Raw genomic sequence first — 54,435 nt, 5'->3', positions numbered from 1 at the left:
GTGGGTGTCTGGGCGAACAGCCTTTTCACAACCGTGCTTCCCGTGGTCTTCCTCGTGGCGACGTTGGCCGCGTGTTCCAGCGCGCCTCCCCGCCCCGAACCCGCACCGCTGACTCCTGATCCGAAACACTTCTCGGTGCGCGAAGTTTGGCGGGTGGACCTTGGCGGCTCCGTGACGTTTCCCCTGATCGTTCAATCCACGCCGTCCGCGCTGGCGGGCGCCGATGGTGTGAGTGGCAGCGGCACGGTGATCGCAGTGGCCACCGATCCAGGCCGGGTGGCGTTGATCGATGCCCGCACGGGGGAGTCGCTGTGGCGCGTGGACTTGAACACGATGCTGACGGCGGGTGTCGGTCACGATGGTCGAACTGTCGCCGTCGTCACGCGGGGCAACGAACTCGTGGCGCTCCAAGCGGGCAAGGAGATCTGGCGCCAGCGCCTGTCCGCGCCGTCCTACACAGCGCCTCTGGTGGCTGGCGCCCGCGTTTTCGTTCTGGGCGCTGACCGCAGCGTGAGCGCCTATGACGGTCAGACGGGTTTTCGACTTTGGCAGCAGACGCGCAGTGGTGAGCCCCTCATCCTGCGTCAGTCCGGCTTGTTGATGCCGGTCGGTGACACCTTGGTCGTGGGCTTTGGTGGACGCCTCGCGGGACTGAACCCCACGAATGGCGCGGCACGCTGGGAGACGGTGGTGGCCAGCCCGCGCGGCACCAACGACGTGGAGCGTCTGTCCGATCTGGTCGCGGGCGTGGCGCGGCAAGGCACGGAAGTGTGCGTGCGTGCCTTTCAAGTGTCGGTGGCTTGCGTTGACGCGCGGGCGGGGCAGGGCGGCGGCGTGTTGCGCTGGTCGCAGAAGGCTTCTGGCGCCACGGGTTTGAGCGGTGACGCCGCGGGCGTTGACTCGGCACTTTTGTTTGGTGTTGAGTTTGATGGCACGGTGCAGGCGTGGCGGCGCGCCGATGGACAGCCTGCATGGTCCAGCAGCGCCTTGCGTTTCCGTGCGTCGACGGCGCCCTTGGTGCTCGGTGAGGGCCTGGTGGTCGGCGACGACGATGGGCTGCTGCATTTTCTCTCCCGGGTGGGCGGCACCTTGCAAGCGCGGTTTGACACCGCCGAGGTTTCGCGTCCGCAAGGCCCCTGTCGCATCGAGGGTCGTGGCGTGGCCGCCCGCTACGCGTGCATAGAAAGCCAGTTCGGACCGGGGCGCGGTATCGCGGCGACACCGGTGCTCGCGGGCAATACCCTGGTGGCGATGACTCGGGATGGCGTGGTGCATGGCTTGCGGCTTGGGCCAACGGTACGGCCTCAGCCCTGAGTTCAAGCACAATGCCCCAGATGAAACCCGTGCTGGCCCTCGTGGGCCGTCCCAACGTCGGTAAATCGACCCTTTTCAATCGTCTTACCCAGACGCGTGACGCCATCGTGGCTGACTTTGCGGGACTGACCCGCGACCGCCACTATGGCAACGGCCGCCAGGGTCGGCGCGAATTCATCGTGATCGACACCGGTGGTTTCGAGCCTACCGCCGAAACGGGCATCTACAAGGAGATGGCCAATCAGACGCGCCAGGCCGTGGCGGAGGCCGACGCGGTGATTTTCGTGGTGGACGCGCGAGCAGGCCTGTCCGCCCAGGACCACGACATCGCCAATTACCTGCGCAAGCTGGGCAAGCCCTGCGTCCTCACGGCCAACAAAGCCGAGGGCATGCAAGAAGGTGCGCAATTGGCGGAGTTTTACGAGCTGGGCTTGGGAGAGGTGCTGCCCGTCTCCGCGGCCCATGGCCAGGGCTTGCGCACCCTGGTGGACAGGGCGCTGGAGCCGCTGAACCTACCGGAAGAAGATGAGGAAGACGTCGTCGAGCCGGGCGTGGTCAAGTTTGCCGTCGCGGGGCGTCCGAACGTGGGCAAATCCACCTTGATCAATACATGGCTGGGTGAGGAGCGGCTGGTGGCCTTTGATATGCCGGGCACCACGCGCGATGCCATCCGCGTGCCCTTCGAGCGCCAGGGCCAGAAGTTCGAGCTGATCGACACCGCCGGTCTGCGCCGCAAAGGACGGGTGTTCGAGGCGGTCGAGAAGTTCTCTGTCGTCAAGACCTTGCAGGCCATCGAGAGCGCCAACGTGGTGCTTCTTCTGCTCGATGCCACTCAGGGGGTCACGGACCAGGACGCGCACATTGCAGGGTACATCCTGGAGAGTGGACGCGCCGTTGTGTTGGCGGTGAACAAGTGGGATGCGGTGGACGACTACCAGCGCCAACAGCTTCAGCGCCAACTGGAGACCCGCCTGACCTTCCTGAAGTTCGCCAACCTGCACTTCATCTCTGCGCGCAAGCGTCAGGGGCTTGAGCCGCTGTGGAAGTCCATGCTGAAGGCGCACCAAGCCGCCAACCGCAAGATGTCCACGCCCGTGCTGACCCGCCTGCTGCAGCAGGCTGTGCAGTTCCAGACCCCCAAGAAAAGCGGGATGTACCGGCCCAAACTGCGGTATGCGCACCAGGGTGGCATGAACCCGCCAGTCATCGTGGTCCACGGCAATTCCCTGGAACACGTCTCCGACGCCTACAAGCGCTACCTCGAAGGCTGGTTCCGCAAGGAATTCGATTTGACGGGAACGCCCTTGCGCATCGAAATGAAAACTTCTACCAATCCTTACGCTGACAAGGATTGATCAAGAAGGATCAAAACAATCTGTGGAATAAGTTGCACGCGTAGGCACCACGGGACGGCTGTGGTATTGTGGCGGCTCTTCCTCCACTACTTGAACACGGAGAATATCGTGAGCAATAACAAAGGCCAGCTTTTGCAAGATCCTTTTCTCAATACCTTGCGTCGTGAGCATGTGCCGGTTTCCATCTACCTGGTCAACGGCATCAAGCTGCAAGGGCAGATCGAATCCTTCGACCAGTACGTCGTCCTCCTGCGCAACACCGTGACCCAGATGGTTTACAAGCATGCCATCTCCACCATCGTTCCCGGACGCGCGGTGAATTTCTCGGTGGGTGCCGAGAACGGTGACAGCGCCTCCTGAGGCGCCTGCCCAGCTTGGCTGAACCTTCTACTTCCGCAACCGCGCGTGGTTCTATCGATGCGGGTGTGCGTGCATCCGCTTTGACCGACACGGGTGCCATCCTCGTGGGCGTTGATTTTGGTGCCCCGCATTTCGACGGCGCGCTTGAGGAGCTGGGTCTACTCGCCGAAACCGCCGGATTGCAACCCGTCGGCCGTATCACCTGCAAACGCAAGGCGCCGGACGCGGCCTTGTTCGTGGGCAGCGGCAAGGCCGAAGAAATCAAGCTGCTGGCCCAGCAGCTCGGCGCGAGCGAAATCCTGTTTGACCAGGCCCTCAGCCCAGCCCAGCAGCGCAATTTGGAGCGCGTGCTGGAGCGGCCCGTCAATGACCGAACCCTGCTCATTTTGGAGATCTTCGCGCAGCGTGCCCGCTCGCACGAGGGCAAGTTGCAGGTCGAATTGGCGCGCTTGCAGCACCTGAGTACCCGCCTGGTGCGGCGATGGTCCCACTTGGAGCGTCAGACCGGTGGACAAGGCCTGCGTGGCGGTCCCGGCGAAAAGCAGATCGAACTGGACCGCCGCATGATTGCCGACGCGATCAAGCGCACCAAGGAGCGTCTGGTGAAAGTCAAGCGTCAGCGCCAGACCCAGCGTCGTCAGCGAGAGCGGCGTGACGCCTACAACATCTCGCTGGTTGGTTATACCAACGCTGGTAAATCCACCTTGTTCAATGCCTTGGTCAAGGCGCGTGCTTATGCAGCCGATCAGTTGTTCGCGACCCTGGACACCACCACGCGTCAGCTGTATTTGGCGGCGGATGATGCGGGAGCGGATCAGGCGTCCGACCCGCCGCCGATGAATTCGTCCGCCGGCCGTAGCGTCTCGTTGTCTGACACCGTGGGTTTCATCCGCGACCTGCCGCACGGCTTGATCGACGCATTCCAAGCCACCCTGCAAGAGGCCGTTGATGCCGATCTGCTGCTGCACATCGTGGATGCGGCCAACCCAAATTTTCCCGAGCAGATCGCCGAAGTGCAGCGGGTGCTCGCTGAGATTGGCGCGGAGGGCATCCCGCAAATTCTCGTGTTCAACAAATTGGACGCCTTGGAAGAGGATCGCAGGCCGACGGTCTTGCAGGATCGTTATGAACTCGACGGCTTCGAGACGCCCCGCGTCTTTGTGAGCGCCCGCAGTGGGGAGGGACTGACCACCTTGCGCCAGATGTTGTCCGCCAGGGTGCTTTCGCTGGCGCGGCAGGCCGAGGCTCATCGCTCAGAGTCCTTGGTTCAGGATCAGTCTGTTCAGACGATCTGACGGTGTTGCGCAAACGCGGCAAGCTCGTTGCAGGGGCACGTGGATTGGGCCCAATAGCCTGAGTAGCCATCCAGATATTGATGCAAGCGCGCGGGGATTCGGCACAATGCATGCCTTGCAAGCGTTGGTTCGCCGCGCCTTGACCAGGTACACCATCAGGCGTTCCGCGCAAAGCCAGAAGAGAGAGCACAAAGAATGAATTTTCCTGCACATCCCGCTGACGAGTTGAAGAACAACCCGCAGGCGGACGTGAATGCGCAAAAACCTCGAGCCTCCCGTCTCCGTCACTGGTGGGCGCGTCTGCGCGGCATGTTCAACCTGAACGATCCGCGCTGGGGCCGCAGCGATGACAAGGCATCCTCGCCGTCTCAGTCCTCGCCTCAGGATGCATCGGGCTCGGGCAACACGGGGGCTGGCAATGAGCGTCCTGAATCTGATGCTCCGCAGTCGGCACAGGGCTCACACGGTGCGGGTCGTGGCCGTCCGCAGGGTCCCAACCAGGGACCGCCTGACCTGGACGAACTGTGGCGCGATTTCACGCGCAAGCTGTCCGGCTTGTTCGGAGGTGGTCAAGGTGGTGGGCGCAACAACCGGGGTGGTTCGGGAGGCGGCAACGCCAAGAGCGCCGGATTCGGTATCGGCCTGATTGCTGGCATTGCCTTGCTGATCTGGCTGGGCACCGGCTTCTTCATTGTGCAGGAAGGTCAGCAAGCCGTTGTGACCCAGTTCGGGCGCTACCACAGCACGGTGGGCGCGGGTTTCAATTGGCGTCTGCCATATCCGATCCAGCGGCATGAACTCGTGTTTGTGACCCAGATCCGTTCCGTTGACGTGGGGCGTGATGTGGTGATCCGTTCCACCGGTCTGCGTGAATCCGCCATGCTGACCGAGGACGAGAACATCGTCGAAATCAAGTTCGCCGTTCAGTACCGTCTGAATGATGCGCGTGCCTACCTGTTCGAAAGCCGCGATCCGTCTGCTGCGGTGGTGCAAGCCGCCGAGACGGCCGTGCGTGAAGTGGTGGGCAAAATGAAGATGGATTTGGCCCTCTCCGAGGAGCGTGACCAGATCGGGCCGCGCCTGCGCGCCTTGATGCAGCAAATCTTGGACCGCTACAACGTCGGCATCGAGATCGTTGGCATCAACCTTCAGCAGGGTGGTGTTCGCCCCCCTGAGCAAGTGCAGGCTGCTTTCGACGACGTGCTCAAGGCGGGTCAAGAGCGTGAGCGGCTCAAGAATGAAGCCGAGGCCTATGCCAACGACGTGATTCCGCGGGCCGTGGGTACGGCTTCACGTCTGAAAGAGGAGGCACAGGCCTACAAGGCGCGTATCGTCGCTCAAGCTCAAGGTGACGCGCAACGTTTCCGTTCCGTGCTCACCGAGTATCAGAAGGCGCCTCAAGTGACACGCGATCGTCTCTACCTCGAGACCATGCAGGAGATCTACGGCAACGTCACCAAGGTGCTGGTCGAAACCAAGCAGGGAGGCAATCTGCTTTACCTGCCTCTGGACAAGTTGTTGCAGCAGGGCGCTGATCCGGCCGCCACTTTCTCGTCTCAGCCCCTGATGCAAGGTCCCGCGCCCACGGGCAACGCAGAAGGCGCCAGCGCGGGCGCGCTCAATGACGCACGTTCGCGCGCCAACCAGCGCTCCCGTGAGCGCGAGACACGCTGAGTCCGGAACGAACAAGGAAGAACAGACATGAACCGGCTTGGATTCATCATTTCATCGCTGCTGGTGTTGTTGGCGCTGGCCAGCTCCATGCTATTCGTCGTTGACCAACGGCAGTTCGGTGTGCTCTACGCGCTCGGGCAAATCAAGGAAGTCATCACCGAACCGGGCTTGAACTTCAAGCTGCCACCTCCGTTCCAGAATGTCAGCTACATCGACAAACGCCTATTGACGCTTGACAGCAGTGACACCGAGCCGATGCTCACCGCTGAAAAGCAACGCGTCGTGATCGACTGGTACGTGCGCTGGCGCATTACCGATCCGAGTGAGTACATCCGCAATGTGGGCGTGAATGAGCAAGCGGGCGCCAGCCAGCTCAACCGTGTGGTGCGCAACGCTTTCCAGGAAGAAATCAACCGCCGCACCGTGCGTGAATTGCTGTCCACGAAACGCGAGGCCTTGATGACGGACGTGAAGGCCGAGGTACTGGGGGCCGTTCGGGGTGAGAAGCCATGGGGCATTGACATCGTCGACGTGCGCATCACGCGGGTGGACTATGTGGAGTCCATCACCGAATCGGTTTACCGTCGGATGGAGGCGGAGCGCAAGCGTGTCGCCAACGAATTGCGCTCGACGGGTGCCGCCGAGGGCGAGAAGATTCGCGCCGATGCCGATCGCCAGCGCGAGGTGGCGGTTGCCAATGCTTACCGCGATGCTCAGAAGATCAAGGGCGAGGGGGATGCGGAAGCCGCGCGTGTCTACGCCGATGCCTTTGGCCGCGACCCGCAGTTCGCGCGGTTCTACCGCAGCCTCGAAGCCTACAAGGCGAGCTTCGCAAGCAAGAGTGACGTCATGGTGCTGGACCCGAATGGCTCGGAGTTCTTCCGTGTTTTCCGTGGCCAGGGCGCGCCTGCAGCTGCGCCTGCCAAGTAAATGAGCCTACGAACGGGGAGTGGCGCGGCACTGCGCTTCCTTCCATAGGCTCGTTGTCGCCCCGCTTTTCGTCGTCTTGCGCAAGTCGGCTTTTTTGACATGGACAGCTCAACACTCTGGACCGCGTTGGCTCTGGTGCTGGTGTTGGAGGGCTTGCTGCCCTTCATCTCGCCCGGTGGCTGGAGGCGCATGTTCAGCCAAATGCTGCAACTCAACGACGGGCAGATTCGTTTTTTTGGCCTGTGCAGCATTGCGCTGGGCGTGATCGGCGTCTGGTTGCTGTCCTAAGGGGTTGCGCGCGCTGGGCATTTGCGCGCCGCCCTGATCGCCTGGGCCGCTCGCCCGGGTGGGTGATGCCGCGTCGTTTCAGGCGGGTAGAATCCCATTTTTAACAGCATCCCTGTTTCCCATGTCCGCCTGGCTGCTGCCGGATCACATTGCCGACGTACTGCCTTCTGAGGCCCGACACATCGAGGAGCTTCGACGCGACTTGTTGGACACGGCGCGTGCCTACGGCTACGAATTGGTCACGCCGCCGCTGCTTGAGTACCTGACCTCTCTGCTGAGCGGGGCTAGCCAGGCACTGAACCTTCAAACTTTCAAGCTTGTCGACCAGCTCTCTGGTCGGTCCATGGGGCTGCGTGCTGATACGACGCCGCAAGTGGCGCGTATCGACGCGCATTTGCTCAACCGTCGGGGCGTGGCGCGGCTCTGTTATTGCGGCCCCGTGGTCCACACCCGCCCAGCCAGTGCGCATGCCACGCGTGAACCGATGCAGTTTGGCGCGGAAATCTACGGCCACGCCGGTGTTGAGGCCGATCTCGAAATTCTGGAACTGGCGCTGGACTGCCTGCGTTCGGCTCGGTTGCCAGCGCACACGCTAGACCTTGCGGACGCCCGTATCGTCAGCGCGTTGCTGGAGAGCGAAGGAGCAGTCTCCTTGGAGGCTGAGGTGAAGGAAGCCATCCACGCCGCGCTGGCGGCCAAGGATGTCCCCGCGCTCTCTGGTCTCGTGCGTCGGTTGACGGGCTTGTCCCCGGCAGCGCGCCAGGGCTTGCTGTCCCTGCCCGGGCTGTACGGGGATGCGAAGGTACTTGATGAAGCCGCCCGTGTGTTGCCCGCCTTGCCTGCAATTGCCCAAGCCCTGGCGGGCTTGCGTTGGCTGGCGCGCAGCCTGGGTGGGCGGACCGGGGTTTCCGTCGGTTTTGATCTGGCGGATTTGCGCGGCTATGGCTATTACAGCGGCATGCGCTTCGCTGTCTACGCCGAGGGAGTCAGTGATGCTCTTTTGCGTGGCGGTCGCTACGATGAGGTGGGTGCCGTTTTCGGCCGCAAGCGCCCCGCCGTGGGCTTCAGCCTCGACCTGAAGACTCTCGTGGGCGCAGTACCCGAACGCGCCTTGCGCGCCGCCATCCGCGCGCCTTGGCCAGGCGATGATTTGGTAGCCACCGAGTTGCGTGCCGCCATCGCACGCCTGCGAGCACAAGGCGAAACCGTGGTCTGTGTGCTACCCGGCCATGAGAGCGAAGTGGACGAATTCCACTGCGACCGCGAATTGATCGAAAGCGGGGGCACTTGGAGTGTCCGCGCCATTGCCTCCCAACCTCACACGGTCTGAAACGACCCGCAGAGAAACAAAGTATGAATACAAGCAAAGGACGCAACGTCGTCGTCGTCGGCACCCAATGGGGTGATGAGGGCAAAGGCAAACTGGTGGACTGGCTGACCGAGAGCGCCCAGGGCGTGGTGCGCTTTCAGGGCGGTCACAACGCTGGGCATACGCTGGTCATCAACGGCGTGAAAACCGCGCTGCACTTGATTCCCAGCGGGATCATGCGCGCCGGCGTGACTTGTTACATCGGCAACGGCGTGGTGCTTTCCCCGGCCAAACTGTTCGAGGAAATCGAGGGTCTGGAAAAGGCAGGCGTCGAGGTGCGTTCGCGCCTGCGCATCTCGGAAGCCTGTCCTCTCATTCTGCCTTTCCATGCCGCGCTGGACGTGGCTCGCGAGGCGGCGCGCGAGCAGGGCGGTACCGAGAAGATCGGCACCACGGGGCGCGGCATCGGTCCGGCCTACGAGGACAAGGTCGCTCGCCGCGCCTTGCGGGTTCAGGACCTCAAGTACCCTGAGCGATTCGCAGCCAAGCTCAAGGAGCTATTGGCCTTGCACAACCATGTGCTGTGCACCTACCTCGGCGCGCGCGAGTTCGCCTTCCCGCCCACCCTGTCGCCTTACATCAAGGACGGTCAGGTTCAGTTCGAACCGGTGTATGCCGAAGCGATGCGGCATGCTGAGTTGTTGCGTCCGATGATGGCCGATGTGTCGCGCGAGCTGAATGAAGCGCACGACAAGGGACAGAACCTGCTGTTCGAAGGCGCCCAAGGCACCTTGCTCGACGTGGACCACGGCACTTACCCGTATGTCACTTCCAGCAACTGCGTCGCCGGCAATGCGGCGGCGGGCGCGGGGGTGGGCCCAGGCATGCTGCACTACATCCTGGGCATCACCAAGGCCTACTGCACACGGGTCGGTGGGGGGCCTTTCCCGACCGAGTTGGAATGGGAGGTTCCTGGCACGCCCGGCTACCACATGAGCACGGTGGGCGCTGAAAAGGGGGTGACCACGGGCCGCTCGCGCCGCTGCGGCTGGTTCGATGCCGCCCTGCTCAAGCGCAGCGCGCAGGTTAATGGCTTGTCGGGCTTGTGCCTGACCAAGCTCGACGTGCTCGACGGCCTGAAGGAGCTGAAGCTGTGCACGGGCTATGAACTGGATGGCGAGACCGTCGACATCCTGCCCATGGGCGCGGATGAGATCGCGCGCTGCAAGCCCATCTACGAAACGCTGGCGGGTTGGAGTGACAGCACCGTGGGCGTGACGGACTACGACAAGCTACCGGTCAACGCCCGCCTGTACCTGCAGCGCATCGAGCAGGTCACCGGCGTGCCGATCCATCTGATTTCCACCAGCCCGGACCGTGATCACACGATCCTGATGCAGCACCCTTATTTGGCTTGATGCTTGCCTAGCAGCTCCCCACCACAGAGGAATCCGCGACCATGTTGACCGAAGACGGCAAGCACCTGTACGTGAGCTACGTGGAATACCACGACCTCATCGAGAAACTCGCGATCCAGATCCATCAGTCAGGCTGGCAGTTCGACACCATCCTGTGTCTGGCGCGAGGCGGAATGCGGCCCGGCGATATTCTTTCGCGCATTTTCGAGAAGCCCCTCGCCATCATGTCCACGAGCTCTTACCGCGCCAATGCGGGCACGACGCAAGGGCATCTGGACATCGCTAAGTACATTACCACGCCGCAAGGCGAGATCGCGGGCCGTGTGCTGCTGGTCGATGACTTGGCCGATTCTGGGCATACCTTGGAGGCCGTGGTGCGCATGCTGCGTGATCACTACAGCCCGATCACCGAACTGCGCACCGCCGTGATTTGGACCAAGGCGCGCTCGACGTTCCAAGCGGACTACTCTGTCGAGTTCCTGCCCACCGATCCGTGGATCCATCAGCCCTTCGAGGGCTACGACAAGATGCGTCCGAGCGAACTGCTCGCGAAGTGGAAGGTGTGACTCGTCTTCACCCAGACCTGCGCCGCCATTGACGGTCAGGCTTTAGCTGAGTAAGCGGTGTGCAACCGCATTGATCATCGCACCGCCGATCAGCAGCCAGACGAACAGCACGCCAGCCAGCAGCAGGGGCTTCGCACCGGCTCGGCGGATCGCCCCGGCATGAGTCGTCAGGCCCAGTGAGACCATGGCGGCAGCAAGCGCCCAGGTGTCGAACCACAGCAAGGCGTGAAGCAATGCCGGTGGGATCAGGCCGTGTGCCTGGTCCAGCGAGCGCAACCCAGCGACAGTCATGAAGCCCAGCGCGAACCAAGGCACATGCACTCGCGCTTGGTCCTCGCTCATCGACTCGGTCTCTGATTTCGGTGCTTGGGTATCCACCAAGTGCTGGGCCTCATGGTTTGCATCAAGACGCCGCACCAACCACCAAGACAGGCCGAGCAGAAAAGGTGCCAGCATGAGCACGCGGATCATTTTGGTGATCACGGCGCTGTTCGCAGCTTCGGGCCCTAGGGCATTGCCCACGGCGGCGACCTGCGCGACTTCATGCACCGTGGAGCCTGTGTACAGGCCAAAGGCCCAGGCGCTGACGCCCCAGTCCTGAGCCAAGACGTAGAGCACAGGGTAGAGCACCATCGCCAGCGTGCCAAAGACCACGACGGTGGCCACGGCCACCGCGATCCGCTCTGTCGACGCCTTGAGCATGGGCGCAGTGGCCAGCACGGCGGCGGCGCCGCAGATGGCGCTGCCCGCGCCCACCAACATCGCACTGTGCCGGTCCAGTTTCAGCCAGCGCTGTCCCAGGACCAAAGCCAAGGCGAAGGTGGACAGCAGCACCCCGGCGTCTGATGCCACGCCCGCCCAGCCCACGGCCGCGATATCTTGGAACGAGAGTCGCAAGCCAAACAACACAATGCCCAGCCGCAGGAGCTTTTGCTTGCTCCAGTCCACGCCGGATTCGACGGGTGAGCGCACTACGGGGTAGACGGTATGCCCCAGTAGCAAACCGAGGGCAATGGCCAGCGTCAAGGCCGACAGCCCCAGACCCTGTGCCCACGGCAGTGCGGCCAAGTACATCGCCAGGGCTGCGACCAGTAGGGTGAGGATGAGGCCGGGCAAGGTGGCGAACCGCAAGCCCGCCAGGAGCCACTTCAAGGGGGACAGGCGCTGAACCAGGGCAGTGGCGGTGGTGGAGCGCGCGTTGACTGTAAGGGCCATCTGCCGACGATACCGATGACCCGCTGACAAGGGAAACGCATAATAATTCTTTGGTTGATCAACATTGCTTATTTATCTTCCGGGGTCTGACCCTGACTGGACCTTGCCCATGGCAGTGCGATTCACCTTGCGCGAACTGGACGTGTTCTGTGCCATCGCCCGACAGGAAAATGTTCACCGTGCGGCCGAGACCCTTGCACTGACCCAATCCGCCGCGAGCCAGGCGCTGGCCCGGTTGGAAGAGTCCTTGGGGCGTGCCTTGTTCGACCGACACGGCCGTCGCCTGGTGCTGAACGAAAACGGGCGCCTGTTGTTGCCGCGTGCCCAGGCCTTGCTGGACCAGGCCGAGGAGCTTCACGGTCTGCTGAGCGTGGACGCGCAGGCTGAGGGAGCGCCGTTCTCGCTCCAGATCGCCGCCAGCACCACCATTGCCAACTACCTGGTGCCGGTGCACCTCGCGGCTCTGCGGCGCGCGCACCCCAGAGCCCGTGTGGCCTTGACGGTGGGCAACACCGGTGAGGTGGTGGCTGCCGTGGCAGCGCTGGAGGTCGATTTCGGCCTCATCGAAGGCCCCAGTCACCATCCGGAACTGCACATCGAGCCCTGGCGCGAAGACGACCTCATCGTCTTCGCGGCCGCCACGCACCCCCTGGCGCGCGGTGACTGTTCTCTTCAGGATTTGGCGGATGCGCCGTGGCTGCTGCGCGAGCCGGGCAGCGGCACGCGCGAGGAGGTCGAACGCAGTCTGCTACCCCTGCTCGGGCGCATGAACGTGGACATGGAACTCGGGGATTCCGAGGCCATCAAGCGTGCGGTGGCCGCCGGCTTGGGGGTGAGTTGCCTGTCGAGCAGCGTGGTGGCCGATCTACTGGCGCAGGGGGTGGTGGTGGCCCTGTCTGATCGCGTGCCGGGCCTGCCGCCGCTCAAGCGCATGCTGCATTGCATTCGCCACCGCGACCGCGCGCTCACCCGAGGCACGGCACGCTTCCTGGAGATTGCCGCAGAGGCCGCCACCCGCAAGCCGCTACCATCGGTGCATGCAAGCCCAAGATACGTCCCGTGATCGCCCTTCTCCCGATCTCACCACGCAGCTGATCCATCACCCCTACCACCCGCCCAAGGATTTCGCCGCGCCGCAGCCCGGCGTTTTCAAAGCCTCGACGGTGTTCTTCCCCAGCGTCGCCGCCATGCGCAGCCGCGAGTGGAAGCGCAAGACCGGGTACACCTATGGCCTGCACGGAACGCCGACCAGCTACTTGCTGGAGGAGCGCCTGGCCACGCTGGAAGGCGGCTTGCAGACTTTGCTGGTGCCCAGCGGGCTGTCGGCCATCGCCCTGGTGGGACTGTCCCTGCTGGGGCAGGGGGACGAAGTGCTGCTGCCGGACAACGTCTACGGCCCGAGCAAGGCCCTGGCCGAAGGCGAGTTGAGGGCGTGGGGCATCAGCCACCAGTTCTACGACCCCATGGACCCGCAGGACCTGGCGCGGCGCATCACGGATCGGACCCGCCTGGTCTGGCTGGAAGCCGCCGGCTCGGTGACATTGGAGTTCCCCGATCTGCCCGCGTTGCTGAGCGTCTGCCGCACCGCGTCTCAGGTCACCGTGGCATTGGACAACACCTGGGGCGCTGGCCTAGCCTTCAACGCTTTTGACATCGCCCCCGGCCTGGGCGTGGACCTCACTGCCCACGCGCTGACCAAATACCCCAGTGGCGGTGGCGATGTGTTGATGGGCTCCGTCATCACCCGCGACGAAGCCCTGCACCTGCGGCTGAAGAACACGCACATGCGCCTGGGTTTGGGCGTGGGCATGAACGACGTCGAAGCCGTGCTGCGCAGCCTGCCCAGCATCGCGCTACGCTATGCCGCGCACGACCGGGCGGCGCGGCATTTGGCGCGCTGGTGCCTCGATCGGCCGGAGTTCTCTCAGGTACTCCACCCCGCGCTGGAGGACTCCCCTGGACACGCACACTGGAAAACGCTGTGCCTTGGCGGGACCCACTCCTCCGGGCCTGATCAGGACCTCCCGGGCAACGCAGCCGGGCTTTTCAGCGTGATCGTCGATGCCCGCTACACCAGCGCCCAGGTGGATGCGTTCTGCGATGCGCTGCGCCTCTTCAAACTGGGCTACTCGTGGGGTGGTCCCGTCAGCCTTGTGGTCCCCTACGAGCTGGCCACGATGCGCGAGCGTTGGCCCGCGCAGCTGAAACCTGGCACTCTGGTGCGTTTCTCGATCGGACTGGAAGCGGTGGAGGATTTGCAGTCGGATCTGGCCCAGGCGCTGCGTCATTTGTCCTGAGCTTCGCCTCGATAACTTGCCCGGCCCTTGCTGCCTGGGTGGTTGGGGGGCAGGCCGCCTGCACTGGGTTTTCCTGAGTCGACAAGGCCGGGGGCGCGTCAGTAGGCTTGCTGTCATGGCTGAACCCAATCCATCCGAACTCCAACACCCTGCAGCCGTGCGCGCGGATGTCCCTGTGCCCCCACCGCCGGGTGCGGGGCCGGATGCAGGGCCGGGTCCTCGACGCGAGATCGTGGCGCTGTCGTTCGCCGACCCCTTGCGCTGGCTCGCGCGCGGCTGGCTGGACATGCGTTCCGCCATGGGCATCGCGCTCTTCTACGGCTTCTGCTTCTGGGGCATGGCCTTGAGCCTGAATGCCGTGTTTCTGCATCTCCCCCTCTACACCATGTCCCTGGTCTCGGGGTGCCTGCTGGTTGGGCCTTTCCTCGCCATGGGACTGTACGAGGTCAGCCGTCAGCGGGAGCAGGGCCATGCGACCGATCTCGCAAGTTCACTGACCTGCTGGGACCAACACCTCGGTAGCATGGCCTTGCTGGTGCTCGTGCTGCTCTTGCTGGAACTGCTCTGGGGGCGTGCCTCGCTGGTGGTGTTCGCCGTGTTCTTCACCACGGGCATGCCTTCCACCGCCGGGGTGTTGCAGGCGGTGTTCAACCCCGAGAACTGGGCTTTCGTGGCGGTCTATGCGGCCGTGGGCAGTGTCTTCGCCGGCCTGGTCTTCGCCACCTCCGTGGTTTCGATCCCGATGATCCTGGACCGGGATACCGATGCCATCTCGGCCTCGATCACCAGCTTGCAGGTTTTTTTCGGCAATCTGGGTGTCATGCTCTTCTGGGGAGCCCTCATCACCGCCTTGGTGGTGTTGGCTTTCGTTCCCTGGGGCCTGGGACTGTTGGTCATCGGCCCCTGGTTGGGCCATGCCACGTGGCACGCCTACCGCGGCTCGGTGCGGTGGCTGGACTGACACACCGCTCGGGTTTGCTGGCCTAGGGCCTGTTCACATTCATTTCTCAAGTGAGAACGGGGTGCCAACAGCGTCAATCTGGTCGCGCGACGAAGGTCAGACTGGCGGTTCGCATCTACACCTTGGGTCGTGCTGGGTGAAGCAAGGTGCCATGCCAGAATCTTTCCCCATGTCTGACGCATTTCTCAGCTGCCACCACCTCATCAAACGCTATGGCGAGAGTACCGTCGTTCAGGACCTGAGCTTCGACATCCTCCCCGGCGAATGCCTGGGCGTGATCGGTCCCAACGGCGCGGGCAAGACCACGACCCTGCGCATGTGCCTGGGCCTCACCGCGCCGGACAGCGGTCATGTGCAGGCATTTGGCCTGCGCATGCCAGACGATGCGCATGCCATCAAGGCGCAACTGGGCGTGGTGACGCAGTACGACTCGCTAGATCCGGATTTCTCCTGCGCCGAAAACCTGCTGGTCTTCGGTCGTTACTTCGGGATCAAGACTTCCACGATGCGCGCGCGCATACCGGCGCTGCTCGAGTTCGCCGCGCTGGCGCACAAGGCCAACGCCAAGCCCGGCCAGCTGTCGGGCGGCATGCGGCGGCGGCTCAGCCTGGCCCGTGCGTTGGTCAATGACCCCCGCCTGCTGATGCTGGACGAGCCCACCACCGGCTTGGACCCGCAGGCCCGCCATCTCATGTGGGAGCGGCTGCAGCAACTGCTGCAGCAGGGCAAGTCCATCCTGCTGACCACGCACTTCATGGACGAGGCCGAACGCCTCTGTGACCGCCTGCTGGTCATCGACCACGGCCGCAAGATTGCCGAAGGCAAGCCCCGTGAGTTGATCGCCGCGCACCTGGAGCCCGAGGTGGTGGAGGTCTATGGCGTGAACGGCGAAGGTCAAGCGCAGGCCCTGGCGCACGGCGAGGCCCACGCCTCTTTGCGCGCTCTGGCCAGCCGGGTCGAAGTCAGTGGTGAGACCGTCTTTTTCTACACGCGGGACGCCGCGCCGCTGCTGCAGGCGCTGGCCCACGCGCCAGGCCTGCGCAGCCTGCACCGACCGGCCAATTTGGAGGACCTCTTCCTCAAGCTCACGGGCCGCCAAATCCGGGAGGAGGGTTAATGAAAACAAGCGTGCAATTAACAGGCAAGCCCGCCGCCTTCCTTCCTCCGGCGCTGCGCTGGTGGCCCATCTTCCTGCGCAATCTGTTGGTCTGGCGCAAGCTGGCGCTGCCCAGCTTGGTGGGCAACGTGGCCGAACCTCTGATCACCCTGGTGGCCTTCGGCTACGGCCTGGGGGCCCTGATCGGCACCGTGCCCTGGGGCGGCTCGGGCCAGGCCGTGCCCTACCTGGTGTTCCTGGCCAGCGGCTCGATCTGCATGAGCGCCATCAACGCGGCGACCTTCGAGGCCATGTTCTCGGCCTTCTCGCGCATGCATGTGCAGAAGACTTGGGAGAGCATCATGAACGCACCCATCGACCTGCGCGATGTATTGCGGGCCGAGATGCTGTGGGCGGCCTTCAAGGCCCTTTTTTCAGCGACCGTGATCCTGGTCGTGATGGCCGCGCTCGACATCAGCCGCAGCCCCATGTTACTGCTGGCTTGGCCCGTGCTGCTGTTGGCGGGCGTGGTCTTCAGCAGCATGGCGCTGATCGTGAATGCCCTGGCCAAGGGCTATGACTTCTTCACCTATTACTTCACGCTGGTGCTCACGCCCATGACCTTCCTCTCGGGGGTGTTCTTTCCACGCGAGAACTTGCCAACTTGGCTGCTTGCGGTGTCCGAATGCCTGCCCTTGACGCATGTGGTTGAGCTCGTGCGCCCGCTGTTCCTGGGGCAGTGGCCAGCGCGTCCCTGGCTGCACCTGGCAGTGCTGCTCGTCTACGGCTGGGTCGCTTGGCGCATTGCGTTGGCCTTGACGCGCAGGCGCTTCCGGAGCTAACCGGCACTGACCCGTGCCCGACGGGCCCTGAAAGAGAAGGCGGTCGCGGCGCGCTCGCCTCAACCCTCCAGCATCCGCCCCGCCAGCGCCCGCATGGACGCCATGGAGCGGTCACGCGGATGAAGTTCGGGCGCATCCGCGAAACGGGCGAAATTGCGCAGACTGGATTGCCGGTAGCCGGGATCGTAGTGCGTGCGCAGGAGTTCGCGCACCACCTCCTGCAACTGGCCCGACTGGACCAGGTCCTGCCAGTGCGTCACGGTCTTCTTGCCACGCAACTCCGTGAGCGCGTCCAGCCGGGCGCAGAACTCGGCTGCGTCCCGGGCGTAATGCGGATAGTCCTCCAGCAGCAGGGCCACGCGTTCGTCCTCTGGCAGCAGCAGGTGCAGGCAAGGCGCGGCGCGCATGGCAGCCATCAGCGCATCCGGCACGGCCACGTTGCCGACCTTCTTGCTTTCGCTTTCGACATAAACCGGACGCGCCGGATCGAAGCGGCGCAGCGCGTCCCAGATCTGGGTGTCGAAGGCCTTTTGAGTGGGCTGTGGCTGGCCGGGCAGGGCGCCCAGCACCGAGCTGCGGTGACGTGCCAACGCCTCCAGGTCCAAGGTCTGCGCCCCGACCTCGCGCAGGGCGTGCAGCAGCCGTGTCTTGCCGGAGCCGGTCGCGCCGCAGATCACCCGCCAATCCAAGCCGGCAGCCAGGCGTGGGATGTCGGCCAGCAAGGCGTTGCGAAAGGCCTTGTAGCCCCCGTCGATGCGGGTGACGTAAAACCCGATCTCGCCCAAGATCAATGCGAGCGACCCGCTGCGCTTGCCACCTCGCCAGCAATAGACCAGCGGTTTCCAGTCTTTGGGCTTTTGCAGCACCTCGCGCTCGATATGGGCGGCGATGTTGCGCGCTGCGATCATGGCACCCCGCTTGCGGGCCTCGAAGGGATTGCTGCGATGCAGTAGGCCTACTTCATGCCGTTCGCGGTCGTTCAGCGTGGGCCAGTTCAGGGCTTCTGGCAAATGGTCTTCGGCGTACTCGCTTTCGCTGCGCGCATCCAGCACAGCGTCGAAATCATCGAGACGCCGCAGGGCGTCTTCCGCGGACAAGGTCTGCAGCATGTGGCTTGCGTGGGTTCAGAGCAGCTTCTTCAGCTCTGGCCAGACGTTGCCCAGCATGATCGGGTGAGCCTCGGCAGTTGGATGAATGCGGTCGGCCTGAAACAGGCGTGTGGGATCGGGCCCATCCGCCACGCCTTGAAGGAAGAAGGGTACCAGGCCGGTCTTCTCGGCGCGCGCTACATCGGCGAAAAGCGCGGCGAAGCGGCGCGCGTAGTCCGCGCCGTAATTGGGGGGCATCTGCATGCCCACCAGCAATACGCGAGCTCCGTTTTGCTTGGCTTGCTGCGCCATCCAAACCAGGTTGGACCGGGTTGCGTCCAGGGACAGTCCTCGCAGTGCGTCATTGCCACCCAACTCGATCACGACTACGCGGGGCTGGTGCTGCTTGAGCAGCGCCGGGAGACGCGAGCGTCCACCAAAGGTCGTGTCGCCGCTGATGCTGGCGTTGACCACGCGCAGGCCGGGCTTTTCGGTGGCCAGTTTCTTCTCAAGCAGGGCCACCCAGCCGCTGCCGCGCGCCAGGCCGTACTCCGCGCTCAGCGAATCCCCAACGACCAACACCGTCGGGCCAGTGGCGGCCGATGCCGCTTGTGTTTGCGCCTGCGGTGACAGATGGAAAGTCCCCATGAAACCGCCCAGCAGCAGGGCCGCGATACAGTAGCGGCGCGCCGTCAGCTGACCGGCTTTTTCAAAACACCAAGCAAAAAATTCCTTCATGTCCGAATCCACAACTCCTGTTGATTCCAATCCTGTCATCGCCGTGGACCATGTCGTCAAGTCCGTCAGCGATTCGACCGGCCAGCTCGATATTCTGCGTGATATCCACTTCAGCGTGGCGCCGCGCCAGACCCTCGCGCTCGTGGGTGCTTCCGGGTCGGGCAAGAGCACCCTGCTGTCCATCATCGCCGGACTGGACACGCCCAGCAGCGGCACGGTCCGTCTGTCGGGCGAGGATCTGTTTGCCTTGAACGAGGATGATCGGGCGGCTTTGCGCGCGCGCAAGCTGGGGTTCGTGTTCCAGAGCTTCCAGCTGCTCGCGCACCTGAACGCTCTGGAAAACGTCATGCTCCCGCTGGAACTTGCGGGCCGCAAGGACGCGCGCAAGACCGCGACTGAGATGTTGGCGCGGGTGGGGTTGGGGGCGCGTCTGAACCATTACCCCAAGCTGCTGTCCGGTGGCGAACAGCAGCGCGTGGCGCTCGCGCGCGCCTTCGTCGTGCAGCCGGCCGTGTTGCTGGCGGACGAGCCCACCGGCAGTCTGGATTACGCGACTGGCGAAAAAGTGATGGAACTGATGTTTCAACTCAACCGTGAGCAAGGCACGACGCTGGTGCTGGTCACGCACGACAAGGGCATCGCGGCGCGTTGCGAGCGCCGCATCACCATCGATGCGGGGCGCGCGCATGAGGCGCCTTGAGCGAGTTGACCCGTTCGGGCCCAGCAGCGGCGGAGTTGCAGGGGCAAAGTTCAATCGCCTGGCTTGGAGCCTTCAGCGCCGATAATGGCGCCCATGTCTGTATCTCCCAAGGTTCTTTACGGCTTCCACGCCGTGGGTGTGCGCCTCAAGACGGCGCCATCTTCCATCCTCGACATCTACTACGATGCCTCACGGCGCGATGCGCGCATGCGGCAATTCTTAGCCCGAGCCCAGGAGGCCAGCGTGCGCCTGATCGAAGCGGATGGCCTGAGGCTGTCCAAGCTCGCGGGTAGCCATGGCCATCAGGGCGTAGCGGCACGGGTGCAACCCATCGAACTGGCCCATAGCTTGGACGATCTGCTGGACGAATTGACTGTTCCGCCGCTGCTGCTGGTGTTGGATGGCGTGACGGATCCGCACAACCTGGGCGCTTGCTTGCGCGTGGCCGATGGCGCTGGCGCCCACGCCGTGATTGCGCCCAAGGACCACGCGGTGGGGCTCAATGCCACCGTGGCCAAGGTGGCCAGCGGCGCCGCCGAAACCGTGCCCTATTTCATGGTGACCAATCTGGCGCGCACCCTGGGTGAGCTGAAGGAGCGCAACATCTGGTGCATCGGCACCAGCGATGACGCGCCGCAGACGCTGTATCAGTCTGATTTGAAGGGCCCGACCGCGCTGGTGCTGGGTGCGGAGGGCGAAGGCATGCGTCAGCTGACACGCAAGACCTGTGACGCGCTGGTCAGCATCCCGATGAGAGGCGGGGTGGAGAGTCTCAATGTGTCCGTGGCCAGCGGCGTTTGCCTCTATGAGGCCTTGCGCCAACGCACAGGTTGACAAGGAGAGTCCGGGCGTTGCGCGCCGCTCGGACCCAACTCAGGCAGTCTCGTCCAGCAGGCTGCCGTTCATTTGCCCCAGTGTGTTCAATGTGGGGCGAGGCGCTTCATCGACCGGATTTGCCGCATTGTCGGGGGCAGGCTCGGCCGCAGCACGCGGCGGGTTGCTTTCGGTCGCGCGCACGCGGTCGTTCGCGCGCACCGCTTGATCGCGGGCAGTCTGCGTCTGCTGCTCCAGCTGCGCCACCCGGTTCGCAGCCTGGCTGGCTTCGCGCCTGGCTTGCTGCAACTTGGTTTGGTAGAGGTTGAGCTGACCACTGACACTGGCTGTGCCACTGTTCAAAGAGGTTAGAGCCATGACCATGATCGGGGGAGTTGTCCGGCGTCAGCGTCAATACAGCAGGAGGGGCTTACCGAGCCAACTGCGCTTCTGAATTTGACGTGACAGGCTTGTCAAGCGGATTCGTTGACAAGTCGACCCGTGGTCTGACCTTGGGAATTCACAACGGGGCGGGGCTCCTGAGGCGCAGGAGCGCTTTGCTGCGCCTGTTGCTCACTGGCTTCCGAAGCCTCGGTGGCCTGAGTCCGGCTGCTCTCGACCTCCTCGGCTTGACGGGCGGAAGTGTCCTGCTGGGGGGCCACGTAAGCCGCCGTGTTGATGGAATTGGCGTTGACGCTGCTGACTGCCATGATGGACTCCTCTGACTGAGAATGGTCTCAAATCTTAGTCCCCTCGGCTTGCTTGTCAACCCGAGGGGAATTCGTTCCTTGGAGCTGGGACGCGCCCGTGTGAACGGGTCGTTTGCTGATTGTCGGGGTTGGGCGTCTTGTTCCCCACGCGTCGGCAGACCTCACTCGCATGAATGCGACCGAGAGTTCTTTGCAAAGGCTAAGCAGCGGCTGCCTGCAAAATGATGGGAATGAAGAAAGCCTGTTTGATTGGCGTGGCAGCGCTTCTGCTGCAAGCCGTGCAACTCTCTGCCGCCCAGGCCCTCCTCGACGATGTAGCTGACGAGGACGGCCTCCCACGTCCCCGTTCCACTTCCTATCCTGTTTGGGCCGCCAATATTGGCGCAGCATCGTCCTCAACTTCGGGCAACGCTCACACCCGTAACGTCAACTTGGTGCTGGATGCGCAGCGCCGCACGGAGGTCAACAAGCTGTCGATCAACGGCGAGTTCGTCGAAAGTCGTTCTGAAGTCGTGGACGAGGAGACCAATAACCGGCGCGAGACCACCACGGCGTTCCGCGAACTCGTGGGGCTGCGCTACGACCACAACCTATCCGAGCACGTGTTCGCTTTCGGTGGCATGGAGTTCAGCCACGACAGGGTCGCGTTGCTGGATTTGCGGCAGGTCTACAGCAGCGGTTTCGGTTACCAGTTTCTGCGCGGTGAGAGGCATGCCTGGGATGTGCTGGGAGGCTTGTCTTACCGCCAGGACGCCTACCTGAAGCAGGGCGTCGAAATTGACGGCGAGCCGCGGATGCAACTGCAGGTGTACGAGTTGATGATGGGGGAGGAGTCCACCCACCATCTCACCCGAGCCGTTCAATTCCAGCAGAAACTCGCGGTGAATCGCAACCTCGGTGAGGTGGAAGGAACCCGCGGTCAGTTGGACATGGGACTGCAAATCGCCTTGAACCGAACCCTGAGCCTGAGCATGAAGTTGCAGCGGCGTTACGACGGGATGGCGCGTGCGCCCGTCGAGCGTTTCGACACCCTGGTCTTCACCGGCATCAACATGCAGTTTGGCGGTTGATGTGCGTGGGCGCGGCCTTACTCCCTCCTGGCATGGCCCACACGCGAAAGGTTCAAGAGGCCTTGCGCAAGGCCTGGAGCCACCCGCCGCTCAGCACATAGCGCGGAAAAGTCACCCACTGCTCCAGCAGGATGCGCCCAAGCGCATTCAAGGGGCTCGAGAACGGCACGGAGGGATGGGCTTCCTTGCCGTGTCCGATGCCTTGCACCCCAAACGCCAGCAATGACCCGACGAGCGCTGCCAGCGCCTGCGGCCAACGACCTGTCAGGACCGCAAGAATCAGCAGCACATTGCCAGTCAGGAAAGCCGGCACCGCCACGATGTGGATCAAGAGGTTGAGACGCGAGGCGTGGTACTTCGTGTAGTCTTGCCACTGCCAGCGCAGAAGTTCAGCAGGTTTCATCAAACAGCTCCGGGTTGAGGTGATCGCATTCAAGTAAGGGATCAGAGCAAGGCTGAAGGCAGCACGACTTCGAGCAGGCGGTCCAGTCCACCCGACTGAATCGCGACCATCGCTTGTTCACGCACCTTGGGTTTGGCGTGGTACGCCACCGAGAGTCCGCCCGCTTCCGCGCACGCGGCCATCATGGGGAGGTCATTGGCGCCGTCGCCCATGGCGATGGCCTGCCACGGCGAAATACCGAGTTGGGCGCAGGTCTGCAGCAGGGTGCGGCGCTTCTCCGCGCCGTCGCAGATGTCGCCCCAGGCTTGGTCCACCAGGCCGCCGGTGAGTTTGCCATCGCGAATCTCCAGTTCGTTCGAGCGCGTGTAGTCGATGCCAAGCAATTCCCGCACATGCTCAGCGAAATAAGTGAAGCCACCAGACACCAGCAACACTTTGAGTCCGGCCAGCTTGCAGGCACGGACCAGCTCGGCTGCGCCCGGGTTCAGGCGAAGGCGGTCGCGCTTGACTGCTTCGAGGTCCGCCAAGGTCACGCCTTGAAGCAGAGCCACGCGGCGGCGCAGGCTGTCTTTGAAGTCGGTGATCTCGCCGCGCATCGCGGCCTCGGTGATGGCCGCGACCTGGGCTTTGCGGCCCACGGCGTCGGCGATCTCGTCCACGCACTCGATGTTGATCAGCGTGGAGTCCATGTCGAAGGCGATGAGTTTGAAGTCCGTGAGCTTGAGCGGTGGAGTGAAGTTCTGAATCAGAAGGCCAGCGGAGATTTCGTGGGGGGTGCTCATTGGCAATATCGATATGCAGTGTCAGAACCTGAGGATCAAGCCAAAGCTGGAGGAGATAGGCTTCTCATAGTACTGGCGGTTGTTGGTTTGGTCTTTTGCATAAACAGCCGGAAGATCCGGACTTGATTTGAGTGCCAGATAGAGTCCTAGGCCCACAAATCGGGAATATGGAAACAACGAGAACTCCAAACCAAGAAACGATGCAGATGCCGTGTTGGTCTTGCTGCGAAGTCCGAATTTCGTCGAATTCAGAGATGCATAAGAGATCCCATAGCCGTAACCAAAGTAATAGCGCGATCGACCTTGGTTGATGATCAAGGCGTAGCCCAGAGTGGTCGCACCATAAGGCATGGAATCTCCACCGACTCTGGCGCGGCCGATGTCTTGCCCGACCCATGGACCATGCAAGAGCAGGGGGTTCTCGGCATCTAAGCGCTGACTGAAAAAAATGTCCGTTCCGATACCCTGATAAGAGTAGGAGTAACAGTCGGCAACGACGTTGCAGCTTGTCGAGGTCCTTCTGGGTGCTTCACCGTTGCCATCAAAGTAGCTGAGCGTCATCGTGCTCAACTCAAATGCTTGAGCGCTGATGAGCATGGACAAACTCAGCACGATGGTCGTGACTATTTTCATCATGTTGTCATGTCGCAATTTTCTCCCTCACGGGCTCGCCCAATGAGCGCAGCACATCACGCACCAGGTGCGCGCGCGCCTTGGCGTCCGGCAGCTCACGCTCGATGCGCAGTTTTTCGTTGCCGACCAGCTTGATGTGCTTGTTCTTGCGCACCAGCTCGATCACCTTCATCGCGTCCACGGGCGCGTCCGCCCGGAAGGTGATGTTGATCAACTGGGGCGTTGCATCCACCTTGACCACGCCATAGGGTTGGCTGATGACGCGCAGGCGATGCACGTCGATCAGTGTCTGCGCTTGCGCGGGCAGTTTGCCGAAGCGGTCGACCAGCTCTTCCAGCAAGGCGTCGATCTGCTCTGTCTTTTTCGCCGTGGCGAGTTTCTTGTAGAAGGACAAGCGCATGTGCACGTCGCCGCAATAGTCGTCGGGCAGCAAGGCAGGCGCATGCAGATTGATGTCGGTGGCGGCGCTCATCGGCGCCAGCAGGTCGGGCTCCTTGCCTTCCTTGAGGCTGCGCACGGCCTCGCCGAGCATCTCGTTGTAGAGCTGGAAACCCACTTCCAGCATGTTGCCGCTCTGATTCTCACCGAGCACTTCACCCGCGCCGCGGATTTCGAGGTCGTGCATCGCAAGGTAGAAGCCGCTGCCCAACTCTTCCATGGCCTGGATGGCGTCCAGACGCTGCGAGGCCTGCTTGGTCAGGCTTTCCTTGTCCGGCACCATCAGGTAGGCATAGGCTTGGTGATGGCTGCGGCCCACGCGACCACGCAATTGGTGCAACTGCGCCAGACCGAACTTGTCGGCGCGGCTGATCACGATGGTGTTGGCCGAGGGCACGTCGATGCCGGTCTCGATGATGGTCGAGCACAACAGCAGATTGGTGCGCTGGGCCACGAAGTCACGCATCACGGCTTCGAGCTGGCGCTCGGGCATTTGGCCGTGTGCGACGCCGATGCGGGCCTCGGGCAGCAGTTCCTCCAGCCGTGCGCGGCGGTTCTCAATGGTCTCGACTTCGTTGTGCAGGAAGTACACCTGGCCACCGCGCTTCAACTCACGCAGCACAGCCTCGCGGATCACGCCTTTGTCCTCGTTGCGCACGAAGGTCTTGATGGCCAAGCGCCTCTGCGGCGCGGTGGCGATCACGCTGAGATCGCGCAGGCCTTCGAGCGCCATACCCAAGGTGCGCGGAATCGGCGTGGCGGTCAGCGTGAGCACATCCACCTCGGCGCGCAGCGCTTTGACGGCTTCCTTGTGGCGCACGCCGAAACGGTGCTCCTCGTCGATGATGAGCAGGCCCAGGTCTTTGAACTTCGTTTCTGCGCTCAGCAGTTTGTGCGTGCCGACCACGATGTCCACGCTGCCGTCGGCCACGCCCTTGAGCGCGGCGCTGATCTCCTTGGCCGAGCGGAATCGGCTCATCTCCGCTACCTTGACCGGCCATTTGGAGAAACGGTCCACCAGGGTCTGGTAGTGCTGCTCGGCCAGCAGCGTGGTGGGCGCGAGGAAGGCCACCTGTCGCCCCCCGGTGACGGCCACGAAAGCGGCGCGCAGGGCGACCTCGGTTTTGCCGAAGCCCACGTCGCCGCAGACCAGGCGGTCCATCGGTTGCGGGCTGATCATGTCTTGGATCACCGCGTGGATCGCGGCTTTCTGGTCGGCGGTTTCTTCGAAGCCGAAGTCATTGGCGAACTGCTCATAGTCGCGCGGCGAGAAGCGGAAGGCATGGCCTTCGCGCGCAGCTCGGCGGGCGTAGATGTTCAACAGCTCAGCCGCCGCGTCGCGGATCTGCTGCGCCGCCTTGCGCTTGGCTTTCTCCCACTGGCCGCTGCCCAGTTTGTGCAGCGGGGCTTCGTCCGCGCTGACGCCGGTGTAGCGGCTGATCAGCTGTAGCTGACTGACCGGCACGTAGAGCACCGCCTGGTCGGCGTACTCCAGATGCAGGAACTCCTGTGGCGCGGGGGAGCCATCGGGGTTCTTGGCGCCCACGTCCATGTTGACCAGGCCGCGGTAGCGGCCGATGCCATGGCTGGCATGCACCACGGGGTCGCCCACATTGAGCTCGGACAGGTCCTTGATCAGCGATTCGACGTCGCTGACCTGTTCCTGCTTCTTGCGGCGGCGAGCGCCCGAGCTGGTCGCGAACAGCTCCGTCTCGGTGACGAAGTCCAGTGCTTCCTGCGTCCAGGCAAAGCCCTGCTGCAGCGCGGCGGTCGCGATACCCAGGCGTTCCTCGCTGGCGCGGAATTCCTCCAGGGAGTCGAAAGCGGGCGGAACCACGCTGCTGGCGCGCAGGAAATCCAGCAAGCTTTCGCGCCGTCCCTCGCTTTCGGCCAGCAGCAGCACGCGGTGCTGGGTGTTGCGCAGGTGTTCCTTGAGCTTGAGCAGGGGGTCGTCGGTGCCGCGCGCGGCGGTCACCTCGGGCAGGCGGTCGAACTCGGCGAAGTCCGGCGCCTCCTGGCCGCTGCTGGCAGCTTTCAGCGCGAGCTGAGCGTGGGCGTTGGCCAGGGTGAAGAACTGCTCCGCATTGAGGAACAGGTGCTCGGGCGGCATGGGCGGACGCTCGGGCTCGCCTTGGGCCAGGCGGTAGCGGTCTTGGGTGTCGGTCCAGAAACGCCGCAGGGCGGGTTCGATGTCGCCATGCAGCACCAGCGTGGCACTCTGTTGGCGTCCACCGTTCAGGTAATCGAAGACGGTGGCCGTCTCTTCGAAGAACAGTGGCAGGTAGTATTCAATCCCAGCGGTCGCCACGCCATTGCCCATGTCCTTGTAGAGCCGGCTCTTGGTCGGGTCGCCCTCCAGCAGTTCGCGCCAGCGGCGGCGGAACAGCGCGCGCGAGCCCTCGTCCATCGGGAACTCGCGCCCCGGCAGTAGGCGCACCTCGGGCACGGGGTAGAGGCTGCGCTGGCTGTCGGGGTCGAAGGTGCGGATGCTGTCCACTTCGTTGTCGAACAGGTCCACGCGGTAAGGCACGGCCGAGCCCATGGGGAAGAGGTCAATCAGTCCGCCACGCACGGCGTATTCACCGGGGCTGACCACCTGGGTGACATGGTTGTAGCCGGCCAGTGTGAGCTGGCTGCGCAGGGCCGCTTCGTCCAGCTTCTGCTTGACCTTGAACTCGAACGTGGTGGCTGCCAGAAAGCTTGGGGGCGCCAGTCGGTACAGCGCGGTCGTGGCCGGCATCAACACCAAGTCGATGGCGTCTTCCGGCTTCACCGAGCCCGTGCTGCTCTGGCCCGTGTTGTAGAGGCGCCAGAGCGTGGCCAGGCGTTCGCTGATCAGGTCCTGGTGCGGGGAGAAGCTGTCGTAGGGCAGGGTTTCCCAGTCGGGAAAAACCGCGCAGCGCAGGGAAGGCGAGAAGAAGGCGATCTCGTCGATCAGGCGTTGCGTGTCGGTCGCGTCGGCGCAAACGATGGCCAGCAAACGCCCAGCCTCTTTTTCCCTTTGAGCCAGTCGGGCCAGCAGCAGGGCATCGGCGGAGCCGGGCGGGCGGGGCAAGGTGTGTCTCTTGCCGGTTTGAAGCTTGGGGAGTTCCATCGGGTGCAGAAAACGCGAAAACCCCCTGCGTCGGGTACAGGGGGTATGGCGGGATTTTAGTGGGTCGGCGTTACGCCCGCCTGGAACCGCTTGGGCTGCGTCGCGTCAGCTGGCAGGGGCGAGCGCATGGGAAAATGGTTCCCCATTCCATGACAGATCTTTTGCCTCAGTTCCATGTCCTGATCCCCTGCGCTGGCACCGGCAGCCGTGCTGGGGGGGCCGTTCCCAAGCAATACCAGGCCGTCGCAGGCCAGGCGCTGGTCTTGCACACGCTGGCGGCGTTTGCGGCCGTAGCGGCTTCGCAGCCCGCGTTGCGGCAGCTGCTGGTGGTGGTGGCGGCTGGGGACACCTTTCTCAGTTCCACGCCCGCCTGGTCCGTGGTGCCTGTCGGGGGAGCGACCCGTGCCGACACCGTGGCCCGCGGCCTGCTGGAGTTGCGCGCCCGGGGCGCGCGGGACGATGACTGGGTGCTGGTGCACGACGCTGCCCGCTGTTTGATCACCCCCGCGCAGATCGAGGCCTTGATGGCCGCTTGCGCTGAAGACCCCGTGGGGGGCTTGCTTGCCTTGCCGCTGCCCGACACCCTCAAGCAGGCGGGTGCGGACCGCGCCTACGCCAGGGTCCAAGCCACTCTCGACCGCACCGACAAATGGCTGGCCCAGACGCCCCAGATGTTCCGCTTGGGGCTCTTGGCTCAGGCCTTGGACCAGGCGGCGCAAGTCGGTACCGTCGTGACCGACGAGGCCAGTGCCATCGAGGCCCAAGGCCTCGCGCCGCGCCTGGTGCCCGGCAGCGCGCAGAATTTCAAAGTGACCTATCCCGAGGATTTCGCATTGGCCGAGGCCGTGCTGCAAGCGAGAAAGAAGAGCGCATGAGCATTCCAGACATGAGAATCGGAGAGGGCTGGGACGTGCACCAGCTGGTCGATGGGCGCCCCCTGATCCTGGGCGGCATCCAGGTGCCGTATGCCAAAGGCTTGTTAGGGCACTCCGACGCGGACGCCTTGCTGCACGCCATCACCGACGCGTTGTTCGGCGCGGCGGGCCTGGGTGACATCGGCCGCCATTTTCCCGACACCGAGCCCCGCTTCAAGGGCGCGGACTCTGGCGTGCTGCTGGCCGAGGCCTGCGCGCGGGTGCGGGCCCAGGGCTGGCGCGTCGCCAACGTGGACAGCACCATCGTTGCCCAGGCGCCCAAGATGGCGCCACACATCCCCGCCATGCGCACTCGCATCGCCGCATTGCTTGGTCTGGACGAAGCTCAGGTCAATGTGAAAGCCAAGACGGCCGAGAAACTCGGGCCCGTGGGCGAGGGCCTGAGCATCGAGGCGCGGGCCGTGGTGCTGCTGCTGCGCTGAAGCCATTCAACGTCCTGCACTCGCGCGCTCGGCGGTGCACTTGGCCGGTCCAAGGCGGATGTGCGGGCGCTATTTCGCTTGCCGCAGCTCGATGCGGGTGCTGAAGCCCCCCAAGCTGCTGTTGCCCACGCCGAAGCGTCCGCCCATGCGGCGCAGGGTCTTGTCCACGATGGCCAGGCCCAGCCCCGCGCCCGTGGCGGCCGTGCGCGCGGTGTCGCCCCGGTAGAAGGGCTTGGTCAAGTTGGGCAGGTGCTCGGGCGCCACGCCGGGGCCATGGTCGCGCAGGCGCAGCTGCACCCAGGGCTCGCGCGCGCGCACGCCGATGTCCAGCGTGGTGATGCCGGTTTCTGGCGTCTTGCCATAGCGGCGCGCGTTCTCCACCAGGTTGGAGATGACGCGGCCCAGTTCCACCGCGTCGGCCATGACCCACAGGTCCGCTGGCAAATCGATGTTGAAGCGCATGTCCTCGCGGGGCTCGAAGGCGTAGAGGCAACTGCGGATCACCTCGTTCAAGTTGACGCGCTCCAACCGAACATGGTCAGGCCGCGCGTAGTCCATGAATTTGTCGATGATGGCGTCCAGTTGCTCCAGGTCGGCCACCATGTGCGCGCGCGCGTCCGCGTCGTCCACGCTCATCTCGGTCTCCAGGCGCAGCCGCGACAGCGGTGTCCGCAGGTCATGGCTGATGCCCGCGAGCATCACCGCGCGGTCCTGGTCCAACTTGGCCAAGCGCTGGGCCATGCGGTTGAATCCGATATTGACTTGCCGGATCTCGGCGGTTGGCACCCGTTCGTCCAAGCGGCTGGCCTCGAAATCGCCCTCGCGGATGCGGCTGGTGGCGAAGGAGAGCTGCTTGAAGGGTTGGTTGATCAAGTGCGCGACGAAGGCCACGCCCGCCAGCGACAGCAGCACGCCCACCACCAGCCAAAGCAGCCAGACGCCCTGACGTGTTTCACTTTCGAGCAGGTTGAGTGTTTCCAACCAGGTCAGCGTGCTTGCGCCGAGAAGGAGACTGATCAGACCAAAGGTGCGCCAGAACAAACTGAATCCACTCGCTGGGAAAAATGGCACGTCGACGGCCGCGGCATCATCAAGGTCCGCAGTGCCGTGCCCGGGCACAGGCTGCTGCGAACGGGACGGTGGCTCGCGAGGTCGTTCGGGGACCGCGTGGGGCCGCGTGAAGTCAGGCGGAATCTCGGTCTTCTCGCTGGGTTTGCCCGCATTGTCTTCCTTCAGCCAGGCCAGCCAGCGCGCCGTGGTCGGGTCGGCCGAGACCAGGGGAACGCCCAACTCGGCGGCCCGACGCATCGCTTCGTCGGAATCCGGCCCATCGCCTGGATCGTGATTCAGAGCCATCTCCCGGACAGGTCAGCGGCAGGGCGCGCAATGACGGGCGTCAATGCGCGCCGTCCGGCACGAAGACGTAACCCACGCCCCAGACGGTCTGGATGTAGCGCGGGGACGCTGGATCCAGCTCGATGAGCTTGCGCAGGCGCGAGACCTGCACGTCCAGGCTGCGGTCAAATGGCTCGAATTCACGTCCGCGCGCCTGCTGGGCGAGCTTCTCGCGTGACATGGGCTGACGCGGGTGACGCACCAAGGCCTTGAGCATCGCGAATTCCCCCGTGGTCAGCGGCAGCTCCTCGCCGTCCTTGCGCAGGGTGCGCGCGCTGAGGTCAAACACGTACGGGCCAAAGGCCACGACCTCCTGCTCGCTGGAGGGCGCTCCCGGCGCTTCCGGCGCGGGGCGGCGGCGCAACACGGCATTGATGCGGGCCAGCAACTCGCGGGGGTTGAAGGGTTTGCCCAGGTAGTCGTCCGCGCCGACCTCCAGGCCGACGATGCGATCCACGTCTTCCACCTTGGCGGTCAGCATGATGATGGGCGTGCGATCGTTCGCGGCGCGCAGGCGACGGCAGATGGACAGCCCGTCCTCGCCAGGCATCATCAGGTCGAGCACGATGAGGTCCACGGATTCACGCAGCAGGATGCGCGTGAGCGCTTTGCCATCCTCGGCCAGAAAGACCTCGAATCCCTCCTGGGTCAGGTAGCGGCGCAGCAGGTCACGGATGCGGGCGTCGTCGTCAACGACCAGGATCTTGTCGGTACGGCTGTTGGATGGGGTCGTCATGGCACTGACAGAAAAGTTGTAATTCGTTGAAATGACCGAAATGGGAAAAACCGCACGGTTATGGGCGGGATTGTGCCGCTGACCGCTTGCCTACAGCCAGCGAGCGACCTCCCCTTTGCAGAATGTTACAAACGGTTAGGGTCCCGGGTATCGCTCGCGTCGAGCAGGTGTATTGCGCTGGGGTTTTATTGGGCAGCCCAGCCGCCATCCATGTTCCAGGCCACGCCCCGCACATTGTCGGCGGCGGGGGAGCAGAAGAACACCGCCAGAGCACCCAGTTCCTCGGGGGTGGTGAACTGCAGGGAGGGCTCTTTTTCGCCGAGTAGGAGCTTGGTCGCCTCCGCGTTGCTGAGATTGAGGGCTTGGGCTTTCGCGTCTACCTGCTTCTGAACCAGGGGGGTGAGCACCCAGCCTGGACAGATCGCGTTACAGGTCACACCAGTGGTTGCGTTTTCCAACGCGGTGACCTTGGTCAAGCCCACGAGCCCGTGCTTGGCTGCGACGTAGGCGGATTTCTCGGCGGAGGCGACCAAACCGTGCACCGAGGCCACGTTGATGATGCGGCCCCAGCCCTTGCCCGCGTCGGCTGCCAGCATCGCAGGCAGGGCCAGGCGCGTGGCATGGAAGGCGGAACTGAGGTTGATGGCGATCACCGCGTCCCAACGCTCCGGCGGGAAATGCTCGACCCGCGCCACATGCTGGATGCCGGCGTTGTTGACCAAGATGTCAACACGGCCAAAGCGCTGCGCCGCGAATGCCATCATCGCCTCGATCTCGGCGGGAAGGCTCATGTCCGCGCCGTGGTAGTCCACTTCAACACCCAGAGCTTCGATTTCACGTTTCGGTCCTTGCGCATCGCCGAAACCATTCAGAACGATGTTCGCGCCTTGTTGCGCCAGGGCCTTGGCAATGCCCAGTCCGATCCCGCTGGTCGATCCCGTGACGAGGGCGGTTTTGCCTTTCAGCATTTTTGTCTCCATTCCGCTGGGGGGTAAATCGATGAATTAGGATGATGCCATGCGCGGCACCCCGAACCGCGCGTCCCCGCAAACCGCGCATCATGACCGAACCCAAGCTCAACCATGTCTCCTGTCCCGGTGCGGCCGTGGGCGGCCACGACGGAACCCACCGCATGGCGTACTGGCAATGGGGGCGGGACGATGCGCCCCACGTGCTGCTCTGCGTCCATGGCCTGTCGCGTCAGGGACGCGATTTCGACGTGCTGGCCCGGGCTCTGCTGAATTCAGCGGGTGGGGATTCCAGTGGTCTGCGCATCGTTTGTCCAGACGTCGTGGGTCGTGGGCGCAGCGACTGGCTGGCCGATCCCATGGGCTACCAGATCCCTCTGTACGCGACGGACATGGCCGTCTTGCTGGGGACGTTGAAGCCGGTCACTCTGGATTGGCTGGGCACCAGCATGGGCGGCCTGATCGGTTTGGCTCTGCTGGGGCAGGCCGCATTGCAACCCGGTGCGCTGCCGGTGCCCATCCCGATTCGCAAGCTGGTGCTCAACGACGTCGGCCCGGTCATCGCTTGGGCTGCGCTGCAGCGCATTGGCACCTACCTGGGTGCCCCCTTGCGGTTCGATACCTTGGAGCAGGCTGCCGAGGCACTGCGACTGATTTCGACCGGCTTTGGACCTCACACGCGAGAGCAATGGTTAGACCTGACCCGTCCCATGCTCAAGCCCGCGCCACAGCAAGCGGGCAAGGGTGCAGGTTATGTGCTGCATTACGACCCAGCGATTGCCGCTCCCTACCGGCAGATGACGCCCGAGACCGCAGCCGCGGGCGAGGCCTTGCTTTGGCAAATGTACGACGCCATCAAAGCCGACACCTTGCTGCTGCGCGGGCGAGATTCGGACCTGCTGTCCGCTGAAACCGCCCGGGCCATGACCCAGCGCGGCCCGCGGGCGCGGGTGCTCGAGTTCGCGGGCGTGGGACATGCGCCGACCTTGGTCGCCAATGACCAAGTGAGCGCGGTGCGAGACTTCCTGCTGGGTTCCTGATGGCGGGGCAGCATGAAAAGTCAGACCGCTGAACGAGCGGCGGAGCGTGCCGAATCCGCGGCCGCGCTGATCACCGTCGCCACCGACGCCGCTGCGGCCAGCGCCTCCACGCCTTCGCCAGCGGGCGCGGCCATCGCGCGCGCGCGCGCGTTCGCCGAGCCACTGTTGGCTGGCGAAACCCTGGAGACCGGTGAAAACACCTTGGCCCATGCCGATGCGGTCGCGTCCATTTTGCGGACCATCGGGGGGGCGGAGACCATGCAGGCCGCGACCTACTTGGTCTATGCCAGTGCCTACCTGAACAAGCCGCGCGAGGTCATCGCGCAGGCCTTTGGAGAGAGTTACGCCGCGCTGGCGGTGGAGACCACGCAGCTGGTCTTGGTGCAACGGCAGGCGCGCGCCAAGGCGCAGCGCGAGTTGCTTGAGAAATCGGGCGCTGAAGGTACTGTCATGGATCTGGGAGCCGTCCAGATCGAGAACGTGCGCAAGATGCTGCTGGCTTTCTCGCGCGACTTGCGCGTGGTGCTCTTGCGTCTTGCCTCCCGTCTGCAAACCTTGCGCTGGTTCGCGGCCAGCAAACGGCCTTTGCCGCCCGGATTGGCGGCGGAGTCGCTGCATGTCTTCGCGCCCCTGGCCAACCGACTCGGCATCTGGGAGATCAAGTGGGAGATGGAAGACCTGGCCTTCCGCTTCCTGGAGCCCGACACTTACAAACACATCGCCCGCTTGCTCGACGAGAAACGGATCGAGCGAGAGGCGTACATGGCGCAACTGCGCGACGGCATCGAGCGCGAGCTGCGCGCCCAGGGCATGGAGGCTCAGGTCCAGGGCCGCCCCAAGCACATCTACAGCATCATCCGAAAGATGCGCGGCAAGTCACTGGACTTCGACCGCATTTACGACGTGCGAGCGCTGCGGGTGGTGGTGCCCGACGTGCCGGCGTGCTATGCGGCTCTGAGTTGGGTGCACAGCCACTACACGCCCGTGGTCGAGGAGTTTGACGACTACATCGCCCGGCCCAAGCCCAATGGCTACCAGTCGCTGCACACGGTGGTGCGCGATGCCGAGGGTCGTGCCATCGAGATCCAGATTCGCACCCAGGCCATGCACGAGCACGCGGAGCTGGGCGTGGCCGCTCACTGGGCCTACAAGGAGGCGGGGGCCAAGGGCTACGGCGGCGGCGTGACCGCCGACAGCGCGTACGACGCCAAAATCGCGGTGCTGCGCCAACTGCTGGCCTGGGAGCAGGACTTGTCCAGCGGCAAAGACGAGGGCGCGGCGGGCCTCGCGCGCGGAGAGGCCGGCGCCGTGCTGGACGACCGCATCTATGTGCTCACCCCGCAGGCGACCATCGTGGACTTGCCGCAGGGTGCCACGCCAGTGGACTTCGCCTACAGCGTCCACACCGACTTGGGTCACCACTGTCGCGGCGCGCGCGTTGACGGCGCGATGGTGCCACTCAACACGTCGCTGAAGAACGGCCAGACCGTCGAGATCGTCGCCGTGAAGGAAGGTGGGCCGTCGCGCGACTGGCTCAACCCCGAATTGGGTTACATGGTCAGCCCACGCGCGCGCGCCAAGGTGCGCGCCTGGTTCAACGCCCAGGCCGCTCAGGAGACCATCGCACGGGGACGCGAGGCGGTGGAAAAAATCCTGCAGCGCGAGGGCAAGACGGCCATCAAGTTGGACGACCTGGCCGCGCAGCTCGGTTTCACGAACGCGCAGGCCTTGTTCGAGGTGGTCGGCAAGGACGAGCTGTCGCTGCGCAGCATCGAGGCCGTGCTGCGTCCGACCGACCCTGTTCCAGCGGTCGAAGCCGACGACGCCGTGCAGTCCATGCTGCGCCGCCCACGCAGCGAGGGGACGGGCAAGGGCGGGGTGCTGGTGGTCGGCGTGGATTCCCTGCTGACCCAACTCGCCAAATGCTGCAAGCCCGCGCCGCCCGATGCCATACGCGGTTTCGTGACCCGAGGCAAGGGTGTCAGCGTGCACCGGGCCGACTGCGCCAGCTTGCAGGCCCTGATCAGCACGCATGGCGAGCGGGTGATTGATGTGGAGTGGGGGCTGCCCAAGAGCGGGGGTGAGGGCAAGCACAGCCCGGTGTATCCCGTGGACGTGCACATCGAAGCCGCCGACCGTCAAGGGTTGCTGCGCGACGTCAGCGAAGTCTTCGTCAAGGAAAAGATCAACGTCATCGGCGCCCAGACCCAGACCGTGCAGGGCGTGGCCCGAATGACGCTGACCGTGGAAGTGGCCAGCACCGGCCGACTGGCCAAGGTGCTGGCGACGGTGGCGGCGTTGCCGGGGGTGTGGAAGGCGAAGCGGCGCTAGCGGAAGGCGGAGGGCTTGAGCCGCGAGCGGCCGGATCAACGGCCGCGCAGTCGGTTGTGTTCCAGCCGGGCCATCCAACGCGTCAGCGGCCACAACAACGCGAGGTACATGAGCGCCGCCAGCACGACGGGCGAGGGGTTGTAGACCAGCGATTGCGCGTCGCGCGCGGCGCGCAGCAGCTCGGGCAGCCCCACTACGCTGGCGATCGTGGTGAGCTTCACCACTTCGATGCTGTTGCTGACCAGATCAGGCAGCACATTCTTCATGGCCTGTGGCACGACCACGTGGCGCAGCGCCTGCATCCGTGTAAGACCGGTGGAACGGGCGGCTTCCATCTGGCCGGGGGGCACCGCTTCGAGACCTGCCCGGAACACCTCCGCGTAATAGGCCGCGTTGTTCAGCAGAAAGCCCAGCAGCACGGCGCCGAGTTTGGGGATTTCCCAGCCGAGGAAGGGCAAGCCAAAGTACACGAACACCAGCAACACCAGCGGAGGGAAGGCTCGGAAGAAGTCAATGAAGGCCACAGCCGCCCAGCGGGGGCCTCGGCGTGTGCTTTGGTTCAGCACCAGTGCGAGGCCCAGTCCGCCCGCCGCACCCAATGGGATCACCAGTGCCGACAACCAGACCGTGGTCCACAGACCTTGCAGCAGGTAAGGAAACACCTGGCCGTAGATCGGCAGATTGAAGAAGTTTTGCAGCAGCGCGTCCATGTTCAGTGGCTCTTTCCGCGACGTTCGATCCACCGCGCGAGCGCCACCACCGGCAGGAACACCACCAAGTAAGCAAGCGCGCCCAATGTCAGGGGCGTTGGATTGCCCGAGGTGCTGCTGGCGGCCTGGGCCTGATTCAGGATTTCGCTGAGCGCAACCACCGAGCCCAGCGCGGTGTTCTTGGTGATGGAGATCACGCGGTTGGTCAATGGCGGCACGGCACGCCGCAGGGCCTGTGGCAGCACCACCCAGCGCATGGCTTGCCACCAGCGCAGTCCGGTCGAGCGAGCGGCGTCCATCTGGCCTTCGGGCAGCGAGACCATGCCGGCCCAGATGCTCTCTTCAGCGTACGCCGCGAGCACCAGCGACAGCGCCAGCCAGGTGGTGGCGAAGGCCGAGAGGGGAAGACCGAGCGAAGGAAAGCCGAAATACACCACGATGAGGAGGATCAGAGGCGGCAGAGATCGCATCACATCGGCGTAAGCCACCACCAGCAGGCTCAGCGCGCGCCAGTGCAAGGCGCGCAGCACGGCCAGCCCCAGGCCCAGTAGCAAGCCGGTCAGCACCACCGCCAGGCCCACGGCGACGGTGACGCCCAGGCCATGCAGGATTTGCAGCCAGTAGCGCGCGGCCACCTCCGGGTTCAGGAAGGTGAAGACCAAGCCGGTGTGGGTCTCGCTCACGACGCACGGGCCTCCGCGTAACGGCCGACGAAGCTCCGAGTGCGGGCCTCGCGGGGGCGTTCGAACACGTCCGCCGCGCTGCCTTCTTCGACCACCACGCCGCCGTCCATGAACACCACGCGGTCGGCCGCCGCGTGGGCAAACGCCATCTCGTGCGTCACCACCAGCATGGTCATGCCGCCCTCGCGCAGCTGGCGCATGACCTTCAGCACGTCCTCCACCAGTTCTGGGTCCAAGGCGCTGGTTGGCTCGTCGAAGAGGATCAGCCGGGGCTGAAGCGCCACCGAGCGGGCGATGCCCACCCGCTGTTGCTGGCCACCCGACAGTTGCGCCGGGTAGGCGTCGGCCTTGTGACCCAGGCCGACGCGTTCCAACGCCGACAGCGCCGCGTCGCGTGCCTCTGCCTTGGTGTGTCCTTGCACCACTCGCAGGGCCAAGGCCACATTGTCCAGCGCGCTGAGGTGCGGATAGAGGTTGAAGGCCTGGAACACCATGCCGATCTGTTGGCGCACGGCGTTGATGTCGACATCGGCGCGTGTGATGTCGCGGCCATCGAAGATCACCTGCCCTCCGCTGGCCTCCTCCAGGCGGTTGCAGCAGCGCAGCATGGAGCTCTTGCCCGAACCTGAGGGGCCGATCACGCACACAAGTTCCCCGGGGCGCACCCGCAGGTCCACACCGCGCAACACGTCGTGGGTGCCGTAGGACTTTCGCAGTCCGACGAGTTCAAGCAGGGGCGGGGGTGTGGGCATGGCGGCGGTGCGGGATTAGGCAGCGAGCGCAGGGGTGTGTTGGTGTCGTGGCCGTCAGCTCAGACGCATTTCGGCGTGACAGGCGTCGGGTCGTAGCCGCCCATGCCGGGCACGCCGGTGCCGGGCGCGATCTTCACAGCGGCGTCTTCGCTTCCCGGGGTGTAGCCGAACCACTTGAGGGCCAGCTTGGCGATGGTGCCGTCCTGCTTCATGCACTTGAGGGCGTTGGACGCAGCGGCGCGACCGGCGGCGTCGTCAAGACGGAATGGCAGGGCCCAAACCAGGCCTGTCTTGATGGTGTATCCGGTCTGCAACGCGGGGTTCTGCTTGGCGGCCCAGGCCACCACGGTGGTACCGGCCAGGTTGTAGTCAGCCCGCGTCGCCAGCACGGCTTGCACGGCGTCCGCGTTGCTGCCGTAGACGTCGAACTTGAAGTCGTACTTCGCGGCGTTGTCGCGAGCCCAGCCCTCGTAGTTCGAGCCTTTGTTGACGGCGATGGTCTTGCCCTTGAGGTCCTCCAACTTCGTCAGCGTGCTGCCCTTGCGGCCGAGGAAGGAGTAGTCCGTGTCGAGGTAACCCTCGGTGAACAGCATGGCCTTGGCGCGCTCGGGCGTCACGGTCACGGGCGCCAGCAGGAAGTCGTAGCGCTTGCTGTTGAGACCGGGTACCAGACCCGAGAACTCGGTGGCTTCGATCTCGATCTTGCGACCCAGGCGCTTGGCCAGTTCCTCGCCGAGGTCGATGTTGAAGCCTTGTGAGCCGCCGCCCAGCTTGGCCATGGCGTGCGGGGCAAAGGTCGCGTCCACGGCGGTGCGCAATGGGCCGGTCTGGGCCAGGGCGGCACCCGCGCAGAACAGGGCGGTCGCGGTGGCGAGGGCCAGCGCGCGCAGCGAAACAGTGATGAGGGGACGGCGTTGCATGTGAATCACTCCTGGTGGACGGGTTGAACGAAAGAGGTGGCTTGGAAACGATGAGCGTCAGGCCTTGTGGCCCAGGCCAACAAGCGCGCTGAAAGCACCGCGTCCCGGGTCACGCCGTGTCCCGGTGTGCACGGCGCTGGATGGACCCCGCGCAACGAACTGGCCACTGCCGCGCGCTGCCAGTAGTCGGCCTTCGCGCACCACGGCGCGTCCGCGGCTGTAAACCTCGGTGGGCCAGCCAGTGATGCGGCGGCCTTCATAAGGGGTGTAGCCCACGTTATCGTGGAGCATCTCGGCCTTGACTTCGACCACGCGCGTGGGGTCCCACAGCGCGATGTCAGCGTCGGCACCCACGGCAATGGCGCCCTTGCGTGGAGCCAGGCCGTAGAGGCGGGCATGGTTGGTGGCGGTCAGCGCGACGAATTGCTCGATGCGCATGCGGCCGGTCATCACACCCTCGGAAAACAGCAGCGGCAGGCGCAGCTCGATGCCCGGCACGCCATTGGCCATTTCCTTGAAGGTTGTGGCCTCGCCTTTGGGCAGTTTGCCCGATGCATCGAAGCGGTATGGGGCGTGGTCCGACGAGTAGACCCCAAGCGTGCCGTCGAGCAGGCCGCTCCAGACGGCCTCCTGCGAGGCTGCATCGCGCGGTGGCGGACTGCAGCAGAACTTGGCGCCTTCCATTCCGGGCCGGTCGCTGTCGTCCGCTTCGAGGAACAGGTACTGCGGGCAACTCTCGGCCAGCACAGAGGCGCCCAGTTGCTGGGCGGCGCGGATCAAGGCCACTGTTTCCTGGCCGGCCACGTGGACGATCAGCACCGGCACATTCACCAACCGCGACAGCGCGATGGCGCGGTGCGTGGCCTCCGTCTCGGCCAGCGCGTCGTGCGCGACTGCATGGAACTTGGGCGCGGTGTGGCCCCGCTCCAGCAGGCGGTGCGCGATCCAGCGGATCATGTCGTGGTTTTCGGCGTGCAGCATCACCAACGCGCCTAGTTCGCCAGCGGTGGCGAGCACCTCCAGCAGCTGATAGTCGTCGAGCTTGAGCTTGTCGTAGGTCATGTAGACCTTCAGCGAGCTGATGCCTTCATGCACGGCCTGCGGCAAATGCACGCGCAGCGCGGTCTCGTCGGGGTTGGTGAGGATCAGGTGAAAGCCATAGTCGATCACGGCCTTCTCGGCGGCCAGGCGGTGGTAGTCCGCCAGCACGGCCGGAATCTGATCGTTGCGGTGTTGCGCCGCGAAGGACAGGATGGTCGTTGTGCCGCCGAACGCGGCCGACACGGTGCCGCTGTAGAAATCGTCCGCGCACATCACCCCCATGCCCGACAGTTGCTCGATGTGGCAGTGGCTGTCGATCCCGCCGGGCAGCACCCAGCGACCGCTGGCATCCACGTCCTCGCGGCCAGCCGGCAGACCCGGCGCCAGCGCTGCGATGCGACCGTCGCGGATGCCGATGTCGGCCTCGAAGCTGCCGTCCGCGTTGCAGACGCGGCCGTGGCGGATGGTGAGGTCAAAGTCCATGGAGGGGCTGGCCTTAGAACGTGCCGGGGTAGTGACCGCCATCGAGCAGCAGGTTCTGCCCGGTGATGAACCCGGCTTGCGCGCTGCACAGGTAGGCGCAGGCGTCGCCAAACTCCGCCGGGTCGCCCAAGCGGCGCGCCGGGTTGGCCGCGCCCCGTTCGGCGATCACGGCCTCGATGGTCTTGCCGCTCTTGGCGGCCCACTGCGCGGCGGTTTCCTTCAGGCGATCGGTTTCGAAGGGGCCGGGCAGCAGGTTGTTGATGGTGACGTTGTGGGCCACGGTGACGCGTGACAATCCGGCCACGAAGCCGGTCAAGCCGCTGCGTGCGCCGTTGGACAGGCCCAGGATGTCGATCGGCGCTTTCACCGCGCCCGAAGTGATGTTGACGATCCGTCCGAAGCGCCGCGCGATCATCGTGTCCACCGTGGCCTTGATCAGCGCGATCGGCGTGAGCATGTTGGCGTCGAGCGCCGCGATCCAAGCGTCACGGTCCCAGTCGCGGAAGTCGCCCGGCTTGGGGCCGCCGGCATTGGTGACCAGGATGTCGGGTTCGGGGCAGGCCTTCAGCACGGCTGCGCGGCCTGTTTCGGTGGTCACGTCGGCGGCGACGGTGCTGACTTGCGCACCCGTGCTGCGGCGAATGAAGTCTGCCGTGGTTTGCAGAGCGTCCTCGCCACGGGCCACCAAGGTCAGGCGCACGCCTTCGCGGGCCAGGGAGAGGGCACAGGCGCGGCCCAGCCCTTTGCTGGAGGCGCACACCAAGGCGCTGCGTCCGGAAATGCCAAGGTCCATCTCAATGTCCTCAGGCGATGGCGTAGGGGCCGCGCTGGTCCAGCGACAGTCCGACGCGTCGAACGGTGGCTTCCAGCTCGCGCGCCGTGACCGGATCCATCCGCATGCCTGGTGAGCGGATGGCGTCGCAGGCGATCACGCCCCGACGCATGTAAGTGGTCTTGCGCAGGGCCAAGCCGACCTTGGGCTGGAATTCGTAGCGGATCAGTGGGCAGTAGCGGTCGAAGGTGGCGGCTGCGGCGGCGAGGTCGCCCGCGGCGTGGTGTGCGTAGATGCGCACCAGGATTTCGGGGAAAGCGAAACCGGTCATGGTGCCGACGGCGCCGCGTTGCAATTCCTCGAGGAAATAGACGCCTCCCAAGCCGCCGAACACCTTCATGCTGCCCTGGGCCAATTCGAGGATGCGCGAGATTTTTTGGCCGACCGGCGGTTCTTCCATCTTGATCATGCCCACGCCGCCTTCGCGGCCCAGGCGCGCCACCAGATCGGCGCTGATTTCGGTGCCGAAGGAGTCGGGGAAATCATGGATGACCACCGGGATGCGCACGGATTGCGCCACCGTCCGGTAGTAGTCGAACTGCACCGCGTCGGCCGTGGTGTCCAAAGGGGCGACGAACACGGCCTGAGCACCCAGGCGCTCGGCCTCGCGGGCCTGCTCTACCGCACCCGCGATGCCCAGCGCGCGCACGCCGACCCACACGGGTACACGGCTTTTCACTTGCGCGACGAATGCGCGGATCACCTGGCCGCGTTCATCCTGCGACAGCTTGTGTGATTCACCCAGGAAACCCAGGATGGCCAAGCCATGCACCCCGGCCTCGATTTGGAAGTCCACCAGCGAAGCGATGCTGGCAAGGTCCAGGGCGCCGTCGGCCGCGAACGGCGTGGGGCAAATGGTGTACACGCCCCGGGCGTTGGCAAGAGAAGCGAGAGCGGTTGAAGCAGTCATGGACAAGTGCACGTAGGGCAGTGAAGTTGGCGGCGATTATGGAAAGCTGGGTCGCGCCGTGTCGCGTGCTTTTTTGACGGCAATCGTTAACATGGTGTTAAGTCAAGGTGGACGCTGCGGGCTCCGTCGACTCAAACCCCTCGCTGTGCATCAGCTCACGCAACACGCTCACGAAGGTCTGGGCGATCTGAGACAGCGGCTCGAAACGCGAGTGCACCAGATTGGCGTGCAGTGCCGGTGCCTCCTGCAAGGGGCGCACCACCAGTTGGCTGGCCGGCCAGCTGCGCACTGAAAACTCGTCGACCAGCGCGATGCCGGCGCCAGCCTGTACCAAGGCGCAGGCGTTTTGTGGCGAGCCGACTTCGATGGCGGTGCGGTAGCCTTGACCACGGGCCTCGAACCAGCCCGTGACCAGCACGCCGAAGGGCGAGCCACGGTCGTAGGCAACCAGCGGAAAGGCCAGCAGGTCATCCGCACCCAGGATCGCGCGGCGTGACAGCGGATGGTTGTAGGGGCAGATGCAGACCAGTCGAGCGCTCCCCAGTGGCGTGGTGTCCAGGTTGGGGTGCTCGACGGGCAGGATGGTCACGCCCAGGTCGGCCTGGTGGTTCAGCAGTCGCTCCACCAGGGGCGCGTAGCCCAGAAACTGAAAGCCCAATTTCACTTGCGGGTGACTGTGCCGGAAGGTGGCCATGGCTTGGGGGATCACCATCTGTCCCACACTGGGGCTGGACACCACGTTCAGGATGCCCTCGCGGTGTTCACCCAGCTCGCGCGCCAATTCGTTGACGCGCAACACCCCCGCATAGACCTGCTCGACCTCGCGGAACAGCTTCTTGGCCTCGGGCGTCGCATAGAGCCTGCCCTTGATCCGCTCGAACAGCGCGAAACCGACCCTCGACTCGGTGTGCGACAGCAGGCGGCTGACGGCGGGCTGCGACACGAACAGCAATTGAGAGGCGCCGCTGATGGATCCGGTGATCATGACGGCGCGGAACACCTCGATCTGGCGCAGGTTCATGGACATGGCGGGGGGCGAAGGGTGGCTTCGCATAACAAAGAGTTAACAGTAGCCCACAACAAAGCAAGGCTCATGCCGCTCGGGCGCACTTAGACTGCCCAGGACCGGCGCAAGGCCTGCCCGGCGATCTGGACCTGCTATGCCGAACCCCATCTACGTCATCAATCCCAACAGCGACACGGGCGTGACCGCTGGGCTCGACGCAGCCGTCGCGCCCCTGCGCTTGGCGGGGGGACCACCCATCGAATGCGTGACCCTGGCCGACGGGCCGCCCGGCGTTCAGACCCAGCTCGACGTGGATACGGCCGCGTTGTCGGTGCATCGCTTTGCACTGGCTCATCAGGGTCGCGCCAGTGCCTTCGTGATCGCCTGTTTCAGCGACCCGGGCTTGCAACTCCTGCGTGAGGCCGTGCGCGTGCCCGTGCTCGGCATCAGCGAGAGCGCGGTGCTCACCGCCTTGACCCTGGGCCAGACCTTCGGCGTGATCGCCATCCTGCCGGGCTCGATTCCACGTCACCTGCGCAGTTGGAGCGCCATAGGCGTGGCTGGGCGTTGTGCTGGCGAGGTGGCGATCGGCCGCAGCGTGTCGGCCTTGGCCGATCGGCCCGCGACGCTGCAGGCCATGTGCGAGGCTGGCCGCCGCCTGCGAGACGAACGGGGCGCGCAGGTGCTGGTGATGGGCTGCGCCGGCATGGCGCCGTTCCGTGAGCCGGTGCAGCAGGCCACGGGCCTTCCGGTGGTTGAGCCGACGCAGGCTGCCACCGCGATGGCGCTGGGCCGAGTCCAACTCGGCTGGTGACAGCGTCTCGCCGACACCGCAATTCTTTTCTTACCCGCCAAGATGACACTGAACGCCGAAAGCTTCGCTGGTGCGGCCGCCGCCGCCCACCCCGAGTTGTTGCAACGCCTGCACGCGGCTGTGGGTGACGCTGGCCTGGTGCTCGACCCCGAGGCCCAGGCACCCTACCTGCGTGACTGGCTCGGCAAGTGGCAGGGACGCACGCCGGTGGTGGTCCGTCCCCGCGACACCGCGCAAACCGCCGCGGTCATGGCCATCTGTCACGAGACGCATACCCCTGTGGTGACTCAGGGCGGCAACACCGGCATGAGCGGTGGCGCTACCCCCGATGCCAGCGGAGCGCAGCTGGTGTTGAGCACCGCGCGCATGAACGCCATCCGGGAAGTTGATCCGATGAACAACAGCCTGACCGTGGAGGCCGGAGTACTGCTGGCCCAGGTCCACGCGGCGGCTGCAGAGGTGGGGCGCTTCTTTCCCTTGAGCCTGGGGTCCGAGGGCAGTTGCACCATCGGCGGCAACCTGGCCACCAATGCCGGTGGCATCGCCGTGCTGCGTTACGGCAATATGCGTGACTTGGTGCTGGGTGTCGAGGCCGTCTTGCCCGACGGCCGCGTCTGGAACGGCCTGCGCGCGCTGCGCAAGGACAACACCGGCTACGACCTGCGCCATCTTTTCATCGGTTCCGAAGGCACGCTGGGCGTGATCACCGCCGCCGTGCTCAAGCTCTACCCGCAGCCCATCGCCCGAGCCACGGCCTGGATTGGGGCCGACAGCATTGACGCGCTGGTCGCTTTGCAGGCGCACTTGCGCTCCTACTGTGGGGAGCGGTTGGTCGCGTTCGAGATGATGTCGCAGGCGTCGCTGGCGCTGGTGTTGGAGCATGTCACGGCCACGCGCGCGCCCCTGCAAGGCGCGCATGCCTTCCACGCCTTGGTCGAATTGGCCGATGCCCGCGCCGACGGCCTGCTGGATTTGCTGGAGCAAAGCCTGGGCGCTGCGTTGGAAGCGGGATGGGCGCAGGATGTGGCGATCTGCGCGAGCACGGCCCAGGCCAGTGCGCTTTGGAAGCTGCGCGAGGGCATCTCCCAGGCCCAGGTCAGAGCGGGTAAGGCGGTGAAACACGACATTGCCTTGCCCATTTCGGCCATTGCCGGGTTCGTGGCCGACGCTGATGCCGCTCTGCGCGCGCTTCTGCCCGGCGTGCGCATCGTCAACTTCGGCCATCTGGGCGACGGCAATTTGCACTACAACGTGCTGCTGCCACTGGACACACCTCATGCAGAGTACACCGCACGCACCGCGTCCCTGAACCGCGTGGTGCACGATCGCGTGCACGCGCTGGGCGGCAGCATCAGCGCCGAGCACGGCATCGGTCAACTGCGCCGCGAAGAATTGCCGCGCTACAAATCAGCGTTGGAGTTCGAATTGATGATGCGCATCAAGCAAGCCCTGGATCCGAACCAGATCATGAACCCAGGGAAGCTGCTCTAGGTCTCCTGGCGACTTGCCAGCCCAGTTCGGGGGGCGCCGAGGGTATCTGATGGCATTCAGCGCCTGCCCAGGATGCCGCCCAGCACGCCCCGAATGATCTGACGCCCGACCTCGCGGCCGATGGTACTGGCCGCGCTCTTGATGAATTGCTCGCCCACGCTCGCACGGGTGCGCTTCGGGCCACCGCCGAGCAGATCACCCAAGCCGCCCAGCAATCCGCCGTCGTCTTTTTGTTGGGTCTGGGCTTGCTGGACCTGCTGCGACTGTTTTTCCTGCGTGCGCAGGGTCAGCTTCTCGAAAGCCGAATCGCGGTCCTGCGCTTTTTCATAGACGCCTGCCACCAAGGAGCCGGACATCAATGTCTGTCGTTGCGCGGGCGTGGCAGGGCCGATCTGGCTGCCCGGTGGCAGCACCCAGGCCCGCTCGGTCATCCCAGGTCGACCCTTGTCGTCCAAGAAACTGATCAGGGCCTCGCCCACGCCCAACTCGGTGATGGCGCGCGCCATGTCTCCCAACGCGGGGTTGGGGCGCATCGTGTCGGCCGCCGTTTTGACGGCTTTCTGGTCGCGCGGGGTGTAAGCGCGCAGCGCGTGCTGTACGCGATTGCCCAACTGGCCCAGCACTGTGTCCGGGATGTCCAGAGGGTTCTGCGTCACGAAATACACCCCCACGCCCTTGCTACGCACCAGGCGCACGACGAGCTCGATGCGCTCCAGCAGCGCCTTGGGCGCGTCGCTGAAAAGCAGGTGGGCTTCGTCGAAGAAGAAAACGAGCTTGGGTTTGTCGAGGTCGCCGACTTCGGGCAGTTGCTCGAACAGCTCCGAGAGCAGCCAGAGCAGGAAAGCCGCGTAGAGGCGGGGCGCGGTCATCAGCTTGTCCGCCGCGAGGATGTTCACGACGCCACGTCCCGAGACGGTCTGCATGAAGTCGGCGATGTCCAGCATGGGTTCGCCAAAGAATTTTTCGCCACCCTGTGCTTCGATCTGCAGCAGGCCGCGCTGGATGGCCCCGATGCTGGCGGCGCTGACGTTGCCGTACTGGGTTTTGAACTGCGCTGCGTTCTCGCCGACGAACTGACACATCGCGCGCAGGTCCTTCAGGTCGAGGAGCAGCAGTCCCTGGTCGTCGGCGATCTTGAAGACCAGTTGCAGCACGCCTTCCTGGGTCTCGTTCAGGTCCAGCATGCGGGCCAGCAGCACGGGGCCGAGGTCGCTGACCGTGGCACGCACGGGGTGGCCCTGTTCACCGAAGACGTCCCAGAGCGTGGTGGGGCAGGCCGCAGGTGGTGGGGCCTGCAGGCCACGCTCCTGCAGCACCGCAGCCAGCTTGTCGGGGATGCTGCCGGGCTGCGACAAGCCGCTCAAGTCACCTTTGACGTCGGCCATGAAGACCGGCACACCAATGCGTGAAAAGCCTTCGGCCAGGGTTTGCAAGGTGACCGTCTTGCCGGTGCCGGTGGCGCCGGTGATCAGACCGTGGCGGTTGGCCTTGTCAGGCCGCAGCAGGCATTGGATGTCGCCGCGTTGCGCGATCAGCAGGGGGGAGGTCATGTTGAGGCCAGGGAATACAATCGCAAACTTTTCCTAGCCTACCAAAAAACCCGAGGACCCCAGAAGGAAACCTTATGGCTGGACACAGCAAATGGGCCAATATTCAGCATCGCAAAGGCCGCCAGGACGAGAAGCGCGGCAAGATCTGGACCCGCATCATCCGTGAAATCACCGTCGCCGCCCGTGCTGGCGGCGGCGATCCGAGCGCCAACCCCCGCCTGCGCCTGGCCATCGACAAGGCCAAGGCCGCCAACATGCCGGCCGATCGCGTCAAGTACAACATCGACAAGGCCACCGGCAACCAAGAGGGCGTGAACTACGAGGAAATCCGCTACGAGGGCTATGGCATCGGCGGCGCGGCCATCATCGTGGACACCATGACGGACAACCGCGTGCGCACCGTGGCCGAGGTGCGCCACGCCTTCAGCAAGCACGGCGGCAACATGGGCACGGAAGGCTCTGTGGCCTTCCAGTTCAAGCACTGCGGGCAATTGATCTTCGCGCCCGGTACCAGCGAGGACAAGGTGATGGAAGTCGCCCTGGAAGCAGGAGCCGAGGACGTGATCGCCGACGAGGAGGGGGCCATCGAGGTCCTGACCGCGCCGGCGGACTTCGAAGCCGTGAAGAACGCGTTGGAGGCCGCCGGCCTCAAGCCCGAGGTCGCGGGCGTGACCATGCGCGCCGAGAACACCATCGATCTCTCGGGCGAAGACGCGGAAAAGATGCAGAAACTGCTCGACGTGATCGAGGATCTGGACGATGTTCAGGACGTGTACCACAACGCGTCCTTGTGAATGAAAGTACTCGCTTGAAAGTTCTAGTGATCGGCGGCGGTGGCCGCGAACATGCGCTGGCCTGGAAGCTGGCTGCCTCACCCAAGGTGCAGGTGGTCTATGTGGCGCCGGGCAACGGTGGCACCGCGCGGGACAAGCGCTTGGTCAACGTGCCCATCTCGGACGTCAAAGCACTGCGGGAATGGGCGCAGCAAGAAAAGATTGGCCTCACGGTCGTCGGCCCTGAAGCACCGTTGGCTGCGGGTGTGGTGGACGAGTTTCGCGCGCACGGGCTGCGCATCTTTGGCCCGACCCGGGCGGCGGCTCAGCTCGAAAGCTCCAAGGCTTTCTCCAAGGCCTTCATGCAGCGCCACGGCATACCTACGGCCGAGTACGACACCTTCAGTGACCCGGTCGCCGCGCATGCTTACATCGACAAGATGGGCGCTCCCATCGTCGTTAAGGCCGATGGCCTGGCGGCGGGCAAAGGCGTGGTGGTCGCGATGACCCTGGCCGAGGCGCACGAGGCGGTGGACTTCATGCTGCTGGACAACAAGCTCGGCGTCACCCACAACGAAGGTGGCGCGCGTGTCGTCATCGAGCAGTTTCTCCAGGGCGAAGAAGCCAGCTTCATCGTGTTGTGCGACGGCAAGAACGTGCTGGCATTGGCTACCAGCCAGGATCACAAGCGCCTGCTGGACGGCGACCAGGGTCCGAACACCGGTGGCATGGGGGCCTATTCACCCGCTCCCGTGGTGACGCCCGCAGTGCACGCCCGCGCCATGCGCGAGATCATCCTGCCCACGATCAAGGGCATGGAAAAGGACGGCATCCCCTACACGGGCTTTCTTTATGCCGGTCTGATGATCGACGCCGAGGGGCATCCGAAGACGCTGGAGTTCAACTGCCGCATGGGCGACCCGGAGACCCAGCCCATCATGATGCGCCTCAAGAGCGACTTGTTGGACGTGCTGCTGGCTGCTACAGAGGGCAAGCTGGATCAGGTCGAGCTGGAATGGGACCGTCGCATCGCCTTGGGCGTGGTGCTCGCCGCGCATGGCTACCCGCTGAATCCGCGCAAGGGCGATCTCATCACCGGCCTGCCTGCAGACACGGAAGAAGGCGTGGTGTTCCACGCGGGCACGATGCAGCAGGGCGAAGGCAAGGATGCGCAGGTTCTGGTTTCGGGCGGCCGCGTGCTGTGCGCCACGGCCTTGGGTGGCACGACCCGTCAAGCCCAGATGCGCGCCTACGAGCTGCTGGAAAGCATCCGCTTTGATGGTATGCAGTACCGCAAGGACATTGGCCACCACGCGATTCGAAAAGGCTGAGGGCCTGGGGCCCGACCTGCTTCATGACTGATTTTCCTCCCCCGCAAGCGGTGCAGTTTCCCGGCAGCGCGGTCGGTCGCTGGGTGCTGCGCCGACTGGGTTGGCGCGTGCATTTCGAGGGCCTGCCATCGCTGCAAGGCGTGCTGATCGTCTACCCGCACACCAGCAACTGGGACCCGGTCTTCGCCTACGCGGTCAAGTGGGCACTGGGTCTGCGTCTGCGCTACTGGGCCAAGGCCAGCCTGTTTCGCATTCCCCTGCTGGGTGCGTGGCTGCGTTCCTTCGGCGGCATTCCCATCGAGCGCGGCAAGGGCGCGCAAGGCATGGTCGGAGACACCGTGGCGCAGATGAAGCAGGCTCAGGATCGCGGAGAGTATTTCTGGCTGGCGCTGGCGCCCGAGGGCACCCGCAAGTACATGCCGGGCTGGCGCAGCGGCTTCTACCGCGTGGCGGTCCAGGCGGGCGTGCCCTTGGGCATGATGGTGCTGAACTACCAAAAGCGCGAGGCACGGGTGCTGGATTTTCTGCGTCTGACGGGGGATGAAGCCGTGGACATGGCACGCATCGCGGCTGCCCTGGAGCCGCACGCCGTGGCCTACCACCCCCATGACGCGGCGCCCATACGCCTGCTGGACAGCGCCGCACCCCGCGAGGACGGCAAGGCATGAGCGCGGCACATGGCATGAATGCGGTGGCCCCTGTGGACGATATCGAGGCCGTGCGCGTCTATCTGCAAGGTTTACAGCAGCGCATCACCGAAGCGATCGAACGCGTCGATGGGCAGTCGGTCTTCTTGGCCGATGCCTGGCGCAAGGAGCCGGATGAACCGCTGCAAGGCGAAGGGTTGACCAAGATCTTGGAAGGCGGTGCGGTGTTCGAGCGCGCAGGCTGCGGGTTTTCGCATGTCCGAGGCCCGAAGCTGCCGCCCTCGGCCACTCAGCATCGACCTGAACTCGCGGGCGCGCCTTTCGAGGCCATGGGGGTATCGCTGGTTTTCCATCCGCGCAACCCCTATGTGCCCACGGTCCACATGAACGTGCGCATGATCGCGGCCACGCCCGCAGGCCGTGAACCCGTGTGCTGGTTCGGCGGGGGCATGGATCTGACGCCTTACTACGGCTTCGAGGAGGATGCGGTGCACTTCCACCGCAGCTGCCGCGACGCGCTCACCCCCTTCGGACCAGATCTGCATGTGCGCTTCAAGCAGTGGTGCGATGAATATTTTTTCCTGAAGCACCGCAACGAACAGCGCGGCATCGGGGGCATCTTTTTCGACGATTTTGCGGAACTGGGCTTTGAACAGAGCTTCGCGCTCTTGCGCAACGTCGGGGACGCCTTTCTGGGAGCCTATCTCCCCATCGTCGAGCGACGCCGAGGCATGGCGCATGGTCAACGTGAGCGCGAATTCCAGCTCTACCGTCGCGGTCGTTACGTCGAGTTCAACCTCGTCTGGGACCGTGGCACACACTTTGGACTGCAGTCGGGCGGACGCACGGAGTCCATTCTGTTGTCCATGCCGCCGTTGGCCAGTTGGGCCTACCAGCAGACTCCCGAACCGGGTTCGCCCGAAGAAGCGCTGTACCTCCATTTCCTGCCGCGACGGGACTGGCTGAAGGGAGTCGTCTGATGGCGCTCAAGGTCGGTGTGTTCGGCGGGGCTTTCGACCCGCCGCATCTGGCGCACCAGGCCCTGGCCGAGGCCGCCCTGAACCAGCTCGGTCTGGACGCATTGCATATCGTGCCCACCGGCCAAGCCTGGCACAAGGCGCGGACCCTCAGCGATGCCTCGCACCGGCTTGCGATGTGCCGCTTGGCCTTTGGTGATCTGGCGCGAGGCCCGGCCCGACTGGTGTTCGACGAGCGCGAGATCCGGCGCGCTGGCCCGAGTTACACCATTGACACCTTGCGCGAGTTGCATGCCGAGTACCCAGGTGCTGAGTTCTTTCTTGTGCTGGGGCAGGACCAAGCCGAAGCCTTGACTCAGTGGAATGACTGGCAGAGCGTCGTGGCCTTGGCCTGGATTTGCCACGCTGACCGCGACTGGGAAGGGCGTGCACAGAGCTTCGAGCCACCGTCATCGCTGCGGTCCCGTTACCGCAAGCTGCAGATGCCGCTGATGCGCCACAGTGCCACCGGTGTTCGCGCCGAGGTCGCGGCAAAACCGGACGTTTCCCCGGATTTGCGCTCGCTGGTCAGCCCCGCCATTGCGGGTTATATTGAAACCCACCATCTTTACCAGAAGACTTGATGAAGCCTGAAACCACGATGACCGACAACGCCGTCAAAAAAGACATCCAAAAACTCCAAAGGGCCATCGTCGATGGCTTGGAAGACGTGAAGGCCCAGGACATTCAGGTGTTCAACACCGAGCACCTGTCCCCCTTGTTTGAGCGTGTGGTCGTGGCCTCAGGCACCAGCAACCGGCAGACCAAGGCCCTGGCGGTCAGCGTGCGTGACGCGGTGCGTGAAGCAGGCTTTCCCAAGCCGCGCACCGAGGGAGAAGACAACGGCGAGTGGATCATCGTGGATTGCGGCCAGGCCGTGGTGCACGTGATGCAACCGGCGATACGCCAGTACTACCACTTGGAAGACCTCTGGGGTGAAAAGCCTGTTCGTCTGAAGCATGGGACCGAAAAACCCATGGCCAAGGTCGCGCCGAAAAAGGCCGAGGATACCCGCGGCAGCGACAAGCCGAGCAGCCTGAAGCGCTCCAGCGCGGCCAAGAAGGGTGCGGCGGAGGCCTTCCCTTCCAAGGCGCAGCAGCAGAAAGCGGCGGCCAAGGCTGCGGGCAAGAAGTCGACGCCCGCCAAGACCGCAGCGGGCAAAACGCCTGCTCGCAAAGCGGCCAAGCCACTGCCCAAGGTGGTGAAGGTCAATGCGCCCAAGCCCGCTGGCAAATCGACGTCGGTGAAGTCGGCGACCGCGAAAAAGCCCGCCGCTGTGAAATCGCCAGTCCAGAAGGCCCAAGCGTCCAAATCTCCGGCGCCGAAGGCCCCCACGAAGAAGGCGGTTGCCAAGAAGGCACCCGCCAAGAAGGCCACTTCCAGCAAGAGTGCCGCCCGCAAGGGCTGATAGCTGGCCATGAGGCTGCTGATCGTCGCGGTCGGCCAGCGCGTGCCCGACTGGGCCCAGACTGCCTGGGACGATTACGCCAAGCGCTTTCCTGCTGAACTCAAGGTCGAGCTGAAGGCGGTCAAGACCGAACCGCGTGGCTCGCGCACGGTGGAGCAGTTGATGGCGGCCGAGCGCAAGCGCATCGAAGAAGCGGTGCCCAAGGGCGCGCGCCTCGTTGCGCTGGATGAGCGTGGCACCGCGCTCACGACCCTGGCGCTGGCAGGCAAGCTCAAGGACTGGCAGCTTCAGGGGGACGACGTGGCCTTGGTCATCGGGGGGCCCGACGGCCTAGAGCCTGCCTTCCGCCAAATGGCCCATGAGCGCATCCGGCTGTCCGACCTCACCTTGCCGCACGCCATGGTGCGGGTACTTCTGGTCGAGCAGCTGTACCGTGCCTGGTCTGTCAACGCAGGCCACCCTTACCACCGCGAATGAACGAATGGGCTGGTCTGAGATCTCATGACACGGCACCATCGTTGAACGTTGAACATGGCCGATTTCATTTACCTCGCTTCCCAGAGTCCCCGTCGCCGCCAGTTGCTGGAACAGCTGGGCGTCCGCCATGAACTGTTGCTACCCGATCCTGGGGAAGATGCCGAGGCATTGGAAGTCGTTCAGCCGGGCGAGGCGCCCGCGGCGTACGTGCAGCGTGTGACGCAGCTCAAGTTGGACGCCGCGCTCGCGCGCCTACGGCGGCGCGGCTGGCCGCCCGCACCCGTGCTGTGCTCCGACACCACGGTCGCCTTGGGGCGGCGTATCTACGGCAAGCCGAACGACGAGGCAGATGCGCGCCGGATTTTGAGTGAGCTGGCGGGTGATGCCGGTGGCACCGATCCGCGGGGGCGAGGCCGTACTCACCGCGTATTGACGGCCGTGGCCGTCGGGACCTCGCGCAAACGGCTCGCCGCGCTCAGTGATTCCCGGGTGCGTTTCGCTCCCATGAGCCGTGCCCAGATCGCGGCATACGTCGCCAGCGGCGAACCCATGGGCAAGGCGGGCGCCTACGCGGTGCAGGGCAGAGCGGCAGCTTACATCGACCACCTCAGCGGCAGCTACTCTGGCATCATGGGTTTGCCGATGTTCGAAACGGCGGGCTTGTTGCGTGCCTTCGGTTTCACTCTCTGATCACCACCCCATCTCCGACGCCATGGAAGAAATCCTCATCAACTGGTCGCCCCAGGAAACCCGCGTGGCCGTGGTGGAAAACGCCGCGGTGCAGGAGTTGCACGTCGAGCGCACGGTGGAGCGAGGCTTGGTCGGCAACATATACCTTGGCAAGGTGTCGCGGGTGCTGCCTGGCATGCAATCGGCCTTCATCGACATCGGCCTGGAACGGGCTGCTTTTTTGCATGTGGCTGACGTTTGGCATCCGCCCGCCGAAGGCGAAACGCTGAGTGCCGCCCGCGCGGCGCAGAGGGACACACCCGAGCCCATCGAGAAGCAGGTGTTTGAGGGGCAATCCTTGATGGTGCAGGTGATCAAGGACCCGATCGGGACCAAGGGTGCGCGACTGTCCACGCAGATCAGCATCGCGGGGCGCTTGTTGGTCTTCCTGCCGCAAGACGATCACATTGGCGTTTCGCAGAAGATTCCCGTCGCGGAGCGTGATGCGTTGCGGCAGCGTTTGCAAAAGATCGTGAGCGAGGCGGGTGGAGAGAAAAAGAACGGGGGCTTCATCCTGCGCACCAACGCCGAAGAGGCGACAGACGCTGAACTCGCCGAGGACATCGCCTACCTGCGCAAGACCTGGGCGCGCATCAAGGAAGCTTCGCAGCGCCTCGCTGCCAAGTCCCTGCTGCACCTGGATCTGAACCTGCTGCAGCGCGTGCTGCGCGATCTGGTCGGGGAACGCACGGGCAGCATCAAGGTCGATTCACGCGAACAATTCGAGGCCCTGCGTGCCTTTGGCCAGGAATTCATGCCAGGCGCAGCGACGAAGCTGGAGCTGTACAAAGGGGAGCGCCCCATCTTCGATCTCTACGGTATCGATGAGGAAGTGGCGCGCGCTCTTGGGCGGCGCGTGGATCTCAAGAGCGGTGGCTACCTCATCGTCGATCAGACCGAGGCCTTGACGACGATCGACGTGAACACCGGGGGCTACGTTGGTGCGCGCAATTTCGACGACACCATCTTCAAGACCAATCTGGAAGCGGCCGGTGCGATTGCGCGGCAACTGCGCCTGCGCAATCTCGGAGGCATCATCATTGCTGACTTCATCGACATGACGCGCGAGGACCATCGCGAAGCCGTGTTGGCGGAGTTTCGCAAGCAACTCGCGCGCGACCGTGTGAAGACCATGCTGGGAGGCTTCTCGCAGCTCGGCCTCCTGGAGATGACTCGCAAGCGCACCCGAGAGAGCCTGGCCCACATGCTGTGCGAGCCTTGCTCCCACTGCCAGGGGACCGGCCAGGTCAAGACCACCCGCAGCGTCGCTTATGAAATCTTGCGGGAGATTCTGCGCGAAGCCCGCCAGTTCAATCCACGTGAGTTCCGTGTGCTGGCGGCGCCTCAGGTCATTGAGCTTTTGTTGGACGAAGAAAGCCAGCACTTGGCTGGCTTGAGTGACTTCATCGGAAAGCCGATTTCCCTGCAGAGCGAGGCGGGCATGTGGCAGGGGCAGTACGACATCGTGCTGTTGTGATGGGCAGGCTCTCCCATCTCGACCTGCCAATCAGGCGGTGCAAACGCGACGTTCAGATCATCTGGTCGGTAGGTCGTTAGGTCGTTATTCGGCGTCGTCACGCAGCCCCAGTTTGTAGAGGCGGGCGTACAGGCCGTCGCGGTCCAACAGTTCCTTGTGAGTGCCGCTT

55 protein-coding genes (2 of these 55 running past the window's edge) are annotated in these 54,435 nt (G+C 64.5%); 33 read left to right on the top strand and 22 right to left on the bottom strand.

Going from position 1 to position 54,435, the window contains the following annotated elements; genetic code table 11:
* The 10 genes from ACLBKS_RS04685 to ACLBKS_RS04640 all read left to right on the top strand — a co-directional run.
* Nucleotides 1–1,314 carry the 3' portion of a PQQ-binding-like beta-propeller repeat protein gene (locus ACLBKS_RS04685; RefSeq protein WP_410191638.1) on the top strand. 45 nt of this gene lie to the left of the window's left edge, so only the last 1,314 of its 1,359 coding nucleotides appear in the window; its start codon lies off the left edge, out of view; the stop codon is at nucleotides 1,312–1,314.
* Between the two features lie 20 nt (nucleotides 1,315–1,334).
* A complete protein-coding gene (gene der, locus ACLBKS_RS04680; protein ID WP_410191637.1) occupies nucleotides 1,335–2,669 on the top strand; it encodes a ribosome biogenesis GTPase Der in 1,335 nt (444 codons plus the stop codon).
* Between the two features lie 108 nt (nucleotides 2,670–2,777).
* The gene (hfq, locus tag ACLBKS_RS04675; protein WP_410191636.1) at nucleotides 2,778–3,029 is read left to right on the top strand and encodes an RNA chaperone Hfq; all 252 of its coding nucleotides are present in this window, start codon (nucleotides 2,778–2,780) and stop codon (nucleotides 3,027–3,029) included.
* Nucleotides 3,030–3,094: 65 nt separating this feature from the next.
* Nucleotides 3,095–4,324 (top strand): GTPase HflX, encoded by a 1,230-nt coding sequence (gene hflX / locus ACLBKS_RS04670; protein WP_410191635.1) that lies wholly within the window; start codon nucleotides 3,095–3,097, stop codon nucleotides 4,322–4,324.
* 195 nt (nucleotides 4,325–4,519) lie between these two features.
* Nucleotides 4,520–5,998: an FtsH protease activity modulator HflK gene (hflK, locus tag ACLBKS_RS04665; protein WP_410191634.1), complete on the top strand. Its 1,479-nt coding sequence runs from the start codon at nucleotides 4,520–4,522 to the stop codon at nucleotides 5,996–5,998.
* A 27-nt stretch (nucleotides 5,999–6,025) separates the two neighbouring features.
* Nucleotides 6,026–6,928, top strand: coding sequence for a protease modulator HflC (hflC, locus tag ACLBKS_RS04660; protein WP_410191633.1), 903 nt, complete (start codon nucleotides 6,026–6,028; stop codon nucleotides 6,926–6,928).
* Nucleotides 6,929–7,027: 99 nt separating this feature from the next.
* Entirely contained in the window at nucleotides 7,028–7,216 is a 189-nt protein-coding gene (locus ACLBKS_RS04655; RefSeq protein ID WP_410191632.1) for a DUF2065 domain-containing protein, read from the top strand.
* A gap of 121 nt (nucleotides 7,217–7,337) precedes the next feature.
* Nucleotides 7,338–8,546, top strand: coding sequence for an ATP phosphoribosyltransferase regulatory subunit (locus ACLBKS_RS04650; RefSeq protein WP_410191631.1), 1,209 nt, complete (start codon nucleotides 7,338–7,340; stop codon nucleotides 8,544–8,546).
* Between the two features lie 23 nt (nucleotides 8,547–8,569).
* The gene (locus ACLBKS_RS04645) at nucleotides 8,570–9,943 is read left to right on the top strand and encodes an adenylosuccinate synthase (protein WP_410191630.1); all 1,374 of its coding nucleotides are present in this window, start codon (nucleotides 8,570–8,572) and stop codon (nucleotides 9,941–9,943) included.
* A 41-nt stretch (nucleotides 9,944–9,984) separates the two neighbouring features.
* Nucleotides 9,985–10,509 carry a phosphoribosyltransferase gene (locus tag ACLBKS_RS04640; protein ID WP_410191629.1) on the top strand — a complete coding sequence of 175 codons (525 nt, stop codon included), beginning with the start codon at nucleotides 9,985–9,987 and terminating at the stop codon, nucleotides 10,507–10,509.
* Nucleotides 10,510–10,551: 42 nt separating this feature from the next.
* On the opposite strand, the gene ACLBKS_RS04635 is transcribed toward ACLBKS_RS04640, so the two are convergent.
* On the bottom strand, nucleotides 10,552–11,724 hold the full coding sequence (locus ACLBKS_RS04635) for a YeiH family protein (RefSeq protein WP_410191628.1): 1,173 nt from the start codon (nucleotides 11,722–11,724) through the stop codon (nucleotides 10,552–10,554).
* A 109-nt stretch (nucleotides 11,725–11,833) separates the two neighbouring features.
* On the opposite strand from ACLBKS_RS04635, the gene ACLBKS_RS04630 reads away from it, so the two are divergent.
* The 5 genes from ACLBKS_RS04630 to ACLBKS_RS04610 all read left to right on the top strand — a co-directional run bounded on the left by ACLBKS_RS04630 (nucleotide 11,834) and on the right by ACLBKS_RS04610 (nucleotide 16,920).
* Nucleotides 11,834–12,787: a LysR family transcriptional regulator gene (locus tag ACLBKS_RS04630; RefSeq protein ID WP_410191627.1), complete on the top strand. Its 954-nt coding sequence runs from the start codon at nucleotides 11,834–11,836 to the stop codon at nucleotides 12,785–12,787.
* Complete coding sequence (locus ACLBKS_RS04625) at nucleotides 12,762–14,021, top strand: PLP-dependent transferase (protein ID WP_410191626.1); 1,260 nt, start codon at nucleotides 12,762–12,764, stop codon at nucleotides 14,019–14,021. The genes ACLBKS_RS04630 and ACLBKS_RS04625 overlap by 26 nt, the downstream gene beginning before the upstream one ends.
* Nucleotides 14,022–14,136: 115 nt before the next feature.
* Nucleotides 14,137–14,982 carry a DUF2189 domain-containing protein gene (locus ACLBKS_RS04620; RefSeq protein ID WP_410191625.1) on the top strand — a complete coding sequence of 282 codons (846 nt, stop codon included), beginning with the start codon at nucleotides 14,137–14,139 and terminating at the stop codon, nucleotides 14,980–14,982.
* A 169-nt stretch (nucleotides 14,983–15,151) separates the two neighbouring features.
* A complete protein-coding gene (locus tag ACLBKS_RS04615) occupies nucleotides 15,152–16,099 on the top strand; it encodes an ATP-binding cassette domain-containing protein (protein ID WP_410191624.1) in 948 nt (315 codons plus the stop codon).
* A complete protein-coding gene (locus tag ACLBKS_RS04610) occupies nucleotides 16,099–16,920 on the top strand; it encodes an ABC transporter permease (protein ID WP_410191623.1) in 822 nt (273 codons plus the stop codon). The genes ACLBKS_RS04615 and ACLBKS_RS04610 overlap by 1 nt, the downstream gene beginning before the upstream one ends.
* Before the next feature lie 59 nt (nucleotides 16,921–16,979).
* Here the strand turns inward: ACLBKS_RS04610 and mnmH are convergent, their stop codons facing one another.
* Both mnmH and ACLBKS_RS04600 read right to left on the bottom strand, forming a co-directional pair.
* Nucleotides 16,980–18,029, bottom strand: a complete 1,050-nt coding sequence (gene mnmH, locus ACLBKS_RS04605) for a tRNA 2-selenouridine(34) synthase MnmH (protein WP_410191622.1) — start codon at nucleotides 18,027–18,029, stop codon at nucleotides 16,980–16,982.
* Between the two features lie 15 nt (nucleotides 18,030–18,044).
* Nucleotides 18,045–18,746: an arylesterase gene (locus tag ACLBKS_RS04600; protein ID WP_410191621.1), complete on the bottom strand. Its 702-nt coding sequence runs from the start codon at nucleotides 18,744–18,746 to the stop codon at nucleotides 18,045–18,047.
* Here ACLBKS_RS04600 and ACLBKS_RS04595 point away from each other — a divergent pair.
* On the top strand, nucleotides 18,745–19,446 hold the full coding sequence (locus ACLBKS_RS04595; protein WP_410191620.1) for an ABC transporter ATP-binding protein: 702 nt from the start codon (nucleotides 18,745–18,747) through the stop codon (nucleotides 19,444–19,446). The two genes, ACLBKS_RS04600 and ACLBKS_RS04595, sit on opposite strands and share 2 nt — an antisense overlap.
* Before the next feature lie 93 nt (nucleotides 19,447–19,539).
* Complete coding sequence (rlmB, locus tag ACLBKS_RS04590; RefSeq protein WP_410191619.1) at nucleotides 19,540–20,280, top strand: 23S rRNA (guanosine(2251)-2'-O)-methyltransferase RlmB; 741 nt, start codon at nucleotides 19,540–19,542, stop codon at nucleotides 20,278–20,280.
* A gap of 39 nt (nucleotides 20,281–20,319) precedes the next feature.
* On the opposite strand, the gene ACLBKS_RS04585 is transcribed toward rlmB, so the two are convergent.
* Both ACLBKS_RS04585 and ACLBKS_RS04580 read right to left on the bottom strand, forming a co-directional pair.
* A complete protein-coding gene (locus ACLBKS_RS04585; protein ID WP_410191618.1) occupies nucleotides 20,320–20,637 on the bottom strand; it encodes a hypothetical protein in 318 nt (105 codons plus the stop codon).
* Nucleotides 20,638–20,732: 95 nt separating this feature from the next.
* Nucleotides 20,733–20,969 (bottom strand): hypothetical protein, encoded by a 237-nt coding sequence (locus ACLBKS_RS04580; RefSeq protein ID WP_410191617.1) that lies wholly within the window; start codon nucleotides 20,967–20,969, stop codon nucleotides 20,733–20,735.
* Nucleotides 20,970–21,199: 230 nt separating this feature from the next.
* On the opposite strand from ACLBKS_RS04580, the gene ACLBKS_RS04575 reads away from it, so the two are divergent.
* Nucleotides 21,200–22,039, top strand: a complete 840-nt coding sequence (locus ACLBKS_RS04575; protein WP_410191616.1) for a YdiY family protein — start codon at nucleotides 21,200–21,202, stop codon at nucleotides 22,037–22,039.
* A 52-nt stretch (nucleotides 22,040–22,091) separates the two neighbouring features.
* Here ACLBKS_RS04575 and ACLBKS_RS04570 read toward each other — a convergent pair whose 3' ends face one another.
* Genes ACLBKS_RS04570 through mfd form a run of 4 tightly spaced genes read right to left on the bottom strand, consistent with a single transcriptional unit; the run spans nucleotide 22,092 to nucleotide 27,389 of the window.
* Nucleotides 22,092–22,442: an Mpo1-like protein gene (locus ACLBKS_RS04570; RefSeq protein WP_410191615.1), complete on the bottom strand. Its 351-nt coding sequence runs from the start codon at nucleotides 22,440–22,442 to the stop codon at nucleotides 22,092–22,094.
* Between the two features lie 41 nt (nucleotides 22,443–22,483).
* Nucleotides 22,484–23,224: a phosphoserine phosphatase SerB gene (gene serB, locus ACLBKS_RS04565; protein ID WP_410191614.1), complete on the bottom strand. Its 741-nt coding sequence runs from the start codon at nucleotides 23,222–23,224 to the stop codon at nucleotides 22,484–22,486.
* Between the two features lie 21 nt (nucleotides 23,225–23,245).
* On the bottom strand, nucleotides 23,246–23,857 hold the full coding sequence (locus ACLBKS_RS04560; RefSeq protein WP_410191613.1) for a hypothetical protein: 612 nt from the start codon (nucleotides 23,855–23,857) through the stop codon (nucleotides 23,246–23,248).
* A gap of 7 nt (nucleotides 23,858–23,864) precedes the next feature.
* A complete protein-coding gene (gene mfd, locus ACLBKS_RS04555) occupies nucleotides 23,865–27,389 on the bottom strand; it encodes a transcription-repair coupling factor (RefSeq protein WP_410191612.1) in 3,525 nt (1,174 codons plus the stop codon).
* 149 nt (nucleotides 27,390–27,538) lie between these two features.
* Here mfd and ispD point away from each other — a divergent pair, with 149 nt between their 5' ends.
* The gene (gene ispD, locus ACLBKS_RS04550) at nucleotides 27,539–28,264 is read left to right on the top strand and encodes a 2-C-methyl-D-erythritol 4-phosphate cytidylyltransferase (RefSeq protein ID WP_410191611.1); all 726 of its coding nucleotides are present in this window, start codon (nucleotides 27,539–27,541) and stop codon (nucleotides 28,262–28,264) included.
* Nucleotides 28,261–28,746 carry a 2-C-methyl-D-erythritol 2,4-cyclodiphosphate synthase gene (gene ispF / locus ACLBKS_RS04545; RefSeq protein ID WP_410191610.1) on the top strand — a complete coding sequence of 162 codons (486 nt, stop codon included), beginning with the start codon at nucleotides 28,261–28,263 and terminating at the stop codon, nucleotides 28,744–28,746. Before ispD ends, ispF begins: the two co-directional genes overlap by 4 nt.
* A gap of 69 nt (nucleotides 28,747–28,815) precedes the next feature.
* On the opposite strand, the gene ACLBKS_RS04540 is transcribed toward ispF, so the two are convergent.
* From ACLBKS_RS04540 to ACLBKS_RS04530, 3 genes are all read right to left on the bottom strand, one after another.
* A complete protein-coding gene (locus ACLBKS_RS04540) occupies nucleotides 28,816–30,102 on the bottom strand; it encodes an ATP-binding protein (protein WP_410191609.1) in 1,287 nt (428 codons plus the stop codon).
* A 40-nt stretch (nucleotides 30,103–30,142) separates the two neighbouring features.
* On the bottom strand, nucleotides 30,143–30,877 hold the full coding sequence (ompR, locus tag ACLBKS_RS04535) for a two-component system response regulator OmpR (protein WP_006298009.1): 735 nt from the start codon (nucleotides 30,875–30,877) through the stop codon (nucleotides 30,143–30,145).
* A gap of 185 nt (nucleotides 30,878–31,062) precedes the next feature.
* Nucleotides 31,063–31,845: a 3-hydroxybutyrate dehydrogenase gene (locus ACLBKS_RS04530; RefSeq protein WP_410191608.1), complete on the bottom strand. Its 783-nt coding sequence runs from the start codon at nucleotides 31,843–31,845 to the stop codon at nucleotides 31,063–31,065.
* Nucleotides 31,846–31,937: 92 nt separating this feature from the next.
* On the opposite strand from ACLBKS_RS04530, the gene ACLBKS_RS04525 reads away from it, so the two are divergent.
* Both ACLBKS_RS04525 and ACLBKS_RS04520 read left to right on the top strand, forming a co-directional pair.
* The gene (locus ACLBKS_RS04525; protein WP_410191607.1) at nucleotides 31,938–32,885 is read left to right on the top strand and encodes an alpha/beta fold hydrolase; all 948 of its coding nucleotides are present in this window, start codon (nucleotides 31,938–31,940) and stop codon (nucleotides 32,883–32,885) included.
* A 12-nt stretch (nucleotides 32,886–32,897) separates the two neighbouring features.
* Nucleotides 32,898–35,216 carry a RelA/SpoT family protein gene (locus ACLBKS_RS04520; protein WP_410191606.1) on the top strand — a complete coding sequence of 773 codons (2,319 nt, stop codon included), beginning with the start codon at nucleotides 32,898–32,900 and terminating at the stop codon, nucleotides 35,214–35,216.
* Nucleotides 35,217–35,251: 35 nt separating this feature from the next.
* Here ACLBKS_RS04520 and ACLBKS_RS04515 read toward each other — a convergent pair whose 3' ends face one another.
* From ACLBKS_RS04515 to ACLBKS_RS04480, 8 genes are all read right to left on the bottom strand, one after another.
* Entirely contained in the window at nucleotides 35,252–35,926 is a 675-nt protein-coding gene (locus ACLBKS_RS04515) for an amino acid ABC transporter permease (protein ID WP_410191605.1), read from the bottom strand.
* Nucleotides 35,927–35,928: 2 nt separating this feature from the next.
* Nucleotides 35,929–36,609 carry an amino acid ABC transporter permease gene (locus ACLBKS_RS04510; RefSeq protein ID WP_410191604.1) on the bottom strand — a complete coding sequence of 227 codons (681 nt, stop codon included), beginning with the start codon at nucleotides 36,607–36,609 and terminating at the stop codon, nucleotides 35,929–35,931.
* Nucleotides 36,606–37,361: an amino acid ABC transporter ATP-binding protein gene (locus ACLBKS_RS04505; RefSeq protein ID WP_410191603.1), complete on the bottom strand. Its 756-nt coding sequence runs from the start codon at nucleotides 37,359–37,361 to the stop codon at nucleotides 36,606–36,608. The genes ACLBKS_RS04510 and ACLBKS_RS04505 overlap by 4 nt, the downstream gene beginning before the upstream one ends.
* 59 nt (nucleotides 37,362–37,420) lie before the next feature.
* The gene (locus ACLBKS_RS04500) at nucleotides 37,421–38,281 is read right to left on the bottom strand and encodes a transporter substrate-binding domain-containing protein (RefSeq protein WP_410191602.1); all 861 of its coding nucleotides are present in this window, start codon (nucleotides 38,279–38,281) and stop codon (nucleotides 37,421–37,423) included.
* Between the two features lie 57 nt (nucleotides 38,282–38,338).
* Entirely contained in the window at nucleotides 38,339–39,805 is a 1,467-nt protein-coding gene (gene hydA, locus ACLBKS_RS04495) for a dihydropyrimidinase (RefSeq protein WP_410191601.1), read from the bottom strand.
* A 13-nt stretch (nucleotides 39,806–39,818) separates the two neighbouring features.
* A complete protein-coding gene (locus tag ACLBKS_RS04490; protein ID WP_410191600.1) occupies nucleotides 39,819–40,598 on the bottom strand; it encodes an SDR family oxidoreductase in 780 nt (259 codons plus the stop codon).
* A gap of 10 nt (nucleotides 40,599–40,608) precedes the next feature.
* Complete coding sequence (locus tag ACLBKS_RS04485) at nucleotides 40,609–41,547, bottom strand: dihydrodipicolinate synthase family protein (protein ID WP_410191599.1); 939 nt, start codon at nucleotides 41,545–41,547, stop codon at nucleotides 40,609–40,611.
* 97 nt (nucleotides 41,548–41,644) lie between these two features.
* A complete protein-coding gene (locus ACLBKS_RS04480; protein WP_410191598.1) occupies nucleotides 41,645–42,574 on the bottom strand; it encodes a LysR family transcriptional regulator in 930 nt (309 codons plus the stop codon).
* Between the two features lie 133 nt (nucleotides 42,575–42,707).
* Here ACLBKS_RS04480 and ACLBKS_RS04475 point away from each other — a divergent pair, with 133 nt between their 5' ends.
* On the top strand, nucleotides 42,708–43,367 hold the full coding sequence (locus tag ACLBKS_RS04475) for an aspartate/glutamate racemase family protein (RefSeq protein WP_410191597.1): 660 nt from the start codon (nucleotides 42,708–42,710) through the stop codon (nucleotides 43,365–43,367).
* Between the two features lie 42 nt (nucleotides 43,368–43,409).
* Nucleotides 43,410–44,858: an FAD-binding oxidoreductase gene (locus ACLBKS_RS04470; RefSeq protein ID WP_410191596.1), complete on the top strand. Its 1,449-nt coding sequence runs from the start codon at nucleotides 43,410–43,412 to the stop codon at nucleotides 44,856–44,858.
* Nucleotides 44,859–44,914: 56 nt separating this feature from the next.
* Here ACLBKS_RS04470 and ACLBKS_RS04465 read toward each other — a convergent pair whose 3' ends face one another.
* The gene (locus ACLBKS_RS04465) at nucleotides 44,915–46,408 is read right to left on the bottom strand and encodes a helicase HerA-like domain-containing protein (RefSeq protein WP_410191595.1); all 1,494 of its coding nucleotides are present in this window, start codon (nucleotides 46,406–46,408) and stop codon (nucleotides 44,915–44,917) included.
* 74 nt (nucleotides 46,409–46,482) lie between these two features.
* On the opposite strand from ACLBKS_RS04465, the gene ACLBKS_RS04460 reads away from it, so the two are divergent.
* From ACLBKS_RS04460 to rng, 9 genes are read left to right on the top strand one after another with little or no spacing between them, the layout of a single operon-like run.
* A complete protein-coding gene (locus ACLBKS_RS04460) occupies nucleotides 46,483–47,202 on the top strand; it encodes a YebC/PmpR family DNA-binding transcriptional regulator (RefSeq protein ID WP_410191594.1) in 720 nt (239 codons plus the stop codon).
* 14 nt (nucleotides 47,203–47,216) lie between these two features.
* Entirely contained in the window at nucleotides 47,217–48,512 is a 1,296-nt protein-coding gene (purD, locus tag ACLBKS_RS04455; RefSeq protein WP_410191593.1) for a phosphoribosylamine--glycine ligase, read from the top strand.
* 23 nt (nucleotides 48,513–48,535) lie between these two features.
* Nucleotides 48,536–49,180: a 1-acyl-sn-glycerol-3-phosphate acyltransferase gene (locus ACLBKS_RS04450; protein ID WP_410191592.1), complete on the top strand. Its 645-nt coding sequence runs from the start codon at nucleotides 48,536–48,538 to the stop codon at nucleotides 49,178–49,180.
* A complete protein-coding gene (gene hemF / locus ACLBKS_RS04445) occupies nucleotides 49,177–50,139 on the top strand; it encodes an oxygen-dependent coproporphyrinogen oxidase (protein WP_410191591.1) in 963 nt (320 codons plus the stop codon). The genes ACLBKS_RS04450 and hemF overlap by 4 nt, the downstream gene beginning before the upstream one ends.
* Nucleotides 50,139–50,759, top strand: coding sequence for a nicotinate (nicotinamide) nucleotide adenylyltransferase (nadD, locus tag ACLBKS_RS04440; RefSeq protein ID WP_410191590.1), 621 nt, complete (start codon nucleotides 50,139–50,141; stop codon nucleotides 50,757–50,759). The genes hemF and nadD overlap by 1 nt, the downstream gene beginning before the upstream one ends.
* Nucleotides 50,759–51,583 (top strand): ribosome silencing factor, encoded by an 825-nt coding sequence (gene rsfS / locus ACLBKS_RS04435; RefSeq protein ID WP_410191589.1) that lies wholly within the window; start codon nucleotides 50,759–50,761, stop codon nucleotides 51,581–51,583. The genes nadD and rsfS overlap by 1 nt, the downstream gene beginning before the upstream one ends.
* Nucleotides 51,584–51,592: 9 nt before the next feature.
* The gene (gene rlmH / locus ACLBKS_RS04430) at nucleotides 51,593–52,060 is read left to right on the top strand and encodes a 23S rRNA (pseudouridine(1915)-N(3))-methyltransferase RlmH (protein ID WP_410191588.1); all 468 of its coding nucleotides are present in this window, start codon (nucleotides 51,593–51,595) and stop codon (nucleotides 52,058–52,060) included.
* A 54-nt stretch (nucleotides 52,061–52,114) separates the two neighbouring features.
* Entirely contained in the window at nucleotides 52,115–52,750 is a 636-nt protein-coding gene (locus ACLBKS_RS04425) for a Maf family protein (protein WP_410191587.1), read from the top strand.
* A 22-nt stretch (nucleotides 52,751–52,772) separates the two neighbouring features.
* Nucleotides 52,773–54,266, top strand: a complete 1,494-nt coding sequence (rng, locus tag ACLBKS_RS04420) for a ribonuclease G (RefSeq protein WP_410191586.1) — start codon at nucleotides 52,773–52,775, stop codon at nucleotides 54,264–54,266.
* 84 nt (nucleotides 54,267–54,350) lie between these two features.
* On the opposite strand, the gene msbA is transcribed toward rng, so the two are convergent.
* A protein-coding gene (msbA, locus tag ACLBKS_RS04415) for a lipid A export permease/ATP-binding protein MsbA (RefSeq protein ID WP_410191585.1) crosses the window boundary here: on the bottom strand, nucleotides 54,351–54,435 show its 3' portion. It continues 1,694 nt past the right edge of the window; the window shows 85 of its 1,779 coding nt (coding positions 1,695–1,779); its start codon lies beyond the right edge, outside the window; its stop codon occupies nucleotides 54,351–54,353.

Origin of the sequence: Hylemonella sp. W303a, from assembly GCF_046452315.1 — a bacterium.
Classification (GTDB): Bacteria; Pseudomonadota; Gammaproteobacteria; order Burkholderiales; family Burkholderiaceae_C; genus Hylemonella.
The sequence above is the reverse complement of the archived record's forward strand: the minus strand, read 5'-3'. Positions and strand labels throughout refer to the sequence as shown.

What these genes read in the sequence shown, in the direction of transcription:
- ACLBKS_RS04560 (WP_410191613.1), bottom strand. Translation starts at nt 23,857, where the DNA reads ATGAAAATAGTCACGACCATCGTGCTGAGTTTGTCCATGCTCATCAGC.
- ACLBKS_RS04540 (WP_410191609.1), bottom strand. Translation starts at nt 30,102, where the DNA reads ATGGCTCTGAATCACGATCCAGGCGATGGGCCGGATTCCGACGAAGCG.
- ACLBKS_RS04505 (WP_410191603.1), bottom strand. Translation starts at nt 37,361, where the DNA reads ATGCCCACACCCCCGCCCCTGCTTGAACTCGTCGGACTGCGAAAGTCC.
- ACLBKS_RS04630 (WP_410191627.1), top strand. Translation starts at nt 11,834, where the DNA reads ATGGCAGTGCGATTCACCTTGCGCGAACTGGACGTGTTCTGTGCCATC.
- ACLBKS_RS04640 (WP_410191629.1), top strand. Translation starts at nt 9,985, where the DNA reads ATGTTGACCGAAGACGGCAAGCACCTGTACGTGAGCTACGTGGAATAC.
- ACLBKS_RS04480 (WP_410191598.1), bottom strand. Translation starts at nt 42,574, where the DNA reads ATGTCCATGAACCTGCGCCAGATCGAGGTGTTCCGCGCCGTCATGATC.
- ACLBKS_RS04450 (WP_410191592.1), top strand. Translation starts at nt 48,536, where the DNA reads ATGACTGATTTTCCTCCCCCGCAAGCGGTGCAGTTTCCCGGCAGCGCG.
- ACLBKS_RS04655 (WP_410191632.1), top strand. Translation starts at nt 7,028, where the DNA reads ATGGACAGCTCAACACTCTGGACCGCGTTGGCTCTGGTGCTGGTGTTG.
- serB (WP_410191614.1), bottom strand. Translation starts at nt 23,224, where the DNA reads ATGAGCACCCCCCACGAAATCTCCGCTGGCCTTCTGATTCAGAACTTC.
- ACLBKS_RS04570 (WP_410191615.1), bottom strand. Translation starts at nt 22,442, where the DNA reads ATGAAACCTGCTGAACTTCTGCGCTGGCAGTGGCAAGACTACACGAAG.
- rlmB (WP_410191619.1), top strand. Translation starts at nt 19,540, where the DNA reads ATGTCTGTATCTCCCAAGGTTCTTTACGGCTTCCACGCCGTGGGTGTG.
- ACLBKS_RS04520 (WP_410191606.1), top strand. Translation starts at nt 32,898, where the DNA reads ATGAAAAGTCAGACCGCTGAACGAGCGGCGGAGCGTGCCGAATCCGCG.
- ACLBKS_RS04465 (WP_410191595.1), bottom strand. Translation starts at nt 46,408, where the DNA reads ATGACCTCCCCCCTGCTGATCGCGCAACGCGGCGACATCCAATGCCTG.
- hydA (WP_410191601.1), bottom strand. Translation starts at nt 39,805, where the DNA reads ATGGACTTTGACCTCACCATCCGCCACGGCCGCGTCTGCAACGCGGAC.
- mfd (WP_410191612.1), bottom strand. Translation starts at nt 27,389, where the DNA reads ATGGAACTCCCCAAGCTTCAAACCGGCAAGAGACACACCTTGCCCCGC.
- ACLBKS_RS04470 (WP_410191596.1), top strand. Translation starts at nt 43,410, where the DNA reads ATGACACTGAACGCCGAAAGCTTCGCTGGTGCGGCCGCCGCCGCCCAC.
- ACLBKS_RS04485 (WP_410191599.1), bottom strand. Translation starts at nt 41,547, where the DNA reads ATGACTGCTTCAACCGCTCTCGCTTCTCTTGCCAACGCCCGGGGCGTG.
- ACLBKS_RS04490 (WP_410191600.1), bottom strand. Translation starts at nt 40,598, where the DNA reads ATGGACCTTGGCATTTCCGGACGCAGCGCCTTGGTGTGCGCCTCCAGC.
- ompR (WP_006298009.1), bottom strand. Translation starts at nt 30,877, where the DNA reads ATGACGACCCCATCCAACAGCCGTACCGACAAGATCCTGGTCGTTGAC.
- hflK (WP_410191634.1), top strand. Translation starts at nt 4,520, where the DNA reads ATGAATTTTCCTGCACATCCCGCTGACGAGTTGAAGAACAACCCGCAG.
- ACLBKS_RS04620 (WP_410191625.1), top strand. Translation starts at nt 14,137, where the DNA reads ATGGCTGAACCCAATCCATCCGAACTCCAACACCCTGCAGCCGTGCGC.
- ACLBKS_RS04515 (WP_410191605.1), bottom strand. Translation starts at nt 35,926, where the DNA reads ATGGACGCGCTGCTGCAAAACTTCTTCAATCTGCCGATCTACGGCCAG.
- ACLBKS_RS04600 (WP_410191621.1), bottom strand. Translation starts at nt 18,746, where the DNA reads ATGAAGGAATTTTTTGCTTGGTGTTTTGAAAAAGCCGGTCAGCTGACG.
- ACLBKS_RS04595 (WP_410191620.1), top strand. Translation starts at nt 18,745, where the DNA reads ATGTCCGAATCCACAACTCCTGTTGATTCCAATCCTGTCATCGCCGTG.
- mnmH (WP_410191622.1), bottom strand. Translation starts at nt 18,029, where the DNA reads ATGCTGCAGACCTTGTCCGCGGAAGACGCCCTGCGGCGTCTCGATGAT.
- rlmH (WP_410191588.1), top strand. Translation starts at nt 51,593, where the DNA reads ATGAGGCTGCTGATCGTCGCGGTCGGCCAGCGCGTGCCCGACTGGGCC.
- ispD (WP_410191611.1), top strand. Translation starts at nt 27,539, where the DNA reads ATGACAGATCTTTTGCCTCAGTTCCATGTCCTGATCCCCTGCGCTGGC.
- ACLBKS_RS04425 (WP_410191587.1), top strand. Translation starts at nt 52,115, where the DNA reads ATGGCCGATTTCATTTACCTCGCTTCCCAGAGTCCCCGTCGCCGCCAG.
- ACLBKS_RS04580 (WP_410191617.1), bottom strand. Translation starts at nt 20,969, where the DNA reads ATGGCAGTCAGCAGCGTCAACGCCAATTCCATCAACACGGCGGCTTAC.
- ACLBKS_RS04500 (WP_410191602.1), bottom strand. Translation starts at nt 38,281, where the DNA reads ATGCAACGCCGTCCCCTCATCACTGTTTCGCTGCGCGCGCTGGCCCTC.
- ACLBKS_RS04525 (WP_410191607.1), top strand. Translation starts at nt 31,938, where the DNA reads ATGACCGAACCCAAGCTCAACCATGTCTCCTGTCCCGGTGCGGCCGTG.
- ACLBKS_RS04475 (WP_410191597.1), top strand. Translation starts at nt 42,708, where the DNA reads ATGCCGAACCCCATCTACGTCATCAATCCCAACAGCGACACGGGCGTG.
- ACLBKS_RS04645 (WP_410191630.1), top strand. Translation starts at nt 8,570, where the DNA reads ATGAATACAAGCAAAGGACGCAACGTCGTCGTCGTCGGCACCCAATGG.
- ACLBKS_RS04650 (WP_410191631.1), top strand. Translation starts at nt 7,338, where the DNA reads ATGTCCGCCTGGCTGCTGCCGGATCACATTGCCGACGTACTGCCTTCT.
- ACLBKS_RS04460 (WP_410191594.1), top strand. Translation starts at nt 46,483, where the DNA reads ATGGCTGGACACAGCAAATGGGCCAATATTCAGCATCGCAAAGGCCGC.
- der (WP_410191637.1), top strand. Translation starts at nt 1,335, where the DNA reads ATGAAACCCGTGCTGGCCCTCGTGGGCCGTCCCAACGTCGGTAAATCG.
- ACLBKS_RS04635 (WP_410191628.1), bottom strand. Translation starts at nt 11,724, where the DNA reads ATGGCCCTTACAGTCAACGCGCGCTCCACCACCGCCACTGCCCTGGTT.
- hemF (WP_410191591.1), top strand. Translation starts at nt 49,177, where the DNA reads ATGAGCGCGGCACATGGCATGAATGCGGTGGCCCCTGTGGACGATATC.
- hflC (WP_410191633.1), top strand. Translation starts at nt 6,026, where the DNA reads ATGAACCGGCTTGGATTCATCATTTCATCGCTGCTGGTGTTGTTGGCG.
- rng (WP_410191586.1), top strand. Translation starts at nt 52,773, where the DNA reads ATGGAAGAAATCCTCATCAACTGGTCGCCCCAGGAAACCCGCGTGGCC.
- ACLBKS_RS04610 (WP_410191623.1), top strand. Translation starts at nt 16,099, where the DNA reads ATGAAAACAAGCGTGCAATTAACAGGCAAGCCCGCCGCCTTCCTTCCT.
- ACLBKS_RS04585 (WP_410191618.1), bottom strand. Translation starts at nt 20,637, where the DNA reads ATGGCTCTAACCTCTTTGAACAGTGGCACAGCCAGTGTCAGTGGTCAG.
- nadD (WP_410191590.1), top strand. Translation starts at nt 50,139, where the DNA reads ATGGCGCTCAAGGTCGGTGTGTTCGGCGGGGCTTTCGACCCGCCGCAT.
- ACLBKS_RS04575 (WP_410191616.1), top strand. Translation starts at nt 21,200, where the DNA reads ATGAAGAAAGCCTGTTTGATTGGCGTGGCAGCGCTTCTGCTGCAAGCC.
- ispF (WP_410191610.1), top strand. Translation starts at nt 28,261, where the DNA reads ATGAGCATTCCAGACATGAGAATCGGAGAGGGCTGGGACGTGCACCAG.
- ACLBKS_RS04615 (WP_410191624.1), top strand. Translation starts at nt 15,152, where the DNA reads ATGTCTGACGCATTTCTCAGCTGCCACCACCTCATCAAACGCTATGGC.
- ACLBKS_RS04530 (WP_410191608.1), bottom strand. Translation starts at nt 31,845, where the DNA reads ATGCTGAAAGGCAAAACCGCCCTCGTCACGGGATCGACCAGCGGGATC.
- rsfS (WP_410191589.1), top strand. Translation starts at nt 50,759, where the DNA reads ATGAAGCCTGAAACCACGATGACCGACAACGCCGTCAAAAAAGACATC.
- ACLBKS_RS04625 (WP_410191626.1), top strand. Translation starts at nt 12,762, where the DNA reads ATGCAAGCCCAAGATACGTCCCGTGATCGCCCTTCTCCCGATCTCACC.